Origin of the sequence: Microbacterium sp. S1037 (assembly GCF_048381605.1) — a bacterium.
GTDB classification, from domain to species: Bacteria; Actinomycetota; Actinomycetes; order Actinomycetales; family Microbacteriaceae; genus Microbacterium; species Microbacterium testaceum_B.
In genome coordinates, this window is record NZ_JBLWIG010000002.1 from 57,672 (window position 1) to 115,342 (window position 57,671).

Sequence of the window (57,671 nt, forward strand, 5' to 3'; positions counted from 1 at the left end):
GCGACCTGATCGCCGACGGGCAGGGCTCGCTCGGCTACCTGCTCAAGGACCGGGTCGCCGACGTCCGCGACTTCCTCGACGCGGTCGCCCGCATCAGCGGGGGAGCGACCGTGCTCGACCCCGAGGTCGTCGGCCAGCTCCTCGCCCGTCGCCGTCGCGACGAGCGTCTGCAGAGCCTGACGGAGCGGGAGCGCAGCGTGCTCGCCCTCATCGCGGAAGGCCGGTCGAATCAGGCCATCGCGCAGGCGCTGTTCGTCTCGGAGGCCAGCGTCGAGAAGTACATCACCGCCATCTTCACCAAGCTCGGCCTCGAGCAGGACGAGACCGGCAACCGCCGCGTCATCGCCGCCCTCGTGCACCTGGGCCACGACCACACCGGAGCAACGTCATGACCACGCAGACCCCCCTCGAGCCGACCCCCGTCGAGCCGACTCCTCCGCCGGCGCAGACCTCGCGCCGGGGAACCGTGCTCGCGGTGTCGATCGTCACGATCGTCGTCGGAGCGATCGCCCTCGTCGGCACGGTGGGCGGCACCGCGATCACCGCGGCGGCCGCGCTCGCCGACACGCGATCCGGTGTGAACGCGGGCTCCGTCTCGGCGCGCGGCCTCACCGATCTCTCGGTCGACGTCGCCGGAGGCTCGCTCACGATCGAGTACGGCGATGGGACCGACGCGACGCTCGAGGCCGGGGGCAATCGACGCGGCGGCTGGACGTTCGAGCGCACGGGCGACACCCTGCGCGTGTCGTCGCCGCGGGGCACCTTCGTCGACTGGGACCGGAGCCCGGGCGCGACGCTGACTCTCCCGCGCAGCCTGAAGGGCTCGCCGCTCGACGGTCGCATCGACGTCACGGGTGGGACGCTCGACCTCGACGCCGAGATGCGCGCGCTGACGGTGAACCTGGCCGGCGGTGCGGTCGACCTGTCCGGCAGCGCCGAGACCCTCGAGGTCACGGTCGCCGGCGGCGCCGCCACGGCCGAGGTCGAGGATGTCGACACGGCGACCTTCGAGGTCGCCGGCGGGGAGCTGACGGCCGGGTTGAGCGGTGCGACCCCCAGCCGCACGACGGTCACGGTCACGGCGGGATCCGCCGACATCACACTGCCCGACGACGAGTACCGGGTCGTGAACCAGGACGGTATCGGTTCGGTCGACAACAGCCTGCGCACCTCCTCGTCGGCGAAGGCCGTCGTCGACGTCGAGGCGGCGCTGGGGCAGGTGTCTCTGTCGTCCTGAGCGTCGCGACGGCGCCCGCCTCGTGGACCCCGATACGTCGGACCGCGAGGCGGGCTCGTGTGCATCACGGGGGCGTGGCCCGTGCGGTCATCCCCGCAGGTAGACGGTCGCCGTTTCCGTGAAGAACTCGCGTGCCGCCTGCCCCTGCTCCTTGGGGCCGAGGGCACTGCCGCGGTTCCCTCCGAACGGAACGTGGAGGTCGGCGCCGGCCGAGGCCGAGTTCACGTGGACCACGCCGACGCGGACCTCCTCGATCGCGGCGAGGGCGCGACCGAGGTCGGTGGTGAAGATCGCCGCCGACAGGCCGTAGTCGCTGTCGTCGACGAGGCGGAATCCCTCGGCGGCGGAGGCGACGCGGCGGACGGCGACGACCGGTCCGAACAGCTCTTCGCGCCACAGCTCGCCCGGGTTGGATTCGGGGACCTCGAACACCGACGGCGGCACGAAGAACCCCTCCGAGAGCGGTCCTTCGCGGTAGGGGCCCGGCGCGACGACCGGACGCGCGTATCCGCTCGCGCGCTCCAGGGCGGCGTTCACCCTGTCGCGGGCTGCGGCGTCGACGAGCGGGCCGACCTCGATGCCGTCCGCGACCGCGTCACCGACGCGGGCGGCCGCGGTGCGCTCGGCGAGAGCGGCGAGGAACCGATCGGCGACCGCCTCGTGCACGATCACGCGCGAGGTCGCGGTGCATTTCTGTCCCGCGGCCCGGAAGGCTCCGACGGCGACCTGCTCGACGGCGAGCTCGAGGTCGGCGTCGTCGAGGACGAGGGCGGCGTTCTTGCCGCCGAGCTCGCCCTGGAACGGCACGCCACGCGCCGCGAGCTGCGCCGCGATCGCCCGTCCGACGCGCGTGGATCCGGTGAAGGTCACGGCGTCGATGTCGGGGTGCGCGACGATCGCCTCGCCGACCGCAGCGGTGCCGTTGACGAGGTTGAGCACCCCGTCGGGGAGACCCGCCTGCTGCAGCGCCTGCGCGAATCGCATCGCCAGGACCGGGACGAAGGTCGCGGGCTTCCACACGATCGTGTTGCCCCACGCGAGGGCCGGGGCGAGCTTCCACGCGGGGATCGAGAAGGGGAAGTTGAACGGGGTGATCGCCCCGATGACCCCGACGGGGCGACGAACGACGAGGATGCGTTCGCCCCGCGTCGGCGACTCGTAGACCTCGCCGGAGGGGCGCTCGACGTCGTGAGCGTGATAGCGGAGGATATTCGCCCCGTGTGCCACCTCGGCGACCGCCTCGGCGAGGGTCTTGCCCTCCTCGCGGGCGAGTTCGGCTCCCCATTCCTCGGCGTGCGCGGCGGCGATGTCGGCGGCGCCGCGGAGCACGGCCGCACGAGCGCGGGCCGGGGTGCGGCTCCAGCTCGCGAACGCGGCGCGCGCGGCCGCGACGGCGCGGTCGACGTCCGCGTGGTCGGCACCGGGACCGGTGGCCACGATGTCGGACGGACGGCTCGGATTGACGTCGACCAGCTCTTCTCCGCCGCCGGTGACCCAGCGGCCGTCGATGAGGTGCTGCAACAGGGTCGTGTCGGTCATCGCTTCTCTCCCTCGGTGACGGAACGGAAGGCCGGAATGCCGGTGAGGTGGGCGCCGAGCACGAGCGTGTGGATCTCGTCGGTGCCCTCGTAGGTGCGCACCGACTCCAGGTTCGCGGCGTGCCGCATGGGCGAGTACTCGGCGCTCACACCGTTGCCGCCGAGGATCGTCCGCGCCTCCCGTGCCACGGCGATCGCCGCGCGGGTGTTGCTGAGCTTGGCGACCGAGATCTGATGGGGCGCGAGGCGACCGGCATCCTTCAATCGCCCCAGACGGAGGGCGACCAGCTGGGCCTTCTCGATCTCGAGGGCCATGTCGACGAGCTTGCTCTGCGTGAGCTGGAACGACGCGATCGGCTGGTTGAACTGCATGCGTTGCCCGGCGTAGGCGAGCGCGGTCTCGTAGCTGTCGCGCGCGGCCCCGATCACGCCCCACCCGATGCCGTATCGAGCCTCGTTGAGGCACGAGAAGGGGGCCCGCAGTCCGCGCGCCTCGGGGAGCTGCGCGTCCGCCGGGATACGCACGTCCGAGAGAGCGATGTCGCACTGGATCGACGCGCGCATCGACATCTTGGGGGCGATCGGGGTCGCGGTGAACCCGGGGGTGTCGGTGGGGACCAGGAAGCCGCGGACGCCCTCGTCGGTCTGCGCCCAGATCACCGCGACGTCGGCGATCGAGGCGAGGCCGATCCACCTCTTCGCACCGTTGAGCACCCAGTCATCGCCGTCACGGCGGGCGAAAGTGGTCATGCTCGCGGGGTCGGAACCCGAGTTCGGCTCGGTGAGCCCGAAGCACCCGATCGCCTCGCCGCGTGCCATGGACGGAAGCCAGCGCTGCTTCTGCTCCTCGCTGCCGTGCTTGTGGATCGCGCTCATCGCCAGGGAGCCCTGCACCGAGACGAACGTGCGGAGTCCGGAGTCGCCGGCCTCGAGCTCCATGGCCGCGAGGCCGTACTCGACGGCGCTGCGACCGGGGCACCCGTACCCCGAGAGATGCATGCCGAGCAGCCCGAGGGCGGCGAGTTCCGGCACGAGCTCGACGGGGAAATGCGCCCGGTCGTACCAATCGGCGATCGAGGGCTTCACGCGCTCGTCGACGAACGCCCGCACGCGGGTGCGGACCTTGCGTTCGGCGTCATCGAGCAGGCCGTCGAAGTCGAGCAGGTCGGGAACGGTGCTCATGCGGCATCCTCCGTCTGGGTCAGGGTGGCGGTCACGGTGCGGATGGCGTCGACGAGGAGACGCAGCCCCGTGTCGAGGATGGCCTCGTCGATCACCAACGGGGGAAGCAGCCGGATGACGTTGCCGTACGTGCCGCACGTGAGCGTCAGCACGCCGGCCGCGTGGCAGGCGGCGGAGACGCGCTGGGCGAGGTCGGCGCGCGGTGCGAGGGTGCCGGGGTCGGCGAACTCGATCGCCATCATCGCTCCGCGTCCGCGCACCTCGGCCACGGACGGGATCTCGTCGACGAGGGGTTCGAGATGGCCGCGGACGGCGCGTTCGATCCGGCCGACGCGGGGGAGCAGCTCGGGGTCGTCGAGCACCTCGAAGACCGCCAGCGCGGCTTCGCACGCGACGGGATTTCCGGCGTAGGTGCCGCCCAGACCGCCCGGGTGCACGGCATCCATGATCTCCGTCCGGCCGGTGACGGCGCTCAGGGGGAGGCCGCCGCCCAGGGCTTTCGCGGTGAGCAGCAGATCGGCGACGACGCCCTCGTGCTCGCTCGCGAACAGGCGTCCCGTTCGCCCGAGTCCGCTCTGGATCTCGTCGATCACGAGCAGGATGCCGTGCCGCTCGGTGATCTCGCGCAGCCCGGGCAGGAACCCGGGGGAGGGGACGACGAAGCCGCCCTCGCCCTGGATCGGCTCCACCACGAGAGCGGCGAAGCTCTCGGCGCCGTGCTCTCCGACGATGCGCTCGATCTCGGCGAGCACCTCGTCCACCGGGCGTCCGCGCAGGGGGTTGGCATTGGGGAGGCGCACGATGTCGCCCGGGAACGGTCCGAACGAGGTCTTGTACGGATGTTCTTTCGCGGTCATGCCGAGGGTCAGCAGCGACCGGCCGTGGTACGCCTCGTCGACGACCAGGACCCCGGCGCGTCCGGTGTGGGCGCGGGCGATCTTGACGGCGTTCTCGACCGCCTCCGCTCCCGTGGTGAAAAGGCCGGTGCGCTTGTCGTGCGTCCCCGGCGTGTTCGCGTTCAGCCACTGAGCGACACGGACGTACCCCTCGTACTCGGTGACCATGAAGCAGGTGTGCGTCACGCGGCTCATCTGGGCGGACACGCGCTCCGCCACGCGGGGATTCGCGGCGCCGACGCTGGTGACGGCGATACCCGAGGCGAGATCGATCAGCTCGTTGCCGTCGACGTCCTCGAGGGTGGAGGCCGTGGCTCGGGCGACGAAGACGGGCAGGGTGACGCCGAAACCGCCGGGCACGGCGCTCGTGCGTTCGTCGTGCAGACGGCGCGAGCGGGGGCCGGGGATCTCGGTGACGAGGCGGGGAACGGTCATGGGGCGACTGTACGGCTCGGCGCGCGAGCATGATCGGGCGGTGTGCACGTCCTCGTGACGAGTGCTGTGCATCCTGCACAATAGGGGCATGCCGACCCTTTCCGCGCTCGCCGAGGCCGCGGGTGATGCCCTCGTGCCCGTGACGCCGTTCCCCCCGTCGAGGCTCGTCACCGGCGTGCACGTGTCGGAGCTGGCGGCACCGGGCCGCTACCTCGCCGGCGGGGAACTGCTGCTGACCACCGGCATCCCCCTCACCGGGCGCGACAGCGACGACGACTACGTGGCCTCGCTCGCTGCACATGACGTCGGTGCCCTCGGCCTCGGCCTGGGTGAGGGGTGGGACGCTCCGCCTCCGGGGTTCGCGGATCGGTGCGCCCGGGCGGGAGTGCCGTTGTTCGTCGTGCCCGACGGCATCCCCTTCCTCGACGTGTCACGGGCACTCGTGGGCTTGGAACGCCGGCTCGAGCGCGATGCGGGGCTCCGGGCCGCCTCCGCGCACACCCGACTGGCCGAGGCCGCCGCGGGAGAGGACGGAAGAGCTGGTGTGGTGAGGGCGATCGCCGAGGCCGTCGGCGGGTGGGCCGCGTGGGTGCCCGCGCCCCGGGCCGGGGGGACGGCGCTCCTGCACCCGCCCGCGCTGGAGGGCCTGCTGCCCTCGGTCGTCGCCGACATCGAGGCGTCGCTCGGGCGATCGGGTGCGGGCGCGGCCTCGTTCTCGGCGCACGGGTCGGTCGTGCTGGCGCTGCCCGTGACGACGGGATCGGGCCGGGTCGGCGCTCTCGCGATCGGCGCCGGGCGTCCCCTCGCCCCCGCCGATCGTCAGCTCGCGCGCACCGCCATCGCGCTCCTACGCGCGCTCGCCGCGCCCAGCGCGTCGACCGATGCGTCGACCGCCGGCGCGTGGATCGTGCGTCTGGCCCTCGACGGGCGCGCCTCGGCGGCCCGCGACCTGGCTCGCTCCAGCGGCGTCGATCTGCCTCCCGTCGTCCGGGCGCACGTCGGGCCCCCCGACGCCGGGGCGGCGCCGCTTTCGATCGTGGACGGCCCGCTCCGCGTCTCGCTGCGCGGGGCCGACGACGTCCCGCCGATCGGGGCGACGAGCGTGCCGGTCGTGTGGGAAGACGTCCCCGCCGCCGCCGATCGCGTACGGGCGTCGTGGTTCGCGGCGATCCGCGACGACCCCGACGCCATGCCCGCCGTCGTCGAGCCCGCGGACCGCGCGACTCGATGGCTCGACGCGCTCCGTACGCCCGAGCTGCGCGACACGGTCCGCGCGCACCTCGCCGGAGGACAGCGCGTCGAGCACACCGCGCGTGCTCTCGGCGTGCACCGCAACACGGCCCGACAGCGGATCGCGGCGGCGGAACGCGCGATGGGCGTCGCTCTCACCGACCCCGACGCCGCCGCCGAGCTCTGGATCGCTCTCCGTCGCGTCAGCCGTTGACCTCGTCGAGCCACGCGAGCACCTGCTCGGTGTGCTCTCCGAGTCGCGGCGGCGCGGACGAGGCGCTCGGCACGGCGGGTGACCAGGCGACGGGCGATCGCACCTGACGCGAGGCACGCCCGTCCGCTCCCCGGGTCTCGTACACGGGATCGAGGCCGAGGCGGTCGGCGAGCGCGAGCCCCTCGCCGATGGTGTTCACGACGCCCGCAGCGACGCCCACCGCGTTGAGGCGTTCGGCCCACGCGGCGGCCGTGTCGCCGGCCAGGGCCTCCTCGAGGGCCACGGCGAGGTCATCACGATTGCCGACCCGGAGCGCGTTGGTCGCGAAGCGCTCGTGCTCGGCGAGGTGGCCGACGCCGAGCACCTCGGTCATGCGCCGGAACTGCGCGTCGTTGCCGCACGCCACCGCGAGGGGACCGTCGCCGCATCGCAACACCTCGTAGGGGGCGATCGAGGGATGCCGGTTCCCCAGGCGCGCGGGCTCGGTCCCGGCACCGAGGTGAGCCGAGACCTGGTTGACGAGCGCTGCCTGGAGGCTCGACAGGAGGTTGACGTCGATGCGGGAACCTCGCCCGGTCAGCTCTCGACGTCGGAGGGCGGCGAGGATGCCGATGACGGCGTCCTTGCCGGTGAGAACGTCGACGAGCGCGACCCCCGCCTTCATGGCCTCGCCCTCCCTCTCGCCGGTGATGTGCATGAGCCCGCCGACGGCCTGGGCGACGAAGTCGTAGCCGGGGAGGCGCGCGCCCCCGTCGAGGCCGAAGCCGCTCACGGAGGCGTAGACGAGTCGCGGATGCCGCGCGGACAACGTCTCCCAGTCGAAGCCGAGCCGCGCGAACTGGCCGGGGCGGAAGTTCTCGATGACGACGTCGCTGCGGGCGATGATCTGCTCGGCCCGTGCTCGATCGCCGGGGAGGGTGAGGTCGAGCGCGATGGACGACTTCCCGCGATTGGCCGCCTCGAAGTACGTGGTCATGCCCGAGGAGGCGTAGGGCGGGCCCCACGCGCGGGTGTCGTCGCCGCCCCCGGGGCGTTCGATCTTCACGACGCGGGCGCCGAGGTCGGCCAGCATCATCGTGGCCAGAGGGCCCGCGAGCACCCGTGAGAAGTCGGCGACGACCACGCCCTCGAGGGGGGCGTTCACGTGTGCACCCCCGCCAGCGCGTGCGCCGTGGACGCGCGCGCCACGACCTCGATCGGGAACTCGACGTCGGTGCCGCGCGGGCTCCGCCCCTCCAGCACATCGAGGAGGAGCGCGGCGCACGCCACCCCCGAGGCTCGCGGACGCAGGTCGATCGAGGTGATCGACGGGCGCAGGAACGGCAGCGAGGGATGATCGACGCACGAGACGACCGTGATGTCGTCGCCGACTGTCCGGCCGAGTCGTTCGAGGGTGGCGACCACCTCGATCGCGCTGGAGTCGGGCCCGCAGACGATGACGTCGGTGTCGGGCCTTTCCGCCAGCAGCTGCTCGGTGCGGCTGCGGATCTCGACCCAGGGCGCTTCGAACGACACCGCTGCCAGAACGGGGTCGAGTCCGCGCTCCCCGCACGCGCGGCGGTAGCCGGCGACGAGCTGGCGACCCCAGTCCGAGGAGTCCGGCGCGACCAGGAGAGCGGGGTGACGGGCGCCCGTGCGGTCGATCTCGTCGAACAGTCGCCGCATCGCCGACTCGTGAGAGGACCACACGACGCCGACGGGCTCGCCCTCGACGTCGGCGGGGAGATGCTCCTGGGTGACGATGGGGATGCCGGAGGCGAAGAGCGCCGGCAACGCCGGGTCTCCCGCGAGCGGGTCTCCGATGACGAGGCCGTCGGCGCGGATCGGGCGGGATCGTCCAGACGAGACCGAGGGGCTCACGATCGTGACGTCGACGTCGTGCGCGGCGGCGTGGGTGACGATGCCGAACGTGAAGGCCATGTAGTACGAAGAGCGCGAGACGACCTCGGGCAGGACGATGCCGATCGTCCCCACCGAACCGCTGCGCAGCTGTCGAGCGGCGGTATTGGCGGTGTAGCCGAGGGCCGCGGCCGCCGCGAGCACCGCCTCGCGGGTCGCGGGGGAGACTCGTCCGGTTCCGCTCAGGGCGTCCGACGCCGTGGTCTTGCCGACCCCGGCGCGACGGGCGACATCGATCAGGCGCGCTCGGCCGGTCTCGTGCATGCCGAGGAGTCTAACCACACCGCCGCGAGCGTCATCTCCCCGAAACATTTCGGGTCTTGCGCCGAAACGGGACTCTCGCATACTTTTGCCGGAACGTTCCGGCATCAGTCTTGCCGCCCGACTGGAGATGCGATGACCTGCACCTGCACCCCCGCCCCGCACCCCTCGCGCTCGCGCCGACTCGGCGACGAGTCCGGGGCCCCGTACGCGACCCTCTCCGAGGGCGAGCTGCGACGTGCCGCCGAGATCCTGCGTGCCAACGGGGCCCTCGGCACCGATCACCGCATCGCGTACCTCGGCCTCGACGAGCCGGACCGGCGCGATGTGCGGGCGGGGCGCACGGTGGCCCGGCGGGCTCGCGCGCAAGTGCTCGACGTGGCGACCGGCCACGCCCGCGACATCGCGGTCGACCTCGAGACGGGCACGCTCGTCCTCGACGCGCCCATCGACCACGACGACAGCGGACAGGTGCCGCTGCTGCAGGAGGAGCACGCGCTCATCCGCGACCTGTTGGCGGTCGACGAGGACTGGCTGGCGGCGCTGCGTCTGCGCGGGATCACCGACCCCTCCACCGTCGCCCTGGCGGGGCTCTCCGCGGGGCGCTACCCGATCGAGGGAGAGGAGGGGCGTCGGCTCGCACGCGTGCTCGCCCATCACCAGCCCACCCCGCAGACCATGCCGTGGGCGCACCCCATCGACGGTCTCGTGGCCTACGTCGACCTCGGCGCCCGTCGCGTGGCACGAGTGGTCGACGTCGAGGTCATGCCCATCCCGCAGGAGACGGCCGACTATCACGTGCCGGGGACGTTCGGCCCCGAGCGGACGACCCAGAGACCGATCGTGATCCAGCAGCCGGAGGGGCCGAGCTTCTCGTTCGACGGTGACGTGCTCACCTGGGAGAAGTGGTCGCTGCGCATCGGCTACGACATGCGCGAGGGGCTCGTCCTCCACGGGATCGGCTTCGAGGATGCCGGCCGGACGCGCCCCGTCGTTCACCGCGCCTCGATCGCGGAGATGCTCGTCCCCTACGGCGACCCGGGTCCGGTGCGCTTCTGGCAGAACTACTTCGACACCGGCGAGTACCTGCTGGGTCGTCTCGTGAACAGCCTCGAGCTGGGGTGCGACTGCGTCGGTGACATCACCTACCTCGACGTCCCCATCGCCGATGCCCGCGGCGAGGTCAAGGTGCTCCCGAACGCGATCTGCATCCACGAGGAGGACGCCGGGGTGCTGTGGAAGCACACCGAGCAGTTCACCGGCACGAGCGACGTCCGTCGCCAGCGCCGGCTGGTCGTGTCGTTCTTCGTCACGGTCGGCAACTACGACTACGGCTTCTACTGGTACCTGTACCTCGACGGCAAGATCGAGTTCGAGGCGAAGGCCACCGGACTCGTCTTCACCGCGGCCTATGACGAGCGCACCGCTCGCTTCGCGAGCGAGCTCGCGCCGGGCCTGGCCGCTCCGTACCACCAGCACCTGTTCTGCGCCCGCCTGGACATGGCCGTCGACGAGGGCCCCGCGGTCATCGACGAGATCGATGTCGCGACCGTCCCCATCGACGACGGCAACCCGCACGGCACCGCGATCGGTTTCCGCTCGACACGACTCACCCGCGAGAGCGAGGCCGTGCGCCGCGCCGATGCCTCCGTCGACCGCACCTGGCGCGTGAGCAGCGCGGAAGCGACGAATCGCTTCGGCCGCCCGGTGTCGTACGTGCTCAAGCCCGAGGGCAAGCCCGTGCTCCAAGCCCACCCCGAGTCCGTGATCGCCTCCCGCGCACGGTTCGCCACGTCCGACCTGTGGGTGACCGCTTACGACCCCGACGAGCGGTACCCCGCCGGTGCGGTGGTCAATCAGAGCGTGGGGGAGCAGGGACTCCCGGCCTTCATCGCCGACGATGCGTCGCTGGAACCCGCTGACCTGGTGTTGTGGCACACCTTCGGCCTCACGCACTTCCCCCGTCTGGAGGACTGGCCGATCATGCCCGTCGACTCCTGCGGCTTCGCGCTCACCCCGCACGACTTCTTCGACCGGAACCCGACCCTGGACGTCCCGGCGTCCGCATCGTCCTGTGCATGCGCCCACGAGGCGCCCACCCACTCGACGACCTCGCTTGACCCGCACCACTGGCACCACCCGTCCCACTCGCACCACCCGTCCCACTCGCACCACCTCCCTGTTTCGCCGTCGAGCCCCGCACCCTGATCCGCGGGCCGGCCCCTCGAGAGGAACCGCCATGAGAACACGCACAACCGCGGGAGCCGCGATCACCGCGATCGCCCTCCTCGCCCTGACCGGGTGCACCGGCGCATCCGGTCCCGCCCCCGCTGCCACGTCGGAAGAGGTCGCGCCCGGCTTCCTCGCTCTGGCCGACGAGTCCGCCCCCGCCGGGGGAGAGCTCGTCGTGCAGGTCGACTACGACACCGCCGAAGCCGCCGGCCTGGATCCGCAGGCCGCGGCGACCGCTCGGTCGTGGATGCTCGAGGGCCTCGTCTACGAGACCTTGACCACGATCGACGAGAACCTCGACGTGGCTCCCGGCCTCGCCACGTCGTGGGAGACGCCGTCCGACACGCAGTACGTCTTCACCCTCGCCGACGACGCGGTCTTCTCCAACGGTCGGCCGATGACCGCTGCCGATGTCGTCGGCAGTCTCCAGCGCCTGCGCGACACCCCGGTGACCTGGACCGGCCAGCTCGGCCCGATCGCATCCATCGAGGCGACGGGGGACCGCGAGGTCACCGTCACCCTGTCGGAGCCGTACACCCCGTTCTTGGCCGCCCTGGCCAACACGCCCGCTGCGATCCTGCCGATGGCCGAGATCGAGGCGGGGACCGTCGACATCACGACCGAGATGCTCGGCACCGGGCCGTTGGTCGCCTCGGCCCACCGTCAGGACGAGCAGTGGACCTTCGTCCCCAACGAGCACCACCCGGATGCCGCGTCCCTCGGCTTCTCGATCCTCACCGTCGACATCGTCGGCGATGAAGCGACGCGTGCCGCCGCGCTGCGGGACGGGTCGGCCGACCTCGCGATCCTCAACTCCACCGACTCGGCCTCGTTGCTGTCGGGGGCCGCCGATGTGCGGGTCGCGACACAGCGCAACACCGACTTCCACTACCTGATGATCAACTCGATCGGAGGGGACCCCGCACTCGCGGACGAGAAGGTGCGGTTCGCCCTGAACTCGGCGATCGACCGCGAGGCGATCAACACGCTGGTGTTCGGCGGCTCGACCGCCGTCACCGGCGTCACGCCCGCCGGACTCCCCGATTCCTGCGACCCCTCGATGCTGCCCTCCACAGCCCGCGATCTCGCCGCAGCCAAGAGCGCGATCGACGCCGTCGGCGGTCTCGACCTGAACCTGCTCGTCTACACCGACGAGCCCGTCCTGGCACAGATCGCGCAGATCATCCAGCAGAACCTCGCCGAGATCGACGTGAAGGTCTCGATCGAGCAGGTCGACTACGCGACGTATTCCGGGAAGGTGTACGCCGACCCTTCCGACTTCGACCTCGCTCTGAGCTGGTTCGCGGGCTACGCCGACCCGTCGATGGTCACCACCTGGTGGAACCCCTCTCTCGCGGGATTCTCGGCGGTGTACATGACCGGATCGAACGACCTGAACGCCGCGATCGCCGCGGGTGCGTCGACCCCTGCCGGTGCGGAGCGCGCGACGGCCCTCGCGGACGTGTGCGACCTCGCCGACCGGCAGAGCGAGATGGTGCCGCTGGTCCTTCGGCCCTCCACGATCGGCTGGAACACCGCCGAGCTCAGCCCCACCCTCACCGCCGACGAGGGATACGGCAACGTCCTTCGGCACATCGCCGAGTTCCGCGTCGGCTGACATGACCGTCGTCCTCTGGTCGATCCGACGGGTGCTCGCGGCTCTCGCCACGCTCGTCGGGGTCTCCGTGCTCATCTTCGCCTCCGTGCGACTGATGCCCGGTGACTACACCGACCTCGTCCTGGGTCCGCTCGCCACCGAGGCGCAGCGGGCCCAGGCCGTGGCCGCATCGGGTCTGGATCTGCCCCTTCCCGAGCAGTACCTCCGCTGGATCGGCGGGGTGCTCACCGGTGACCTCGGTTACTCCTTCGTCTCCAACGTGTCGGTGACCGACGAATTCGCCGCGCGCCTGCCGGTCACCGCGACCATCGCGGCGATCACCGTCGTGGTCACGCTGCTCATCGGCATCCCCCTCGGCTTCGTCTCGGCCCTGCGGGCCGAGGGATCGGCGGGAGCGGCCGGCCGCCTCGTGAGCGCCCTGGGCATCAGCGTGCCGGAGTTCCTTCTCGCGGGGCTCCTCGTCTTCGCGGTGTCCACCCTGGGGCTGGGGATCTCGGTCGGGCAGTACTCGTCGTTCGCCGACGACCCGGCGCGCTTCTTCGGCTCTCTCGTGCTGCCGATCGTCGTGCTGTCCGTCGGGTGCGTCGCCGTCGTGGCCCGCAACACCCGCGACGCCGTGCTGAATGTGCTGGTGGAACCCCACGTGCAGGCGAGCGTCGCGCGAGGCGAGACGCCGATGTTCATCATCCGGCACCACGTGCTGCGCAACGCGGCTGTCCCGATCCTGACGATCGTCGGCGCCCTGGTCGCGGTGCTCCTCGGCGGCACCGTCATCGTCGAGTCCGTCTTCAACGTCCCCGGAATGGGGTCCTACCTGCAGACCGCGCTCGGGCGCCGGGACTACGGGATCATCCAGAACGCCGTCCTCCTGGCGGCGACCGTCTTCATCGTGACCGCCCTCGTCGTCGACCTGGTCTCGAACGCCATCGACCCGCGCCTGCGCCTGACCGGAGGGGGTCGACGATGACCATCACCCCCACCTCGACGCAGCGTCTGGTGCGCGCGCGCGACCGCACGTTCGGCGCGTGGCGCGGTCTCGACGGCCTCGCCCGGACCGCGATGATCGTCCTGGCCGCGCTCGTGCTGCTCACGCTGGTCGCCGTGCTCACCGGCGTCTTCGGGTCGACGAGTGCGACCATCGGCGGCCGCTTCGCGCCTCCCAGCCCGACAGCTCCTCTGGGCACCGACAACCTCGGTCGGTCCTTCCTGCCGCGCCTGTTCGAGGGCATCGCGACCACGCTGGTGGTCTCGATCGTCGCGGTGCTGTGCTCCGCGGCCATCAGCACCGTCATCGGCATGGTCGCCGGCTACTACGGCGGCGCGGTGAGCGAGCTCGTGATGCGCATCGTGGATGTCCTCTACGCCTTCCCCGCCCTCGTGCTCGCCATCCTCGTCTCGGCGCTGCTCGGCCCGGGCCGGCCGGCGGCGATCATCAGCATCGTCGCCATCACCATCCCGTTGATGACGAGGGTCGTGCGGGTGGCGACCCGCACGATCGCCGAACGAGACTTCGTCGTCTCCGCGCGGATCAGCGGGGTGCGCACTCCCGTCATCTTCGTGCGACGGGTGCTGCCCAACATCGCCGGCACGGTCGTGGTGCAGGCCAGCTACGCGCTCTCGGTCGCCATCCTGGTCGAGGGCGGGCTCAGCTTCCTCGGCTTCGGAGTGCAGGTGCCCGAGGCCTCCCTCGGTCTGCTCATCCAGCAGGGGATGCTCGCGATGACCTTCGCCCCGCACCTGCTCATCGTGCCCGGCGCTGTGCTGGTCGTCGCGATCCTGTGCATCAACCTCATCGGCGACAGCTTGCGCGATCGCCTCGAACCCCGCGAAACGAGGTCCCTCACATGAGCGCCGTCACCATCCGCGATCTCGCCCTCGAATTCGATGGTTCGCCGCCGGTCCGTGCCCTCGACGGTGTCGACCTCGAGATCGCAGAGGGTTCCTCGCTCGCCCTCGTCGGCGAATCGGGGTCGGGCAAGTCGACTCTCGCGTCCGTTCTCGGGCGGTTGCAGCCCCGTTCGGCACGGATCGTGCGCGGCATCGTGCACGTCGCGGGTACCGATGTGCTCTCCCTGGATACTCCCGCCCTGCGCCGCTTCCGTCGCGACGAACTGGCCTTCGTCGCGCAGGACCCCATCGGCTCGCTCGACCCCACGATGCGCATCGGCCGCCAGTTGCAGCTCGTCCTGCAGAGCACCGGACGGGATGCGTCGCTCCGACGCCGGGTCGAGATGCTCGAGGCGATGAGGATCGCCGACCCCGAGCGCGTGATCCCGCTCTTTCCGCACCAGGTGTCGGGCGGGATGGCGCAGCGCATCGCGATCGCGCTGGCTCTGTGCCGTGGGCCCCGTCTGCTGATCGCGGACGAGCCGACCGCGGCGCTGGACTCGCAGGTGCGCGAGGAGGTCGTGCGGCTGATGTTCGATCAGGCGCGAGCTCTCGGCACGACGATCCTGTGGCTCAGTCACGATCTCCCCGCTGTCGCGCGATGGTGCGACGACGTCGCGGTGATGTACGCCGGACGCGTCGTGGAGCGCGGGCGTGCCGCCGATGTCCTGGGCGCACCCTTGCACCCGTACTCCCGTGCCCTCGCCGCGACCGACCCCTCACGTGTCAGCCAGGGGGAGCGACTCATCAGCATCCCCGGCGCGCCTCCGGTCCTCCACGGCGAGGCGGTGGGGTGTGCGTTCGAGTCGCGCTGTCCGTCGCGGATCGACGCGTGCGCACGCACCCGGCCGCAACCGCTGGGCCCCCGTGCGACCCTCTGCATCCGGACCGACGAACTCCGCCCCCGCGTCCGCGAAAGCGAGGTGTCCGCGTGAGCGCCCCCGTGATCTCGCTCGACGACGTGTCGGTCCGTTTCTCGTCGGGCTTCGGTCCGACGCGACGCGCGATCTCCGCGATGGACCACGTCTCGTTCGACATCGCGGCCGGCGAGACGCTCGGCCTCGTCGGCGAGTCGGGCTCGGGAAAATCCACGACCGGCGCCGTCGTCCTGGGACTCCAGCGCCCCGACGAGGGACACGTCCGCTTCGAAGGGATGCCGCTGGCGCGCAATCTGCGCGCGCGAGCCGGTCGCATCCAGGCGGTTCTGCAGCACCCGCGCTGGGCTGTCGACCCGCGATCGAGCGTCATCGACGCCGTCCTGGAGCCGCTGCTCGTGCGCGGTCGCCGCTCGCCCGCGACGGTGACGCAGGCGCGACGGATGCTGGACGCCGTGGGCCTGCCCGCCTCCTTCGACCAGCGCCGCCCGCACCAGCTCTCGGGCGGTCAGCTGCAGCGCGTCAGCGTCGCACGCGCGCTCGTGACGCGCCCCGCGTTCGTCGTCTTCGATGAGGCGGTCAGCGCTCTCGACGTCTCGGTCCAGGCGCAGATCCTGAACCTGTTGCAGGACCTCCAGCGCGAGTACGCCTTCGCCGCGCTGTTCATCTCGCACGATCTCGCCGCCGTCCGCTACATCTCGCATCGTGTCGCGGTCATGCAGCGCGGCCGCATCGTGGAGCTCGCCCCGACGAGCGTCTTCTACGACTCACCCGCTCACCCCTACTCGCGTCAACTGTTCCAGGAGCTCACCTCATGACCCCGTCTCCCCGCCTCGCCCCCGTGCGGACGCACGGCGCCCGCCTGTCGAACGCCGACTTCGCCCTGCAGCCGGTGTACGGCACCGACCGCGGTCGGGTCGCCTACGACTTCCCGGGTGTGCTCGTGGGCACCGCCGAATACGCGGAGGGTCCGACCGGGGCGACGGTGCTGTCCGTCCCGGGCGGGGCCCGCACCTACGCCGACCGCCGCGGCGGAGCGGTCGGCGCGAGCGGACTGTACGGCTTCAACCACGCGATCTGTCTCGCCGGTGGCTCGGTCTACGGGCTGTCCGCCGTCGCCGGGGTCTCCGAGGCCCTGTTCGACGTGGTGGACCACCGCGCCGGCTTCGACGAGCTGCAGCTGGTCTCGGGAGCCATCATCTACGACTACTCGGTGCGCGAGAACGGCGTCTTCCCCGATGCCGCCCTCGGGAGGGCCGCGTACGGCGCCGCTCGTGACGGCGTCGTCGAGGTCGGACGCGTCGGTGGTGGAGCCGCGGCCTCCGCCGGGAAGGTCGACCCGTCCCGCGTGGAATTCACCGGCCAGGGAGCGGCTTTCCGGCAGGTCGGCGACGTCAAGGTGCTCGTCGTCACCGTCCTGAACCCGTATGGCGTGATCGTGGACCGCGAGGGGCGGATCGTCCGGGGCAACTACGACGAGCGCACGGGGGAGCGTCGGCATCCCGCCGCGGACTACGAGGAGGCGATCGCCGAGACGCGCCTGGTCGCGCCGGTGTCGGGGAACACGACCATCACCGCGGTGGTCACCAACGTGCGCCTGAGCGACACCGACCTGCAGCAGTTCGCGCTTCAGGTCCACAGTTCGATGCACCGTGGCATCCAGCCCTTCCACACCTCGATGGACGGCGACACGCTGTTCGCGCTGACCACCGACGAGGTGGACCTGCCGGTCGATCCGGCGACCTCGCGCGGGCGGCTGTCGCTGAACCCCACCGCCGTCGCGACCCTCGCGGGCGAGACGGCCTGGGACGCGATCCTCTGCGCGGCGGGCTGAGTCGTGCACGAGTTCCCCGCGTATCTCGCTCCGTCGCAGGTCGAGGTCACCGACCTCGTGCGTCGGCATCCGTTCGCCCTGGTCGTCTCCGGCGGAGGTTCCGACGCTGCTCCGATCGCGACGCACACCCCGGTGATCATCGAGGACATGCCCGATGACAGCACGCTCGTGGGGGCCGAGCTCCTCGGCCACATCGCGCGGAAGAACCCGCAATGGAAGACGCTCCGCGACGGGCAGCCGGTGCTGCTGGTGTTCTCCGGCCCGCATGGATACGTCTCACCCACGGCGTACGCGGACGATCCGAACGTGCCCACGTGGGACTATGCCGCGGTCCACCTCACCGCGCGCGTGACGGTGCTCGACGAGCGCGACGCCAGCATGCACGTGGTGACTCGGACGGTGCAGGAGCTCGAGGCCCTCGAACCGACCGCGTGGGACGCGTCGTCGTCGCTCGCGACCTTCGAGCGCATCGTCGGCGGCGTCGTGTCGTTCCGCTTCGACGTCATCGAGCAACGCGCCGTGTTCAAGCTCAGCCAGGACAAGCCCGCCGACGTGCGGGCACGGGTCGTGGCGGCCGCGCGCTCGCGGGGCGACCGTTACGGCGACGTCGCGAGTCTCATCGAGAGCGTGGGGAGAGGCGCATGATCGTGCACGAGTGGTCGGCGGACGGGACGGATGCCGAGGCCGAGGGCCGCCGTCTGGGAGCCGCGTGGGCTCCCCAGCTGCATGCCGCCGTCGCCTCTTACCGCACCCTGTTCGAGCAGTCCGGGGTGGATGCGGGGACGGTCGGCGAGATCGCCCGGGAATGCGGCGAGGCGACCGAGCAGTTCGCGCCGGAGGTCGCCGCCGAGTTCCGCGGGGTCGCGGACGGCAGCGGACTCGACCCGGAGGCTGTGCTGCTGCTGACCTCTCGGACCGAGGTGCTCGCCCGCATGACGCCGTCGATGGAGTGCTCGACGATCGTGCACGTACCGGCCGCGGATGCCGCTCCCCGCACGCTGCAGACCTGGGACTGGCACGAGACGCTCTCGAACGAGACCCTCGTGCGGCGTTGGCGCACGAGCACGGGCACCCGGGTCGCGGCCTTCTGCGAGTTCGGGCAGCCGGCGAAGATCGGTGTGAACGACCGTGGTCTGGGCGTGCACTTCAACATCCTCCACCACCGTTCGGACGGGTCGCGGGTCGGTGTGCCGGTGCACGTGCTCTCTCGCATGATCCTCGATCGGGCGAGCACCCTCGACGAGGCCGCCGCCCTCGCGCGTGCCGTGCCGCTCGCCGCGTCGAGCGTGCTCACCGTCGTCGTGCAGGGGGCCGCTGCCGCCATCGAGGTGACGCCCGACGGTGTCGCGGTGCTCCCGGTGGGCGCGGGCGACACTCTCGCGCACACGAACCACTTCCTCGACGCGCACCTCGCGGCGGGAGAGTACTCGCCGTATGAGACGACCAGCGTGCCGCGGTACGAGTGCCTCGTCGACAACGCCGCACTCGCTCGGACCGTCGCACCGCGTGAGCGGGCGCGCGCGTTCGGCGCGGTGTCCGGGCCGGGGATCTCGGTGCGAGCTCGCGCCGAGCAGCCGGAGCATCTGCGGTGGGAGACGAAGCTCACGGTGGCGATCGACGTGGACGCCGCGGCGCTGGAGTTCGCCGCCGGGGCCCCGGCTGACGTCGACTCGCTGCCCTGGCGGCGCTTCGCCGCGCGCTGAGCCGTTGCTGTCCGAGGCACTTCACGGTGGGGCGGCTCTCGCGACGGCCGCGGCGACGGCGACGCTCCTCGTGCCTCCGCGTCGGGAGCACGGGGCCGCCGTGGGCGCTGCCGTCCTCATGACGGCGGCCATGGTCGACACGATCCTCGGACGCCGGATCGACGCGGTCTGGTGGGTCTCGGCGCAGATCATCGTCGCGGTGGCGCTCGCGGTGGCGGCCAGGGTCGCCGCGGGCTCGCGTCGCGCGCCGGTCTCGACGACGACCCTGCACGAGTCGATCGCGCTGCTGTTCATGGCGGCGACGATGGCCCGCATGGTCGCGGGGCAACCCGGAGCGGCGCATCATCACGTGGCATCCGACGGGCTGGGCGCGACGGTCGCGGTACTCTTCCTGCTCTATGCCGGCGTCACGGTGCATCACGTTCGCGAGCGGCGAGGGATCTCTCATCGCCTGCACGCTCTGCTGATGGCTGGGGCGGCGACGATGATGCTCGCCGCGAGCTGGTCGGCGTGACCCGGGAGCGCGCGACGACCAGCGACACGAGGACGAGCGCGATGCCGAGGGCTTGGAGCGGCGCGAGGGACTCGCCGCCGACCAGCACTCCGAGCACGACCCCGGTGACGGGATTCAGCAGCCCGATGATCCCGACGGTGCCCGCCGGCAGGTGGCGAAGCCCGGTGAACCAGCACACGAACGCCAGCGCGGTGGCGACGACGGCGATCCCCGCGTAGGCCGCGACGCCGATCGCATCCACGCGCGGGGGCGGCCCCTCGACGATCGCCGCGGCGACCACGAGCGCGATCCCTCCGGCAATGAGCTGCCATGACGTCGTCGCGAGCAGCGGGGTGTCGTCGCGCCACCGGGTGGTGAGGATCGCCCCGAGCGACGACGCGAGCAGAGCGATGACGGATGCCACGACCCCGGCGGGCGACACGGCGCCGGCTCCGAGCCCGACGACCAGCAGCACCCCCGCGATGCCGAGCACGGCCCCGGCCGCCCACCGCGCGGTCGGGCGCTGGGACAGGAGAGGCCAGGCGATGCCGGCCAGGGCGAGCGGGGCCAGCGCCATGATCGACGCCGCGATGGACGACGGGAGCAGTTGCGCCGCGAGGTAGACGAGCACGAAGAAGGCGCCGAAGTTCAGCAGTCCCAGGACGGGGGCCCGCCACCACCATGAGCCGCGCGGCCGGCGTCGGGCGATCGCCCACAGCAGGAGTCCGGCGGGCAGGGCGCGCAGCGCCGCGCCCCAGAGCGGTGCGTCGGGTGGGAGCAGGTGCCGCGTGACCACGTACGTGGCACCCCACGCGATCGGGGCAACCGCGGTGATCGCGACGAGCCGCCATTTATCTTCCATGGAAGACAGTATAGTTTCCGCGGAAGGTATCATGGATGCCATGACCGACCACGTCGATGAACTCGTCGCGCAGTGGGCTGCCGAGCGTCCCGACGTCGATGCCTCGCCGATGCAGATCATCGGGCGGATGAGCCGCATCGTCGACCGCCTCGAGGCCGAGTTGCTCGTCGTGTTCCGGCGCTACGGCCTGGGCGAGGGGGAATTCGACATCCTCGCGGCGCTCCGTCGGAGCGGCGAGCCCTTCGCGTGCGCACCCGGCGAGCTCGCGCGGCACACGATGGTGACCACCGGCGCGGTGACCAAGCGCGTCGACCGGCTCGTGGCATCCGGGTTCGTGTCGAGAAGCGCGAGCGACGACGACGGCCGCGGTCGAGTGGTGTCGCTCACGCCGGCGGGCCGGCGGATCATCGACGAGGCGCTGGTCGCCCACGTCGAGAACGAGGAGCGCCTGCTGTCGGCGCTCCGTCCGGCCGACCGTCGTGCGCTGGAGGCGCTGCTGCGCAACTGGGGGTCTGCCCTCGGCGTGTAGGCGCTGAGGCTGTGCTGACGCTTCCGGTGCCGCCGCCGTGCCCGCGCTTGTTTGCCCCTATTTGTCGTGCGGCGCATGCTCCGGCGACCACGTGCGGCAAGTCACGCCCCGACGCCGTCGCGCCCGTCCCTGGTTTGCCTCAATTTGACGTTCGGCGCACGCTCGTTTGACCACGTGCGGCAATTGACGCCCCGACGCCGTCGCGCCCGCGCCTGGTTTGCCTCAATCTGACGTTCGGCGCATGCCAGGGCGACGAAGTGCGGCAAATGAGGATTGCCGACGCCGGCGCGCCCGCGCCTCAGTTGCCCATGTTTGTCGCGTGGCGCGTGCTCAGGCGACGAATTGCGGCAACTCACGCACGTGTCTTCCGCTACGACAAGCCGCCCGCACGGGCGATCGCCTCGCACGGCGCATCCCGCGCGCGACTCACGCGCCCTTCAGCGCCTTCGCGATGCGCTGGATCGACACGGGTTCCGCCGTGCCGAGGCGCTGGGCGAACAGGCTCACGCGCAGCTCCTCCAGCAGCCACCGCGTCTGCACGAGGTTCGCGGGTGCGTCGGCGGGAAGCGGCATCGTGCCCCCGGTCTCGACGAAACCGGCGGCGGCGCGCTCGTACTCGGTCATGCGCTGGCGGTCGCGGCCCGGGTTGTCCGAGAGCGTCTTCACCCGCTCGAGCGCACCGGCGAGATACCGGGGGTAGTGCTGCAGGCGTGGGATGCCGGTGCGCGAGAGGAAGCCGGGGAACAGCAGCCCCTTCACCTGGCCCCGCACGTCGTTGAGCGCTCCGAGGAGCGTCATCGATGCGGCATCCTTCATCGCCCTCTCGACCTCGCGCTGCGCGAGCAGGATCTTCGCCGCGAGCGACACCGTCTGGAACGTGCGCTCCACCGAAACGGAAGAGAACGCGTCGCGCACCCGATCGAAGTCCCCTCGGGTGCGCACGGCGCCGTCGCGCCCGAGGATGTCGTCGGCCAGGGCCACGCGCGCATCCTCGATCAGGGCCTTCGCGTTCTGGTACGGGGATGCCGCGAGCGCGAGCTTCTCGTTCGCGGTGAGGTGGTCGAGAACGTAGGTGGCGGGGGAGGGGACGGCCAGCAGCATCAGGCGACGGATGCCGGCCCGCGTGAGCCGCGCGGCGTCTTCAGGCGTCGCCTCGACGCGAAGATCGACGCTGTCGCCCTCGTCGACGAGCGCCGGATAGCCGCGTACGACGCCGCCGGCGACGGGGGTGTCGACGACCTCGGTGAGCTCGTCGAGGTCCCAGGTGGTGAGCTTCGTGCGCGAAGCGAAAGCGGGGGAGGCCTGGGCGACCTTCGCGGCCCTCTGCGGGGGCCGAGAGATCGTCGACTCGACGCTGGAGCGGGCCCGGTCGGCCAGTCGTCGCTGCAGCGCGCCGAGGTCGCGGTCGCTGCCGACCGCCCGGCCCCGGGCATCGACCGCCCGGAACGAGGGGAGGAGGTGCGCGGGAACGCGCTCGAGCTCGAAGTCGGCCGCGCTCACCCGCTGGTTCGCGACGCGCTGCACCAGGGCGGCGAGGGCGTCGACGAGCGTCGTTTTCGGGAGGCCGTTCGCGTGCTCGGGGCCCTTCTCGGCGAGTTCGGCCGAGAACTTCTCCGCCCAGTCGGCGGCCGGCACCACGTTGCGGCGGATGGTCTTCGGCAGGGCGCGAAGCAACGCGGTGACGAGCTCGTCGCGCATGCCGGGCACCTGCCAGTCGAAGCCGTCGGGGCGCAGCTGCGCGAGCAGGGGCAGCGGCACGACGACCGTCACGCCGTCGTCGGGGGCGCCCGGCTCGAAGCGATACGCGAGGTTCAGGGTCTGATCGCCCTGCCGCCAGCGCGCGGGGAAGGCCCGGTCGTCGCCCTGCGCTCGGTCTCCGGTGAGGTCGGACTCGCGCAGGTCGAGCAGGTGCGGTGTGCGGTTCGAGGCATCCTTCCACCAGGTCTCGAACGAGCGGACGTCGGTGACGTCGGCGGGAATTCGGGCGTTGTAGAACGCGAACACCGCTTCATCGCCGATGAGGATGTCGCGGCGGCGCTCGCGCTCCTCGATCTTCTCGAGCAGGCGGCGCTGCTCGACGTTGCGGCGGAGGAACGCCGTGAGGCGCTTGTCGAGGACCGAGGGGTCCCACTCGCCCTCGACGAGGGCGTGCCGCACGAACATCTCCCGGGCGAGAGGGCGGTCGAAGCGCGCGAGCTGGACGCGACGCCGGCCGACGAGCTCGACACCGAACAGCGTGACCTTCTCGTACGCGGCGGCGGAGCCGGCATCCTTCGACCAGTGCGGCTCGCTCAGCGAGCGCTTCACCAGGTCGGGGGCGAGTTCCTCCGCCCACGCGGGGTCGACGGCGGCGACCGTCCGCGCGAACAGGCGCGAGGTCTCGACGAGCTCGGCGGCCATCACAGCCGAAGGACGCTTCTTCTTCAGCCCCGAGCCGGGGAAGATCGCGAACCGCGCGCCGCGGGCGCCGATGTACTCGCCCTTGACGGGGCGTGCGTCGCCCGGGGTCTTGCGGTCCTTGGCCTGCGCCATCGTGCGCGGATCCAGGATGCCGATGTGCGACAGCAGTCCGGACAGGATCGCGCGGTGGATGGCGTCGCCGGCGGCGTGGCCCTCCGGCGCGTCCCCCGAGGACCCTCGTCCCACTTCTGACGGTGCGTGTCCCGAATTGTGCTGCTTCGAGCGCTCCGCACCGGCCATAAGTGGGACATGGTTCTTCGCGCCGCGCCCGCCGGAGCCGCCGCGCCCACCCCCACCGGAGCCGCCGCGCTCGACCGAGGCGCCCAACGAGCGCAGCTGCCGGTGCACGTCGACCCACTCGCGCACGCGCACGTAATTCAGATGCTCGCTCCGGCACAGGCGCCGGAACGCGCTCGAGCCGAGCTCGGCCTGCTTCTCCTGCAGGTACTCCCACAGGTTCAGCAGCGAGAGGAAATCGCTGGTCGGATCGGTGAACCGGGCGTGGAACCGGTCGGCCTCCTCGCGGCGGTCCTCGGGGCGCTCGCGCACGTCCTGGATCGACATGCCGGAGACGATCGCGAGGACCTCGGCCGAGACGTCGTTTCGGCGCGCCTCGATGAGCATTCGCGCGAAGCGCGGGTCGATCGGCAGCCGCGCGATCTCGCGGCCGATCTCGGTGAGGCGGGGGCCGTCTTCGCGCCCGCCACCGCGCGAGGGGTCGCGATCGGGCCGGTCGTCGCGGGAGCGTGCCCCCGGCGCCGGCAGCTTCACCGCACCGAGCTCGACGAGCAGGTCGAACGCCGCCTTCACACCGCGCGAATCGGGCGGGGTCAGGAACGGGAAAGCCTGGATGTCGCCGAACCCGAGCGAGAGCATCTGCAGGATCACGGATGCCAGCGACGTGCGCAGGATCTCGGGTTCGGTGTACTCCGGCCGACGCAAGAAATCGTCCTCGGAGTAGAGGCGGATCGCGACACCGGGCGACGTCCGCCCCGCGCGACCGGATCGCTGCTGCGCCGAGGCCTGGGACACGGCCTCGATCGGCAGCCGCTGGATCTTCGACCTGTTGCTGTACCGCGAGATGCGGGCTGTGCCGGTGTCGACGACATACCGGATGCCGGGGACGGTGAGACTCGTCTCGGCGACGTTGGTGGCCAGGATGACGCGGCGGCGCACGCCCGCGACGGTCGAGCGCTCGAAGACGCGGTGCTGCTCGGCGGCGGACAGGCGCCCGTACAGGGGGAGGACCTCTGTCGGCGCGGCGTCCTTCTGATACGCCCCGCGGATGGCATCCGCCGCATCCCGGATCTCCGCCTCACCGGGGAAGAACACGAGCACGTCGCCCGCGGGCTCCCGGTCGAGTTCCCTCAGGGCCGCGACGACGGCCCCGACCTCGTCGGCGTCGTCGCCGTCGCGCGTCGCGCGGGCCGAACTCCTGACTTTCTGCGGCGCTGCGACCCCGCGGCCACGGGATGTCGCGGCGTCGGAGCCGTCGGCATCCGGATCCTCAGGAGTTTCGCCCGCACCGTCGGCGCCATCCAGCGGCCGGTACCGGATCTCGACCGGATAGGTCCGCCCCGACACCTCGATCACGGGCGCCGGCACCGGCTCGCCGCCCGGCTCGGCGGGCGGCGCGGCGAAGTGGCGCGCGAAGCTCTCGGGGTCGATCGTCGCCGAGGTGACGATGACCTTGAGGTCGGGGCGCTTCGGCAGGATGCGGCGGAGGTATCCGAGCAGGAAGTCGATGTTGAGCGAACGCTCGTGCGCCTCGTCGACGATGATCGTGTCGTAGCGGCGCAAGAGCCGGTCGCGGTGGATCTCGTTGAGCAGGATGCCGTCGGTCACGAGCGCTACGCGGGTGTCGGCCGACACCTTGTCGGTGAAGCGCACCTTGTACCCGACGGTGGAGCCGAGGGGGACCTGCATCTCTTCGGCGATGCGCTCGGCGATCGTGCGCGCGGCGATGCGGCGCGGCTGCGTGTGCGCGATCGAGGTGCGGCCGAGCTCGAGGCAGATCTTCGGCAGCTGCGTGGTCTTGCCCGATCCGGTCGCGCCCGCGACGATCACGACCTGGTTGTCACGGATGGCGCGCGCGATCTCGTCCCGCGCGGCGCTGACGGGCAGCTCGGGCGGGTAGACGATCACAGGTTCGACGGACACAGCCTTCCAGCCTATCGCGGGGTGGCGCCTCCGCGTCCGGCCCCGACCGTTCGTGTCAGCGCGTGAGTTGTCGCGATTGGTCGCGTCGGGCGGGGTGTGGCGCACATATGCGGCAAGTCAGTATGACGTTCGAGTGCCCGCGGGGCGTTCGTTTGCCGCGAGTGGCCGCGTCGCGTGGGGGGTGGCGCACATATGCGACAACTCAATGTCGGGTCGTGTGAGTTTCGCGAGCGGAGAGGGCGGCTTCGACCCGCGTGGATTGCCGCAGTGTGTCGCTTCGGAGGGTGGAGAAGCGACGTTTTCCGGCAGATGACGCGGAGGGGCGTCAGGGCATCGCGGCCTTCGCTGCCAGGATCCGGGTCACCGCCGCATCCACCTTCGCGGCGAACGCGCTGTCGTTCTGCGCCTTCGACAGCACGGCCTGGCGCATCTCGGGGTAGACCGACGAATCGGCCGAGACCAGCAGCAGGTCGATCCCCGCCTCGACGGCGAGTGTTGCGCGGTCGGCGGGCGACCACGCCTGCACCTGTTGCGCGGCGGAGAGGTCGTCCGTGGTCACGACTCCGTCGAAGCCGACCGTGTTGCGGAGCACGCCGACCACCGTGGGCGAGAACGCTGCGGGCGCCGAGGAGTCGATCTTCTCGTAGATCGCGGTCGACAGCATGACCACGGCGGGTCCCTCCGGCAGCACCGTCGAGTACACGCCGACGTCGGCGCCGTCGGCCGTGACGAAGTCGTCCGTCACCCCGGCGGTCGTGTCGGTGTTGTCGCCCACGTGCCCGAGCCCGGGGAAGTGCTTGAAGGTCGGAAGCACGCCGCCGTCGCGCATCCCGGCGGCGAACGCCCCGGCCTTGGCCGCCACCGTCGCCCCGTCGTAGCCGTACTCGCGCTCGAGTTCGCCGATCGGCGGGTTGCTCTGCGCCGTCTCGGGGCTCGTGACGATGTCGGCGACGGGAGCGAGGTTCATGTTCACGCCGGCTTGCGCGAGCTGCCCGCCCCAGGTCGCGGCGTTGCTGCGCAGGGTCGCGTCGTCCTGCTGCCCCTGGTCGACCGCGGAGGGGATCTCATCGAACCCGGGGCCGCTCAGCACCTGGACCTCGCCGCCCTCCTGATCAGTGGACACCCACAGCAACGGTTGACCCGCGGCCTGCGCCGAGGTGAATGTCGACACGAGCTGGGCGGTCGCCTGCGCGCCGGCATCCGATCTCCCGTGCAGGAAGATCCCGCCGATGTGATCGTCCGCGACCGCCGAGAGGGTGGTCTGGTCGGCTCCCTCGACGGACGTGCCCACCATGAACATCTGCCCGACTCTGTCGTCGAGGCTCATCCCCGCCAGCGGGTCGGCCGTGGGCGTCGGCGTGGGTGTCGGTGAGGGAGAGGGGGATGCCGTCGGACTCGGCGTCGGAGCGGGCTCGGGGACGCACCCGGTGAGCGCGAGCGCGGTGAGCACGAGAAGGGCGGAGGTCCGTGTGGCGGTCTTCACCCTCCGATGTTCTCGCACGAACGACCCGGACCGCCGCCCCTTGCGCGCGGGTCTTGCCGCTCCCGCTCGCCGGGCCGCGGCTGCATCCGGCGCATGAGCTCGCCTGCGCCGACCCCAGCCCTCGCTGTCCGCGCGCGCGTCTCAGCCGCGCCCCACCGAACACGTCGCCTGGTCGGCCTTGCTCCCGCTGACGTTCCCCGGCAGTTCGACGACCTCGGGACCGGGGGTGGCATCCGTCGCGCCCGGGGTGGGGGTCTCGGGCGCCGTGGGCTCGGCCGTGGGTGCCGAGGGGTCCAGCGTCACGCCCTCGTTCGCGCCGAGCTCACCGGTGAGGGCGATCGGCGCGTTGCGGGCGAGGGCGTCCCACAACACGGCGGCACCGTCGAGGTCGGGAACGACCTTGTCGCTGTCGTCGGGGTCGGTCAGCACGGGGTACTGCACGAACGTGGTGTCGCTGAGCGGAACGTCCTTGAGGGTGTACGCCAACTGTGCGATGCGAACGGGATCGGCCAGACTCTCGCTCGGGGTGACGTTGTTGACCGCGGTGTTCGCGAGCGCCAGCAGGGTTCCGGGGTTGGAGAGCACCTCTTCGCTGCGCACCTTGTTGAGCAGCCGCGAGAGGTACTGCTGCTGGTTGCCGATGCGGGCGAGGTCGCTGCCGTCGCCGATGCCCTTGCGGGTGCGCAGGAACGCCAGGGCGTCGTATCCCTGGACGACGCGCGGGCCGGGCTCCCAGTTGATCCCGGCGTCGTAGTCGTTGATGCCGTCGCCGCCGATGCACACCTCGACGCCACCGACGGCGTCGGTGATGTTCACGACGTTGCCGAAGCTCACCTTCGCGGCGAAGGGGATCTGCTGACCCGTGAGGTTCGACACCGTGCTGGCCACGCACGCGAGGCCGCCGGCCTCGTACGCCGTGTTGATCGACGCCTTCCACGCCCCGGACGACACCGAGCCGTCCTCGTTGGTGCACTCCGGGATCTCGAGCCGCAGGTCGCGTGGGAACGAGACCACCGTCGCGCGGCGTGGAGCCTCCGACACGTGCACGAGGAGGTTGACGTCGTTCCGGATGCCCTCGGCCTCTGGATCGCTGCAGCGTTCGCCGAAATCGTCCTTGACCTGGTCGTCGCACTCGTCGGTTCCGACGATGAGCACGTCGAACGCGCCCGCGTACTCGCTCAGCGACGGGGCTTGCGAGGGGGCGTCGGGGAGCGGCACCGCGGCCTCCTGCAGGCGCTGCGACAGCATCCAGGCGTAGACGCCGCCGACGGCGACCGCGGCGACGACGGCCACGGTGAGGCCGATGGCGAGCAGTTTCAGTCCTCGGCGCCAGCCCGAGTCGGGGCGGCGGCGGGCGTGAGCGGCGGAGGGTTCGGGGGGCACGGCGTCAGTAAACCACGCCGCTCGCAAAGAACCCCGGACGTGCGCGACGGGGCGGCCGATGGCATCCGGCCGCCCCGCGCGTGCGTGTGGTGTTACTGACCGCCCTCGGTGAGGGTCACGTCGATCGGCGTGTATTCACCGTCGACGGTGACGCCCTCGTCCTTCAGCTCGGACAGCGCCTTGTCGATGTACTCGTTCGAGTACGCGGAGTCGGCCGGCTCGGTCGTGATGAGGTTGAGGCCGTCCTGGTTGACCGCCTTCAGCGCGCCGTGGACCGTCTTGTCCCACGCGGCGGAGTCGATCGTGCCGAAGTCGCCGCCGGTCCAGATGAGCTTGTTGACCTCGTTCATCTGCCACAGCTGGTGCACGGGTCCCACGGGGAACGCGTTCACACCGGGAGCCGTCGCGGCCTTGTAGGTGATGTCCGCCGCCTCGGTGGGGTTGTCGCGGGCGAAGACCCAGCCCTTCGTCACGGCCTTGAGGAAGCGCGTGGCGGCGTCGGCGTACGCCGGGTCGTCGGAGAGACGCTTCGTGTCGGCCCAGATCGCGTCCTGCAGCATGGCGCCGGCGGTGTCCTGGTACGAGATGACGTTGATGTCGTCCATCGTGTAGAGCTTGCCGGTGGCGGGGTTCACCGTCTCGAGCAGCTGCGCGAGCTCGTTGTACGTCATCGCCTGGGCGGCATCCACGTCCTTGTCGAGGAGTGCGTTCATCGAGAAGTCCTGCGTGGTGATCTTCACCGTCGAGGCGTCGAGACCCTTGTCGGCCATGGCGGCGAAGATCTCCCACTCGTTGCCGAAGCCCCACGAGCCGATGCGCTTGCCCTCGAAGTCGTCGACCGAGGTGATGCCGGAGTCCTTCCACGACACCTGGGTCGTGCCGGACTTCTGGAACACCTGCGCGATGTCGGTGAGCTCGACGCCCTGGTTCTCCATCGTGCCGAGGACCTTCGGGACCCAGGCGACGGCGAAGTCCACGTCTCCGGCGACCAGCGCGTCCTGCGGAACGATGTCACCGCCCGAGGGGACGACGTCGACCTTGTCGAAGCCCTCCTCCTGGAAGTAGCCCTTGTCGAGGGCGACGTAGTACCCCGCGAACTGCGCCTGCGGCAGCCACTGCAGCTGGAGCTTCACCGAGGTGAGAGGCGTGAAGTCGGCGTCGGATGCCGCGGGTGCGGAGCTGCCGCCGGAGCAGGCGGAGAGCGCGAGGGCGGCGACGCTGACGCCGGCGATCGCGCCGAGCGTGCGTCGGATGCTGTGTCTCATGGAAGGTCCTTCCGGTTCGGGTGGAGCGTGTGTCGGGTGGTGCAGGCTCTTTCGTCGTGGGGTGGATGCAGATCAGCTGCGCGCGCGTCCCGCACCGAGACGGCGCGCGACGAGGCGTTCGAGCAGTGAGGTGACGAGGAAGAAGACGAGGCCGATCACGATGCCTCCGCCCACGAACGCCCAGGCGAGCGAGGCACGTCCGGACTTGGCGTAGGTGGCGATCGCGGTACCGATGCCGTCGGCGGGTCCGCCGAAGTACTCGGCGACGAGGGCTGAGATGACGGCGAGGGATGCCGCGACCCGCACGCCCGTCACGAGGTACGGCAGGGCCGTCGGCAGCGTGAGACGGAGGAACGTCTGCCCTCCGCTTGCGGCGGTGGCGCGGAAGAAGTCGCGCTGGACGGGGCGGGTCTGACGGAGACCGCGGAGCGTGTTGACGAACACGGGCACGAACGCGGCGATCGCGGCGACGGCCTGCCGGCCGAACTGGCTCGACGCGCCGAACATCGTGTTGAAGATCGGCGTGAGGGCGACGATCGGCACCACGGCGAGGGCCGCGACCAGCGGTGCCGTCATGCCGTCGACGGGGCGCCAGGTCGCGGCGAGGGCGGCGAGCAGGATCGCGAGCAGGCTGCCGGCGAGGAGGCCGACGAGCGCGTTGGTGCCCGTGATGCCGGCCGCCTCGGCGATGAGGCCGAAGCGCTCGACGAACTCGGTGACGACCGCGAACGGATCGGGCAGCATCCGCGGGGCGCTGCCCGAGGCGACGAAGGCGTACCAGGCGGCGAGTCCCGCGATGCCGACGACGATCGGGGCGAGCAGGCGTGCCCAGCCGGGGAGGCGGACGGCGTTCATCGCTCGTTCGCCCGCTGCACGGGCGAGCCGTGGAGTGCTTCGCGCACGGCGGTCACGCGGGCGAAGTACTCGGGGGACTCGCGGAGGAGGTCGTCGCGGGCGCGACCCGGGCGCGTGTCGACGACGTCGGTGATGCGTCCGGGGCGCGGGCTCATCACGACCACCCGGTCGGAGAGGAACACGGCCTCGGGGATCGAGTGGGTGACGAACACCACCGTCGCCCCCGTCTCGGCGGCGATGCGGGCGAGCTCACTCTGCAGACGCTCGCGGGTCATCTCGTCGAGAGCGCCGAACGGCTCGTCCATCAGCAGCAGCTTCGGGGAGGCCGCGAGGGCACGGGCGATCGCGACGCGCTGTTGCATGCCGCCGGACAGCTGGTCGGGGTATCGCCCGACGAAGTCGGTGAGACCGACGAGTTCGGCGAGCTCGGCGACGCGGGCCTCCCGGCGGGCGCGGGTCCACCGGTGCAGTTCGAGAGGCAGCGCGATGTTCGCCGCGACGGTACGCCAGGGGAGGAGACCCGCCTGCTGGAACGCGATGCCGTAGTCCTGGTCGAGTCGCGCTTGCCGTGCCGTCTTGCCCGCGAGGGTCAGCTCGCCGCTCGTCGCGGTGTCGAGGTCGGCGATGAGGCGCAGCAGCGTCGACTTGCCGCAGCCGGAGGGGCCGATGAGCGAGACGAACTCGCCGGCCGCGATGTCGAGGTCGACGTCGGTCAGGGCGATCACCTCGCCCCCTGCGCTCGGGAAGACCTTTCCGAGCCCGCGGGCTCGAACAGCGGTGTCGGTGGTCATGCGGTGTCCTCCCCGCGACGGAAACGATGAAGGGCCACGCCGACCAGGGCGACGCCGCCGGCGGCGACGAGTCCCATCACGACGGTGCCGAAGGTGGGTGCCCAGGGCGCGGCGGGGTCGGAGGAGGCCTGCCCCGCGAGCTGGATGAGCATGCGGCCGATCCCGCCGCGCAGACCGATCGACACCTCCGCGACGACGGCACCGACGACGGCGGATGCCGCGGCCAGACGCAGAGCGGGCAGCAGGTGCGGCACGGCGGCGGGGAGCCGCAGGTGCACGAGGGTCTGCCACCACCCGGCGGAGCTCGCGCGCATGAGGTCGAGGTGCAGGGCATCGGGGGCCTCGAGCCCGCGGAGCATGCCGACCGCGACGGGGAAGAACGCGAGGTACGACGCGATCAGCGCCACCGAGAACCATTGCGGCCACGGGAAGCCGGAGCGGTCGATCTGCGTGCCGAGCGCATTCACCACCGGTGCGAACGCGATGAGCGGCACGATCTGGCTCACGACGATCCACGGCAGGAGTCCCGCCTCGACCAGACGCCAGCGCTGCATCGCGATTCCCAGCAGCGACCCGACGACCACCCCGATCAGCCACCCGAGGGCCGCGAGACCGAGAGTCGTACCGGCAGCTTGCACCACGGACAGCAGCAGCGGCGGCGTCTCTCCTCCGCTGGTCGGCGCGAACATCCGCGCGATCATGTCCCACACGTGCGGCATGGCGCGGTCGTGCGTCCGGGGGAGCAGGATGACGCCCGACCCGGCGGATCCGTCCCCGCCCACGGTCACGCCGTCAGCGGGACCGAGGAACTTGTACAGCTCCCAGAGGGCGATGACTGCCGCCACCCCGGCCGCGCCCCAGCCGATCCGGGCCGCCGCGGTGCGTCCGCGCGTGGACGCGACCCTTCCGACGACCGCTGTCTCGCCCGGCGTGACGACCTGATCGGTCACGGGGCGCTCACCGCTTCGCCGTGACGTGCTCGGACAGGGCGGGGATCACCGTCTCGCCGTACACCCGCATCGTCTCCTCCTTGTTGTCGTGCTGGAGGTAGCCGGCGAACTGCGTGACGCCCAGCGCCCGCAGCTTCTCGAGCTTGGCGATGTGCTCCTCGGCGGTGCCGAGCACGCAGAACCGCTCGACGATCTCGTCGGGCACGAAGTCGACGTGGTCGTTGTCGCTCTTGCCGTGCGAGTTGTAGTCGTAGCCCGTCCGGCCCGCGATGTAGTCAGTCAGCGCGGCCGGCACGTCGGAGCCCTCGCCGTACTTCGCGACGATGTCGGCGACGTGGTTGCCCACCATCCCGCCGAACCACCGGCACTGCTCGATCATGTGCGCGCGCGATTCGGGGGTGTCCTCACCGATGTACATGGGCGCGGCCACGCAGAAGGCGATCTCGTCGGGATCGCGGCCGACGTTCTCGGCGGCCTGGCGGACCGTTTTGATCATCCACTCGGCGATGTCGAGGTCAGCGAGCTGCAGGATGAAGCCGTCGCCCACCTCGCCGGTGAGCTTGAGCGCGAGGGGGCCGTAAGCGGCGACCCACACGTCGAGCTTCGACCCGCGGCTCCACGGGAACTGCAGGGTCGCGCCGTTGTACTCGACGGCGCGGGAGTTGCCGAGTTCGCGGATGACGTGGATCGACTCGCGCAGCGCCTTCAGCGTCGTCGGACGCCCGTTCGTCACTCGCACTGCGGAGTCGCCGCGGCCGATGCCGCAGATCGTGCGGTTGCCGTACATCTCGTTCAGGGTCGCGAACGTGGATGCCGTGACGGTCCAGTCGCGGGTCGCGGGGTTCGTCACGAACGGTCCGACGGTGACTCGTCGCGTCGCGGCGAGGATCGCGGAGTGCACGACGTACGGTTCCTCCCACAGCAGGTGCGAGTCGAAGGTCCAGACGTGGCTGAAACCGTGCGCTTCGGCCAGCTGCGAGAGCTGGATCGTGCGGGCCGCGGGCGGGTTGGTCTGCAGGACGACGCCGAAATCCATGGGGTCCCCTCTCAGACCAGGTACTGGCTCAGGCCGCGCTTGACGAAGCGCCCGTCGCCCTTGGCGCCGATGTAGGCGCCGTCGTCGACGACGACCTTGCCGCGCGAGATGACGGTGTCGACGTGCCCGTCGATCTCGTAGCCCTCCCACGCGGAGTGGTCCATGTTCATGTGGTGCGTCTTGCCCACCCCGATGGACGTGTGCCCGGCCGGGTCGTAGACGACGATGTCGGCATCCGCTCCCGGGGCGATGACGCCCTTCTTGCCGTACATGCCGAACATGCGCGCCGGCGTCGTGCTGGTCAGCTCCACCCAGCGCTCGAGCGTGATCTGACCGGTCACGACACCCTGGTACATGAGGTCCATGCGGTGCTCGACCGAGCCGATGCCGTTGGGGATCGCACGGAAGTCGCCCTGGCCGAGCGTCTTCTGGTCCTTCATGCAGAAGGGGCAGTGGTCTGTGGACACCATCTGGATGTCGTTCGTGCGCAGCGCCTGCCACATGTGGTGCTGGTGGCCCTCGTGCTTCGAACGCAGCGGCGTGGAGCACACCCACTTCGCGCCCTCGAAGTCGCCCCACTCCTCGCTCGACGCCCCGAGCTGGTCTTCGAGCGACAGGTAGAGGTACTGCGGGCACGTCTCCCCGAACACGTTCTGTCCGTTGTCGCGCGCCCACGCGAGCTGCTCGACGGCCTGCTTCGCGCTCACGTGCACGACATAGAGAGGTGCGCCGGTGAGGTTCGACAGCATGATCGCGCGGTGCGTGGCCTCCTCTTCCATCTGCCACGCGCGCGCGACGCCGTGGAAGTACGGCGAGGTCTTGCCCTTCTCGATCAGCTGCTCGGCGAGCACGTCGATGACGGGCCCGTTCTCGGCGTGCATCATCGTCAGGAGCCCGGTGTCGGCGGCGACCTGCATCGCGCGCAGGATCTGCGCGTCGTCGGCGTAGAAGACGCCCGGGTACGCCATGAACATCTTGAAGCTCGAGATGCCCTCGTCGATCAAGCCGGGCAGGGCGGCGAGGGAGTCGGCATCCACCCCTCCGACGATCTGGTGGAAGCCGTAGTCGATCGCGCAGTTGCCGGCCGCGAGCTCGTGCCAGTGCGCGAGTCCGTCCTGGACGCGCTCGCCGGCGCGCTGCACCGCGAAGTCCACGATCGTCGTCGTCCCGCCCCAGGCCGCGGCGCGGGTGCCTGTCTCGAAGGTGTCCGACGCGCTCGTGCCGCCGAAGGGCAGCTGCATGTGGGTGTGCGCGTCGATGCCGCCGGGGATCACGTACTTGCCGGTCGCGTCGATGACGGTGTCGACGGATGCCGCGAGGTCATGGCCGAGGAGCGTCGAGCCCGGCGCGAGCACGGCGGCGATCGTCTCGCCGTCCAGCAGCACGTCGGCGGCGCTGCGCCCCGTCGCCGAGACGACGGTGCCGCCCGTGATGAGGGTGGTCGCCATCTCAGGCCTCCACGATCTCGCCGTAGGTGTCGGGCCGGCGGTCGCGGTAGAACTGCCAGTCGTCGCGCATCTGCTGCACGAGGTCCATGTCGAGGTCGCGGATGAGCACCTCCTCGTGCTCCGATGAACCGACCGCTCCGACGTGGTTGCCCCGCGGGTCGATCACCTGGCTCGTGCCGTAGAAGGTGACGGCATCCTCGCCGTACTCGTTGTCCTCGCGGCCGACACGGTTCGGCTGCAGCACGAAGTAGCCGTTGGCGACCGCGGCGCACGGACCCTCGACCTCCCACAGGCGGTTCGACAGTCCGGGCTTGGTCGCGTTGGGGTTGAACACCATGTGCGCGCCGTTCAGGCCCAGCTCGCGCCATCCCTCGGGGAAGTGGCGGTCGTAGCAGATGTACATGCCGACCTTGCCGACCGCGGTCTCGAAGACGGGGTAGCCGAGGTTGCCCGGGCGGAAATAGAACTTCTCCCAGAACTTGTCGAGGTGCGGGATGTGGTTCTTGCGGTAGCTGCCGAGCACGGTGCCGTCGGCGTCGACGAGCACGGAGGTGTTGTAGTAGACGCCGGTCTGCGCCTCCTCGTAGATGGGCAGCACCGACACCACGCCGAGCTCCTTCGCCAGGGCGGCGAAGCGCTGCACGATCGGTCCGTCGACCGGCTCCGCATAGCGGTAGTACTTCTGGTCCTGGGTGATGCCGAAGTAGGGGCCGTAGAACAGCTCCTGGAAGCACACGACCTCGGCGCCCTGCGCCGCGGCATCCCGCGCGAACTGCTCGTGCTTGTCCAGCATCGATGCCTTGTCGCCGGTCCAGGTGGTCTGCGTGATCGCGGCGCGTACCGTCGTCATGGTGCCCTCGTTCCTCCCGGGCCGTCGTGGCTCGATTCCGTCGCTGCCGACGGGCGAGGACCCGGTTCTGTTACTGTCGCGCCTGAACATTTCTCCACGATTTCCACGAGTGACACCGCCGTAAATTGGGGGCCCATGATCCCGCCCGACTCCTTCGTCGAGCGCACGTCGGCCGGCCTGGCCGCCGAGATCGCGCGGCTCGTCAGCGACGGGACGCTCGCGCCGGGGGAACGACTGCCCACGGTCCGCGACGTCGCCGCCGCTCTCGGGGTGTCGACGGGAACCGTCGCGTCGGCATGGCGTGCGCTCGCCGACGCGGGAGTCGTGTTCTCGCGCGGCCGTGCCGGGACGTTCGTCCGCGCCGAGCGGCGGGAGTGGCTAAGCCCCCGGGTGCAGGGGATGTCGGCCGCCCGCGTCCCCGGCGCCCCGCGGGGCCTCGGGGCCGGGCGCGACGTCGCGGCGCTGCGCCTCGACCTCTCGCTCGGTACTCCGGACCCCTCGATGCTCCCCTCCATTGAGCGCGCACTCGCCCTCGCCCGCCCGCGCGCCGACACCGGGCGGTACCACGACCTCCCGGTGCTCCCCGACCTTTACGACGTTCTCCGCGAGCAGTGGCCCGTGCGCGGTGTCGAGGAGCTCACCGTCGTCGACGGCGCCCTCGACGGCATTTCGCGAACGCTCGACCAGGTGGTGCGCTTCGGCGACCGCGTCGCGGTGGAGTCGCCCGGTTTCCCCTACTTCTTCGACCTCATCGAGGCCGCCGGCGCGGTGCCGGTGACGCTCGAGTCCGACACCGACGGTGTGATTCCGGCATCCCTCGCCCGTGCTCTCGCGCTCGGACCCTCGGCCGTCCTGCTCCAGCCGCGCGCGCAGAATCCGACCGGAGTGTCGATGTCATCCGAGCGCGCACGTCGACTCGCGAACGTGCTCCTGAGCGTGCCCGGCGGCACCCGCGTCACGGTGATCGAAGACGACCACTCCGCCCTCATCGCGAGCGCGCCGCCGGTGACCCTGGCGCTCTGGCTCCCGGCTCAGGTCGTCCACGTGCGCGGGTTCTCGAAATCGCACGGCCCCGATCTGCGCATCGCGGCCCTCGGCGGACCGTCGGCGATCGTCGATCGGATCGTCCGCCGGCGCATGCTCGGCCCCGGCTGGACGTCGCGGCTCCTGCAGTCGGTGTTGTTCGAGCTGCTCACCGACCCGCGCTCCACCGCGCCGGTGCGCACGGCGCGCCTGATCTATCGCGACCGTCTCGACCGTCTGGCCGCAGCCCTCCGCCGTCTCGGCATCGACGTCGGCGACCCCGACGGCATCAATCTCTGGATGCCGGTCCGCGACGAACGTGCCGCACTCGTGCACGCGGCTGCCGAGGGGATCGGCATCGCCGCCGGGTCTCCATTCGTCGTCGACCCGGAGACCTCGCCGTCGGGTGGGGACCGCGTACGGGTGACGGCCGGATCGGTCGTCGAGAACGTCCGGCTCGTCGCCGAGGCGCTCGCCCGCGCGGCCTCGGCCGCACCGCTGGCGTAGACGCGTCAACCCCGGAGCCGAGGTCGGTGAGGGCTTCTAGGGTTGAACGCATGACCGTTCCTTTTGTGCAACTCAACGACGGAAACTCCATCCCCCAGCTCGGCTACGGCGTGTTCCTCGTGCCCGCCGACGACGCCGAGCGCGCCGTGTCCGAGGCTCTCGAGGTCGGCTACCGCCACATCGACACCGCCGCGATCTACAAGAACGAAGAGGGCGTCGGCCGTGCGATCGCCGCGAGCGGCATCCCGCGCGACGAGCTCTTCGTCACGACCAAGCTCTGGAACGACCGGCACGACGGCGACGAGCCGCTCGCCGCGATCGACGAGAGCCTGCAGAAGCTCCAGCTCGACGCCGTCGACCTGTACCTGATCCACTGGCCGACGCCGAAGAACGACAACTACGTCCACGCGTGGCAGAAGATGATCGAGATCCGCGACGCCGGCAAGGCCCGCTCGATCGGCGTCTCGAACTTCCTCGTGCCCCACCTCGAGCGCATCGTCGCCGAGACGGGCGTGACCCCCGTGGTCGACCAGATCGAGCTGCACCCCGCCCTCAGCCAGCGCGAGATCGCGGCGTGGGGTCAGGAGCACGACATGCACATCGAGTCGTGGGGTCCCCTCGGCCAGGGTAAGTACGACCTGTTCGAGATCCCCGCGGTGAAGGATGCCGCCGAGGCCCACGGCAAGAGCCCCGCTCAGGCCGTGCTGCGCTGGCACATCCAGCACGGCTTCATCGTGTTCCCCAAGTCGGTGCGCCGCGAGCGCCTCGAGGAGAACTTCGACCTGTTCGACTTCGAGCTCACCGCCGACGAGATGGCCGCGATCGACGCCATCGACCCGGGCGACGACTCGGGCCGCGTGGGCACGCACCCCGACGACCTGAACTGACGTCGGGCGCCCCGCGCGTATGAACCGCCTCGCGAACGCCTCGAGCCCCTACCTGCGCCTCCACGCCGACAATCCCGTCGAGTGGTTCCCGTGGGGGCCCGAGGCGTTCGCGCTCGCGGCCGCGAGAGACGTCCCCGTGATGATCTCGATCGGCTACAGCACCTGCCACTGGTGCCACGTCATGGCGCGCGAGTCCTTCCAGGACGCCGAGACCGCCGGCGTCCTGAACGACGGCTTCGTCTCGATCAAGGTCGACCGCGAAGAGCACCCCGACGTGGATGCCGCCTACCTCGACGCCGCCTCCGCCTTCACCCCGCACCTCGGCTGGCCGCTGACGGTGTTCGCGAGCCCAGAGGGTCGCGTCTTCTACGCGGGCACGTACTTCCCGCCCGTGCCCCGGCCCCCGCAGCCGTCGTTCCGCCAGGTCCTCGCCGCGGTCCGCGAGGCGTGGACCGAACGGCGGAGCGAAGTGGATGCCACCGGCTCCTCGCTCCGCGACGCTCTGGCCGCTGCGGCCACCGCCCCCGCCGACGCACCGCCCACCCTCGAGAAGCTCGCCGCTGCCGCTCGCACCGTGGTCGCCCGTGAGGACCGCGAGTACGCCGGCTTCGCGGCCGGTCCCGCGTTCGAGACCCCGAAGTTTCCCACCACCCCCGTGCTGAGGTTCCTGCAGCACCCCGCGCTCGCGTCCGACGTGCCGGATGCCGCGGCCGTGGCGTCCCGTGCCCTCGCCGCCATGGCGGCATCCGATCTGCACGACACCGTCGAGGGCGGCTTCTTCCGCTACGCCACCCGCCGCGACTGGAGCGTGCCGCACTACGAGCGCATGCTCACCGACAACGCCGGTCTCGTCGAGGTCGCCCTCGCCGCCGGCGACGAGGCCACCGCGACCGACGCGGCCCGCTTCCTGGTCGACGTCCTGCAACTGCCGTCGGGCGGCATCGCCGCGGCGCAGGACTCCGAGTCGGTCATCGACGGCGTCCGCAACGAGGGCGGGTACTACCGCGTCGCCGACCGTTCGGCGCTGCAGCCCCCGGCTCTGGATGCCAAGGTCGTCACCGGCTGGAACGGCCACGCGATCGCCGCCCTCGCGGCCGTGGGTTCGCGCACCGACCCACGCTTCCTCGAGGCCGCCCGCTGGGCGGCCGACGCCGTGCTCGAGAGCAACGTCGCCGACGACGGGACGCTCCGCCGCGCCTCGCTCGACGAGATCCGTTCCGCCGCCCCGGCGACGCTCGAGGACTACGGCGGGCTCGCCCGCGGTCTGCTCGCCCTCGCGCGGGCGACGGGCGAAGTGGCCTACGCCTCGCGGGCGCGCGCGCTGGTCGACGTGTGCCTCGGCGACGACGGCATCCATCCTCCCGGTGGGGGAGACCCGGTGCTCCTCGCTCAGGGGATGCAGCCGCACGGCGTCCCGAGCGACGGCGCCTCGCCCTCGGGGCCCTCGGTCTTCGCCGCAGCCGCCCTCGACCTCTGGCGGCTCGGCGCGGGGGAGCAATACCGAGCCGCCGCCGAGACGCTCGTCCGCGCGGCGGCGGACGGCGCTCTGGCGACGCCGCTCGCGCACGGTGCGATCCTCGAGGTGGCGGTGGGACTGGCATCCGCTCCCCGTCAGGTGGTCGTCGTCGGCGAGACGGATGCCGAGATCGCCGACGCCGCCCGACGCGTCGCCGCCGACGTGGTCGCGGTGGTCACACCGGAACAGGCGGTGGCGTTCACGGCGAGCGGATTCGAGCTGTTCGAGGGCAAGAGCGCCCTCGGCGGCGAGGCGACGGCCTACGATTGCCGCGCGTTCACGTGCGCGCTGCCGACGACGGATCCGGCGCGGCTGGTCTGACGCGCGGGGCCGGTGGCTGAGTCCCGAGGGCGAACACCGGATGCCGCCCGCCCGGCGCGCGGGTGAAAACGCCCGCCGCGCGCCGCGGAACGACGGGGAGCACCGCCGAACCTGGGAAAACGTGATGCCTAACCTCGGCGCAGCCTGAGTCGGCAGGCGACGTTCTCCGCCACGTCGGGCGGTTTCCGCGGGGTGGGCATGCGCTTCTCTTCTCGTTTCTGGTTGACCTCCGTGGTGGCCACGGTCTCCCTCGTCATCGGCGTGGCCGTTCCTCTCGATGCCGCGACGGCGCTCGCTCCGGCGACGCTTCGCCCCGCGGAAGTGCCGCACGAGGACACGGCCGCTCTCCCGTCGACCGATGAGGCCGCTCCTGTCCCTCAGCTGCCGGAGGGGTCTTTCGCCATCCCGTCCGACAAGACCCTGCCCCGCGACCGCGCCGAGGTCATCCCGGATCCGACGCCGCCGCCCGTCTCAGACGCCGTGGCCGAGTGGGAGAAGCGCTCCGTCGACACGTCCGGGCTTCGTCGTGTCGACGAGTCCGAGGATTCCACGCGGTACACGAATGCCTCCGGAGCCACGGTCACGCGCGTGTCGTCCGAGCCCGAGCGTGCGCGGGACGACAACGGCGAGTGGGCCGACGTCAACACTTCCGTCTCGCGCGATGGTGACGACTGGACCGTGCAGAACCACCCCCTCGATCCGGTCTTCCGTGGCGGGCGCGGACACGCCCCGTCCGTGGAGGTCTCACGCGACGGCCACGACGTTTCGTTCGCGCTCCTCGGCGCGGAACCGGGCGAGCTCGCCGCTCCGTACTGGTGGTGGGACGACTGGGAGGAGCTCACCTATCAGGACGTCTTCGGAAGTGCCGACCTGGAGTATCGCGTGGAGCCCGGTGCGGTCAAGGAGTCGCTCGTCCTGGATGCCGTGCCGACGAAGCGCTCGTCCTGGACCTGGCGGATCGACGCGGGCTCATTGACTCCGGCCCTCGGCGAGGCGGATTCCGTGATGTTCACCGATGCGGAGGGCACCGAGGTTCTGATGATCCCGACCCCCATCGCCACCGACTCGAGCGGGGTCGAGGGTGAGCGCGAGTGCGCCAGCACAGCGCTGAAGGTCTCGCTCTGGCAGGCGAGCGACCGGTCGTGGCGGTACACCGTCCGTGCGGACCGGACGTGGTTGAGCGATCCGGCGCGCGTGTACCCCGTACGGATCGACCCGACGATGAAGACCCCGAACGGCACCACCGCCTACAAGTCCGATGGAACGACGTGGTACGGCGCGCAGATGGTCGGCAACACCCGCGAGGGAAACCGTGACAAGTACTGGCGATCGGTGGTCTCGTACGACTACGGGAACCTGCCGGGGCAGTTCATCGCCGCCGCGACCATGGGGATCGATTACGACGACCACGGCACGACCTCGACGCAGACGGGGTGGGTGCAGCACGCGAGCGCCTTCTCGTACAACGGCATGGGCTCGCACCTCGGCTCCTACACCCTCGGGACCGACTGGACCGCTGTCGAGGGCGACGGGGTCGCGGCGCGACTCGCGAGCAATCTGCGCATCGGAGATCGTCCCGCGTTCATGATCGGCGGCTGGGAGGGCTCGTCCTACTCGTTCAAACACATCCAGTCTGCGCTGTGGGTGGAGTCGTGGGATTACCCGTCCGTCGGCGGATGGGGACCAGCCGACGGCGGGACGGGGATCTCGCTCACGCCGACTCTGGGGTTGAGGGCATCCAACCCGGGTAATCGCCCCCAGCAGTATCTCTTCGAGCTCGCTACCGATCCGGGCCTCACCGACAGGATCGCCATTCAGGGATGGGGAAGCGGAACGCAGTTCCCGATCCCCGCGGGACTGCTGCGAACCGGGACGTCCTACTACTGGCGCGTTTCGATGGTCGATGACCTCGACGGCCTCTGGGGTCAGTCGACCCTCTTCCGGTCACCGGTCTACAACTTCTCCACGAACGCCGTCCCGCTTCCGGATGCCACGACGGCGACGCCCGGCAGCCCCGTGACCGAGACCCCGGCCACGGTCACCACGTTGACGCCGACCCTTCGGGTGGGCGCTGTCGCTGACACCGACGGCACGGGCGGTTCGATGACGTACCAGTTCAAGATCGCGACGGGCCAGGATGCCAGGTCCGGGGCCGTCGTGACCTCGGGCTGGGTGACCGCCGTCGACGGCGTCGCTTCCTGGACGGTGCCGCCGGGCACGTTGCAGGACGGCGGCGTCTACTCGTGGACGGTCACGACGAATGATGGGCGAGACACCAACACCGAGAACGGCTGGGTACGCCGCCTCAGGACTGATCTCAGACTCGGGGCGTCCGGCCCGTCTCCCTACGACACCGCCGGCCCGGTGACGACGAACCTCGCCAACGGCAATGTCAATCTCTCATTCGCGTCGCCGACGGTGCAGGCGTTGGGCGGCGCGATGGGAATGTCGTTCACCTACAACTCGCAAGAGGTTCCCGGTGCGAACCGGGGTTTGACGGGGGAGTACTTCGACGCGCGCTCGGGCGGTGTCGCCCCGACGTCAGCAGCCGGCTACACCTTCACAGACAAGACCCCCGCGATGGTGCGGACCGACCCCGCCGTGTCGTTCCAATGGGGGAGCGGGGCACCGGCCGAGGCACTCCCGGCGGACCACTTCCTGGCGCGATGGACGGGGTTCCTCACGGTGCCCACGGATCTGATCGGTAAGTCGCTGCGTTTCGGCGCGACCCACGATGACGGTATCCGCCTCACATACGACGGGCAGAAACTCATCGACCGGTGGCAGGGCGGGGGATGGACCACTTCCGCGGACACCACGATCACGGGGGCGGGCGGGGCGAAGCCGATCCGGGTCGAGTACTACGAGGAGGTCGGCCTGTCGTACGTCGATCTCTGGGTGGAGTACACGCCCGACGGTGCGTCCTCTCCCGTCCGCATGAGCGTTGCACCCGACTGGTTCACGAAGCGCGTCACGACCCTGCCGCAGGGCTGGGGCGCCTCGGTTCCTCTCGCCGGGGCGTCGTCGAGCTGGGTTTCGGCGCAGCTCACGGATGCGTCGGTGGTGCTCACCGACACCACGGGTAAGGCGCACACGTACACGAAGGCCTCGTCCGGCGGCTACACCGCCCCGAGCGGGGAGTACGGCGTCCTGTCGCTCGACGGCAACGGCTGGGTCGTCTTCACCGATGAGGACGGCACGGTCTACCACTTCACGAAAGAAGGGCGCGTGGCCTCCGCCACCCCTCCCGAAGATGTTCGGAAGGCCGCGGCCCCGCAGAGCATCTTGAACGCCAACGGTGTCGCCACCGAGGTGGTCGACCCGGTGTCGAAGAGCGGAGATCAGTACACGCGCAAGGTCTCGTTCACCTATCAGAACGGCGACCGCTCCTCGTGCCCCGAACGCTCGGGAGCCGGCTACGGGAAGGCGCCGGTCGACTTGCTGTGCCGCATCTCGTACCCCGACGGTACGGAGTCGCGACTGTTCTACAACGGCAACGGTCAACTCGCGGCGATCCTCGATCCGGGCGACGAGCTGACGCTCTTCGGTTACGACGGTTCCGGCGGATTGCTGAGCCAGATCCGGGATGCCACCGCCAACGACAGCGTTCCTGTCCCGGTCGCGGCGGGTGCCGCCGACCCGGCTACGACCTCGATCACGTACGACGGCGCGCGTGCCACGGGGGTGACGCTGCCCGCGCCCGACGGCGTCAGCGCGAGCGCACGCCCGTCGCGCACGTATTCCTACGGTGATGGCCGCACCACGGTCTTGATCGCGGGCCTCCCCGGTGTCTCCCAGACCGTGACCTTCGACGCGGCGTGGCGCCAGACGGCATCCACGAGCGCGATGGGCGTCACCACGAGCCAGGAGTGGGACCCGGCGAAAGACCTCGTGCGTCGGACGACGGATGCCACCGGGCTCGTGTCTACGCGCGTGTACGACCGCACCGACCGCCCGGTGGCGGCGTATGGCGCAGCACCGGCGGCCTGTTTCGCATCCGACGGTCGACCGGTCGGGCAGCCTCTCGACGTAGGCGGCTGCGGCATCGTCCCGGCATCGAGCAGCTCCGTTTACGACGGCGGCCTGAAGGGTCTGCAGGCGGCGTACTACTCGAACACCGAGAAGCTCTCGGGTAAACCGGAGGCCTACGGTCTGGGGCTCGGGGGCGACTCTGGAGGGACCGTCGACCGCGACTGGGGAACCAACGCACCGATCGCGGGAGTGTCGAGCGATCACTGGTCGCTGCGGCTGACCGGCCTCGTCACCTTCCCCGAGGCGGGCACCTACCGACTCCGCACGACGAGCGACGACGGCGCACGGCTGTGGCTCGACGATGTGCTCATCATCGACCGCTGGGGCGCGCCGGCCGGCACCGATGGCACGAGTGCCGCCTTCACGGTCGCCGCGGGAGAAGTACGCCGTATCCGGATCGAGTACTTCGACATCACCTCTTCGGCCTTCCTGAGGCTGAAGTGGGCGACGCCGTCGAGCGGAGAGTTTGCGATCGTGCCCGGCGCGCAGCTCCGCCCCGACTACGGACTCGTGACGTCGAGAACGGTCGACGACGCGACGACCATCGCGGGCGCAGCGGCGCCGTCGATGACGACCGCGAACACGTACGCCGACCCCGTGGTCGGGCAAGTGACCGAGAGCACCGTCGACCCGGGTGGTCTGGCGTTGAAGAGCACCGCGTCGTTCGACCAGCTCAACGGCGCCGGCTGGTTGCGGCAGAAGTCGAAGGCTCTGCCCGCCGCGGCGGCATCCGGTTCGATCACGGATGCCAAGAGCACAACGCGCGCCTACTACGGCGACGCGGAGTCGTTGACGGAGGACACCTGTGGGGTGCCCGCCGGGACGAAGCAGTTTGGGATGTTGAAGTCCTCGACAGGGCCGACTCCGACGAGCGGCCCGGCGATCGTGACCTCGTACGTGTACGACGTCATGGGCCGCACGGCCGGCACGCGTGTCACGGGTGATGAGGCGTGGTCGTGCACGACGGTCGATGCGCGTGGGCGCACGGTGAAAGAGGTCTCGGTGGGTGGCGCGGGGGTTGCGACCGACACGGTCACGACCACGTACACGCCGACCTCTTCTGGTCTGACGGTGACGGTGGCCGGGTCGCCCGTGCCCGGGTCGAGCACCTCGGCGACGACGACCAAGACGGATCTTCTGGGTCGCGTGGTGTCGTACACCGATGTATGGGGTGTGGTCACGACGCCTGAGTATGAGCCGCTGACGGGTCGAGTGTTGCGTGTGACGACGGCGGGTCCGGGTGTGCCGTCGTCCACCACGGCGTTTGCCTATGATCGCGACGGCAAGACGACGACGGTGACCTTCAACGGTCAGGTGTACGCGGCGTCGTCGTTCGATGCGAAGCAGCGGCTTGCTCAGGTCGCGTACCTGGGCGGCTCGGCGCTGGGGGTGTCGTGGGATGACAAGCGCGGCACGGTGGGGTCGCAGACGTGGTCGTTCCCGTCGTCGGGGTCGATCACCGATGAGGTGACGCGGTCGGTGGCGGGTCGGATCGTGCGCGAGAGCGTGTCGCAGGGTGGTCGGGTCTTCGAGTCGACGTACGGCTATGACGCGGCGGGTCGGCTGGTGTCGGCGAGGATTCCGGGTCACGAGTTGTCGTATGAGTTCGCGTCGTCGGGTGGGTGCGGTCCGAACACCGCGGCTGGTGCCTCGGGTAATCGGACGCGGTTTGTCGATCGGTATACCGCGCCCGGGTCGTCTGCGGCTCTGGTATCGACGACGGAGTACTGCTACGACTGGGCGGATCGTCTGCTTTCGACCGGGGTGTCCGGCGCGGTGCCGGGGGTGTCTTCGGTCTCGGATGGACTCAGCTCTGGTGAGCTCGCGTATGACGTGCGGGGGAACACGACGCGGCTGGCGGATCTGTCGATCTCGTATGACGCCGACAATCGGCATGTCGCAACGAGCACGGCAGCGGGGTCGAGAGTTTCGCTGGTGCGGGATGGGTCGGGTCGTGTGGTGTCGCGGACGGTTGCTCTGGCGGGTGATGCTCCGGCGGTGACGTCGCGGTTTGTGTATGCCGGGGCGGGTGATTCTCCGTGGGCGGTTGTGTCGGGGGATGCCGGTGTGACGGTGTTCTTGTCTCTGCCTGGTGGGGTGACGGTCGATGTTCCCGTCTCGGGTGTGGCGTCGTGGTCGTATCCGTCGTTGCAGGGTCACACGCTGACGACGGGGGATGGTGCGTCGGCGTCGGGTGTGCAGGTGTATGACCCGTTCGGGCAGCCCCTCGATCCGGTGACTCTGGCGGTCGGGACGGCCGCGGCGAACGATGCGGGTTCGGTGAACGGCACGACGGGGTGGCATCAGGGCGCGCAGAAGCTGACCGAGTCGGTCGACTCGGCGCTGCTGATCGAGATGGGTGCGCGGTTGTATGTGCCGGCGCTGGGTCGGTTCTTGCAGGTCGACCCGGTCGAGGGCGGCGTCGACAACGACTACGTCTGGCCGACCGACCCGATCGGCAAGAACGACCTCAGTGGGCAGTTCGCAATAGCGGCGGCGGTCCCCCTGCTTGCCTTCGGGCCGTGGGGGTGGACCGCGCTGGCCGCCGTCGTGGTCGTCGTGGCCCTCGTAGCAATCGCATCTTCGCCGGGTTTCCAACGGGGGATAGCGTCGATGCGAAGCGGCATTATGGAGATGGCGCATCGCAAGAAGTCTGGGGCCCGCAACGCAGATCGACTTGGCCACGGAGCCGATAAGCAGGGGAAGGCCCCCGACAAACACACGAACGCTCAGAGTCACGGCGGCCGTCAGAAACCAAATTTCAAGTCAAACCAAAATAAGCGCAACGGCGGATTCTCCTCGAGGCGAGCGCCATACCAGAGGTTTGCGTGGTGACCAATTTCTTTTCGTGAGGGCGTATGAGTGAGCAAATTTCGACGGGCAAAGATTACGAGGCGTTCTTGCGCCGAATCCGCGCAAAGGAGGGTGATAGCGAAGGAACCTACGTCACGCTCTCTGCTGTTGTCCTGCCGCGAGTCCTGACCGCTCAACTCTGTAGCGCCAAGGACATGGCGACCGCAATGTATATTCTCGGCGCGTACGTGTGGTCGGAGCCTACCGGCGAGCTGGAGGGTCTGCACATTCTCAGGGCAAGTGCTGACCTTGGTTCGGTTGACGCCGTGCGAGCGCTCGGAGACGCGCTTAATTGGATGGGCTTGTACGAAGAGTCGATGCCGGTCCTCAAGACTGCATTGCAAAACGAGCCCCACGATGCTCGTCTTCACGGGCTTCTTGGGCTGTCGATGTATGAGTTGCACTTGGATGAAGACGCACAGTTTCATTTAAGAACTGGTTTGCAGGCGGATCCGTCACTTGCGGTCCCCTTGGCCCAGATCCGACGTCGGGCCGGAGACGAGTCAGAGTACCGAGATCTCATCACGGAAGCGGCGCGCCTTAACGTCTACGGCGCGCACGTTCTTGCGGGCAACTTGTTGGCCGAGCAAGGAGACAACGATCAAGCTATGGAGCTGTATCGACAGGGAATCCTTTCGGGGGACGCCCATTCTGCTTTCAATCTTGCATGCTTGCTGTACGAAGTCGGTCGAATGGAAGATGCGCGACAGGAATTTGCCCTAGCGCGTGAAATGGGAGATCTTCGCATGTCCCCCTTCGATCAGATGGATGGCTAACCGCCGCGGAATAGGGCCATGGGTGCGAAGAGTTCAGGGTCTATGTTCGCTACCGAAAAAATAGTTGTGGCAGGTATTAGCGCAATGAGAATGCTGTGAACAGGCGCGGCAGGATCCGCCGTCGGTCGACATGAGGCAACATGTCGCAACGTCCACGACAGCGGGGTCGAGAGTTTCGCTGGTGCGGGATGGGTCGGGTCGTGTGGTGTCGCGGACGGTGGATCCGGCGGGTGATGCTCCGGCGGTGACGTCGCGGTATGTGTATGCCGGAGCGGGGGATAGCCCGTGGGCGGTCGTGTCGGGGGATGCCGGTGCGACGGTGTTCTTGTCCCTGCCCGGTGGGGTGACGGTCGATGTTCCCGCGTCGGGTGTGGCGTCGTGGTCGTATCCGTCGTTGCAGGGTCACACGCTCACGACCGGGGATGGGTCGTCGGCGTCGGGTGTGCAGGTGTACGACCCGTTCGGGCAGCCCCTCGATCCTGTGACGTTGGCGGTCGGTACGGCCGCGGCGAACGATGCGGGTTCGGTGAATGGCACGACGGGCTGGCATCAGGGTGCGCAGAAGCTGACCGAGTCGGTCGACTCCGCGTTGCTGGTCGAGATGGGTGCGCGGTTGTATGTGCCGGCGTTGGGTCGGTTCTTACAGGTCGACCCGGTCGAGGGCGGCGTCGACAACGACTACGTCTGGCCCACAGACCCCATCGGCAAGAACGACCTGACGGGCAAGTTCGAGGTCGACTGGGGGTTGGTCGGGTCGCTCGCAATCGGTGTTGCCGCAGCCGTCGGGACTTCTGTCGCGGTCGCCGCGTGCGCCGCATCTGTTGTGTGTGGAATCGTCGCTGTTGGCGTAATCGGTGCCGTCGCGGGGGCTGCGCAGTATGCCGTGCAGACACCCGCCGCATCACAGAGCTTGAGTGGGTATGGGCAGGCGATGCTATTCGGCGCAGCCAGCGCGTATATCGGGGGCGGAATCTTGCGGGGTGCCGGTTTGGCTGCGCGCTCAAGTGGGAGCGTCGGGGTGAACAGCGCTAAGTTCGGGAATTACACCTTGGGCGCCAGAGGCGTCCCGAAGGGTGGGGGTGTATGGAATCGCGGTGGCGCGAATACAAAATGGGGATGGGGTAAGGGGCGAGGGTACGAACAGTTTCGGGTTTCCTCCAGATGGATACCATTCAACCGATCCCGGGCGGGGTACGGTCACATCCCGCTCCTATTAGGACGGAGTTTGCGTGGACCGCGATGAAGTATTACGAGCCGTGCTCTGCGCCGTGAATCGAAAGGTGGCTCTCCGCGCGGATGCATCTTTTGTGGCGCCGCCGCCGGCTGCGGGGATCGCGCAAGTATTCATTCGCCCGCATAATTCCGATGCACCCGAAGTATGCGTGACCGATACGGCTGTTTCGTTGTACCTTGAGTTCTTGGGTGCGCATTGGGAGGCGGACTCCTCGGAAGACGTATCGTTCGCCGAACGTTTCGACTGGGCTGTGGAGATGATCGCAAACGCTGCTGAATTCGGATTGATTCGGGTTCGGCGCAGGGGGTCATTGTGGGGGCGTCAGACTCATTTACTTATGTCCGCGGGCGATGAAGACGCCTGGCGACGTGATTCTCGGTTCAGGATCGTTCGATCGTGGCCATCTTGGAGTTAGGGTCCCACCTGCGTGTCCGAATGGAAGGTCGGCCGTGCGACGTTGGTCGATGAGTAAACGGTGCCGTGGCAGTCGTAGGGCGCGGGTAATGACGACGATGTTCTCGCGGAAGAGAAATAGTTCAACGCCCAAGGAGCCTACATAGGGTGCGGGGCGGTCGACTCTGAACAAGCACCAGAAGGGTCAGACGCGTAAAGATCGAGGTTCACCGACAAGAAGAGGCGCCATCCAGGGCAGAATCAACGATGAATAGACAGATGTACGAAGTTGCGACGCGGAGGTTCGCTCGTGTTACAGCCGAGTGACCGCAGAATCGAAGACCTGAGCTTCGCTGACCTCGAGCGGTTAGCGGAACTCATGTATGAGGAGGGGAACTTTCAAGCGGCCGCAACATATATGCAGCATGCGGTGAAACTCCCTCAAGCCGACTCCTCTACTCACTTCAATCTCGGGCAGGCCCTCTTTGGTGTTGAGCAATACGAGGCGGCCGCTTATGCGTTCTCAGGTGCAATTCCGAAGATTGCCGATGCCTACGTTAATCGAGGGCTCTCGTGGGAGATGATCGGTGATACAGGCGCGGCGAGACGAGATTACAGATCTGCTCTGAGCATCAACATCAGAGATGTCGACGCGTTGGTGAACATCGCCACGCTCGACTTGATGGAAGAGCGCGTCTGCTCAGCAGAGATATTTTTGCGATGGGCAGCATTGATAGACCCTCGATGCAACTGGCAACTAAGCGACGTGTTCATTCACTATGGTGACCTAGACCAAGCGGCGAAGCTTCTTGAGATAGCCGTCGCGGCCGGTGAGGAACGCGCTGCCACGTCTTTGACAGAACTGCGGGCGTAGCTCCCGGGTGACGGTCGAACGACTTGGAGCTCTATCTTCGGAGCCGTTGAGTGTTGGACGCGCAAATCGGTTGCTGTCGAATTCGGTGTGGGGTGCGGTGCCGGGGGCGGCGCAAATTGCTGATGGGTTCAACGCGGACGAGCTCGCGTACGACGCGCGGGGGAACACGACGCGGCTGGCGGATCTGTCGATCTCGTATGACGCCGACAACCGGCACGTCGCAACGACGACGGCAGCGGGGTCGAAGGTGTCGCTGGTGTGGGATGGGTCGGGTCGTGTGGTGTCGCGGACGGTGGATCCGGCGGGTGATGCTCCGGCGGTGACGTCGCGGTTTGTGTATGCCGGGGCGGGTGATTCTCCATGGGCGGTGCTGTGGGGGGATCCCGGTGTGACGGTGTTCCTGTCTCTGCCTGGTGGGGTGACGGTCGATGTTTCCGCCTCGGGTGGGCGTCGTGGTCGTATCCGTCGTTGCAGGGTCACACGCTCGCGACCGGGGATGGTGGGTCGGCGTCGGGTGTGCAGGTGTACGACCCGTTCGGGCAGCCTCTCGATCCGGTGACGTTGGCGGTCGGTACGGCCGTGGCGAACGATGCGGGTTCGGTGAACGGCACGACGGGGTGGCACCAGGGTGGGCAGAAGCTCACCGAGTCGGTCGACTCCGCGTTGCTGATCGAGATGGGCGCCGATCCGGGCGTGCCGTCGTCCACCAAGACGTTCGCATATGCCCGCGGCGGGGCTGACCCGCGCCTGCTCCGCGCGTCGCAGATTCGGAGAAGCGCACCAGATCCGGATGAAAGCGCTGAACCGATCCGATTCTCCTGACCATTTCCGAATCCATGGACCCCGGCGCCGCCCTCACTCCAGCAGATGCCGCAAGTACCTCCCCGGCGCCTCCAAAAACCCGCGATGCAACCGCACCAGGTCCAGGTCTTCCCACGCGCTCTCACGGATGCCCCACTCGCCCAGCTCGAGGATCGTCGCTCCCGGCAGCGCAGCGAGGACGGGGGAGTGCGTCGCGCAGATCACCTGCGTGCCGCGGGAACGCATGCGGTCGAGGGATGCCAGCCAGCGCAGCGTCGACGAGAACGACAGCGCCGCCTCGGGCTCGTCGAGGCACGCGAGGCCCGCGACGTAGCGCTCGTGGTCGAGCACCTCGTCGAGGAGGCTGTTGAACGACTCGCCGTGGCTCATCTCGTGGAGGCGCAGGGCGTCGCCCCCGTCGAGGTCCTCTCGCCACGAGTAATAGCTGTGCATCGTCTCGGCGCGCAGGAAGAACCCCCACCGCGGAGCGCGCGGACTCCGCTCGACGCGCAACCACTCGCCGAGCGGGCTCTCGGTGCGCCGCGTCTCGCTTCCGCCGTTCGTCGACCCGCCCTCGGCGGGGAGCCCCGCAGCCTCGGCGATGCCCTCGATGAGCGTGGACTTGCCCGAGCCGTTCTCGCCCACGAGGAACGTCACACCCGGACCGAACTCCCAGCCGTCACCCGCGGCGACCTCGAGGAACTGCGCGACGGCGGGGACCGTCGCGGGCCACGCCGAGCGATCGACGGGAGCGTCACGGAAGAGCTTCACCCGCTGCACCGGCCGCGGGTCGTGCAGCCACTCGTCGCCGCGGGTCACGTCGTCAGATCCAGGTCGGCAGCCAGTTGTGCAGGCGCCAGAACTCGTACGGCACCGGCAGCCCCGCCCACACGGGGTACCAGAACGCCGAAAGGGCGGCGCACAGCACCAGAAACCCGACGACGAACACCTGCCCCCCGGCCCTCGACCCGCCGCGCACTCCGCGGGAGATGTCGCGCAGCGCGAACGCAAGCGCGAGCACGAGGAACGGCAGCATCGCCACCGTGTAGAACTGGAAGATCGTGCGCTCGGGGTACAGCAGCCAGGGCACGTAGGTCGCGGCGAGACCCGTCAGCACCAGCGCGTAGCGCCAGTCCCGGACGAGCACGAAGCGCACGAGCAGATACACGGATGCCGCGACCCCGGCCCACCAGATGAGCGGGTTCGCGAGGCTCGAGATCGCTTCCGTGCACCCGCTCGGCAGACCGCACCCGTTGACGCCGTAATCGTCCTGGTGCCAGTACATCGACGTCGGGCGGATGAGGAACGGCCACTGCCACGCGGGGCTCGCGTAGGCGTGGGGGGTCACGAGGCCCACGTGGAATTTGTACATGGCCTCGTGGTAGGCCCACAGGCTCTGCAGCGGCGCGGGCACCCACGACCAGAACCCGGGCGATGCCACCGGCGTCGAGCGCATGTAGCCGCCGTCCGTGAACAGCCATCCCGACCAGCTCGACAGGTAGACGACGGCGGCGACGGGCACGAGTAGCACGAACGAGGCGAGGCCCTGGCGCACGGCATCCATCGGCCATTGACCGATTCCGGCGCGTCGGCGGGCGAGGGCGTCGGTCACCACGGCGTAGACACCGACGGCGGCCAGCACGTAGAGACCCGACCACTTCACGGCCGTGGCGGCTCCCGCGGCCGCGCCGGCGGCGATCAGCCACGTACGGTTCCACAGGATCGGCCCCCACATGGGGGCCTCGCCCTCTCGGGCGGCCCACAATGCCGCCCATCGCTCGGCCGTGCGCCGATGATCCAGGGCGACGAACCAGAACGTCAGCACGACGAAGAACGTCAAAAAGATGTCGAGAAGCGCGATCCGGCTGAGCACGATCCCGAGTCCGTCGATCGCGAAGAGACCGGATGCCACGGTCGCCAGCGGGATGGACCGGGTGAGCGTGCGCGCGACGAGGTAGATCAACAGCACCGTCGCGGTGCCGAAGACGGCCGCAGCGATGCGCCAGCCCGTCGCGGAATCCGCTCCGAAGAGCGCCATGCCGGCGCCGATGAGGATGCGTCCGAGCGGGGGGTGCACGACGTAGCTGCCGATGCCCGTGAAGATGTCGGTGTCGCCGGCGGCGAAGCGTTCGTCGGCGTTGTCGGGCCAGGTCGAGGGGTAGCCGAGCACCCACTGGCTCCACGCATCTTTGACGTAGTAGGTCTCGTCGAACACGAGCTGGTGAGGGGTGCCGATGTCGATGAGACGCAGCACCGCCGCGACGAGCGTGACCAGCGCGGGGGCGAGCCAGCGCCAGAGGCGCAGACCGCGCGGGTCGGCGAGCAGCGCGTCACGCCGCCGGTCGAGGCGTGTGCGCTCGACCGGCGGCAGCAGAGGAGGGAGGTCGGTGCTCACGCGCCCCAGCCTAAGGTGGAACGGTGATCATCCTTGCGGCCACCCCGATCGGCAACCTGGGTGACGCCTCGCGCCGCCTGATCGAGGCGCTCGAGAACGCCACGGTCGTCGCGGCCGAAGACACCCGCACGACGCAGCGTCTGCTCTCGGGCCTGGGGGTCGAGAACCGCCCGCGCCTGATCGCCCTGCACGACCACAACGAGAAGGAGCGCGCGGCCGAGCTCGTCGAGCTCGCGCGCGAAGAGGATCTGCTCGTGCTCAGCGACGCCGGCATGCCGACCGTGAGCGATCCGGGCTTCGGTCTGGTCGCCGCGGCCGCCGCCGCGGGCGTGACGGTCACCGCCCTGCCGGGGCCGAGCGCCGTGGTCACCGCGCTCGCGGTCGCGGGGCTGCCCACCGACCGTTTCGCCTTCGAGGGGTTCCCTCGCCGCAAGCCCGGCGAGCGTCGCCGCGCGTTCGCGCAGTTGGCGTCGGAGGAGCGGACCCTCGTCTTCTTCGAGTCGCCGTCGCGACTGGCATCCACTCTCGACGACCTCGCCGCGACCTTCGGCGCCGATCGTCCCGCGGCGGTCTGCCGCGAGCTGACCAAGCTCTACGAAGAGGTCAAGCGCGGCACCCTCGCCGAGCTGGCGGCCTGGGCGGCGGAGGGCGTGCGGGGCGAGATCGCGATCGTTGTCGGCGGTGCCACGGCGCGTGAGGTGGCGTTCCCGGATGCTGTGACCCAGGTGCTCGAACTCGTGCGCGGCGGCACGCGGCTCAAAGAAGCGGCGGCCGAGGTCGCCTCGCTGACGGGCCACTCGTCGCGCGAGCTCTACCAGGCGGGGCTCGCGGTCAAGCGCTGACCGCGGGACGGACCGGACGGCCCGCCCCGCGGGATACCTCACCGACGTCGGCGATGCAGGGCGAGGCCGGCGCCGGCGGCGAGGGCCAGGAGACCCGCCGCGGCCAGTCCGAACGGCATGCTCGTGCCCGTCGCGGCCAGGCCGTCGGGCGTGGTGTGCGACGGCAGCGGTGTGGCTGACGGGGTCGGAGCCCTCGGGGCGAGAACTCCGGGGGCGGGCTCGGTCGGTGCGGGCTCGGTCGGTGCGGGCTCGCTCGGCGTCGGTGCCGGTGTCGGCTCACCGGGGGTTGGTTCCTCAGGAACAGAGGCGCCGTCGCCGACCCGCTCCAGCGCGAGATCGTCGATCGTGCCCCACGCGTCCGCCGGGAGATCGGCGGTCACCCGCACGGTGAGACTCTCACCCCCCGCGATCACGATCTCGTCGGTGCGCGGTTCGGACCACACCCGCCATCCGCCCGCGGTGAACGGCGCGACCGCGGAGTCGGCATCCGAGATCAGCTCGATGCGTGCCGTTCCGTCGCCGAACGCGCCGCCCTGCAGCGCTCCGGCGGCGACGTAACGACCGGCCGGAAGGCCGTCGACACGCTGCTCGAGAGCGAACGAGATCGGCGAGGCGGCGAAGAAGTGGGCCGAGCGCTCGCCCGAGCGCGGATCGTCGGTCGCGCGCAGGGAGAGAGGTCCCTCGACGGTCCACATCGAGACGTCTGAGTCTTCGAAGCCGGGGTTCCGCAGCAGGTTCTCGGCGGACACCGTGATCACCGCGAGGGCGGCGTGACCGTCGTCGGTCTCGCCGACGATCTCGTAGACACCCGGGTGGGCCAGGTCGGGCGTCGGATCCCACGTCACGGGGCTCTCCTCGCTCGCGCCGTCGCTGTAGCGCACGGTCACCCGCTCCGGGAGGCGGACGTTCTCGCCCGCGGACACCGCGATGCGGACGGCGTCGACGCCCGTCACCTCGCGGGGCGCCACCGCGCCGGTGCGGATGTACGAGAACGTGCGCAGCGACTCCAGCGGGGTCCCGTCGACGTCGAAGAGCGACTGGTTGTCCCACGCCGACCCGCCGAAGTACTCGCCGGCGTCCTCGGGGTCGTATTCGCCCGCGAAGCTCGTCGCCCAGCCCGAGCCGTCGCGCTCCCAGAGTGCGCGGTTCTGCGTGAGCCGCTCCGGCGGACCCACCGGAAGCCACGCGGGCTCCCAGTAGTACGCTCCGATCCCGGCATCGCCCACGTCGGCGACGGCCTGGATGACGTCGTGCAGCGCCGTGGCCTGACCCTGCACGCTCACCGGGTACGCCTCGGCCTCGGATGCCGTGTCGATCACGTCGGGGTGCCCGTCGGCGTCGTCGAGCGTGCGCACCCACGACGTCTCGGCGACCATGACCCTCTTGTCGTAGGTGTCGGCGACTTGGCGCAGGACCGCCGTGAGGTTCGCGGTCGTGCCGTGCCAGAACGGGTAGTACGACGAGGCGAACACGTCGTAGTCGACGTCGTTCGCCGCGAGCTGAGCGGCGTAGGCGGCGTAGTGCCCCGGGCGTTCGGGGTTGGTCACGTGCACCGCCACGAGGGCGTCGGGGGTGACCGCGCGCACGGCGGCCGAACCTGCCGAGAACACCCGCGCCATGTCGGGCCAGCCGGTCATCCCGGCGACGCCGCCGTTAGTCTCGTTGCCCACCTGCACGAGCTGCACGTCGACGCCGGCGGCGACGAACGCCGTCAGCGCGTCGCGCGTGAAGTCCCCGACCGCGGCGGCGGTCTCGGTGGCATCCATCCCCGCCCACGCCTTCGGTGCCTTCTGCTTGGCGGGGTCGGCCCAGAAGTCGGAGTAGTGGAAATCGACGGCGACGCCGAGGCCCGCTGCTGTCGCGCGCTCGCCGATCTCCACGGCCCGGTCCACCCCGACGGTACCGCCGCCGTACCCGCGGCCGGCGGCGTCGAACGGGTCGTTCCACACCCGCACGCGCACGTCGGTCACGCCGTGGTCGGCGAGCACCGCGAACAGGTCGGCCGGGGCGCCGTCGTCGTCGCGGAAGACCACGCCCGACTCCTCGAGCGATAGCACCGACGACACGTCGACCCCCAGGGCGAAGTCGGATGCCAGGCCGTCGACGCGCGGAACCGTGATCCCGGCCTCGACCGGCTCGTCGATCGGCGCGGCCTGGACCGCCGTGAGGGGCGCCACCGCGAGGGCGGCGCCGAGCGTCAGGGCCGCGAGGGCCGCGGGGCGGGTGTGTTTCGGCATCCGGATCTCCATCGATCGAGCACGGGGCGGTCGGGGTTCAGCCCTTGACCGACCCCTGGGTGAGGCCGCCGACGATGTAGCGCTGCAGCGACAGGAAGAGGGCGAGGACGGGGATCGAGGCGAGCACCGAGCCCGCCGCGAACAGGCCCCACCGGGAGGTGAGCTGGTTCGAGACCCACTGGTACATGCCGACGGCGAGGGTCCAGTTGTCCTCGGACACGAGGATGATGCGCGCGAGGATGTAGTCGCCGAAGGCGGCGATGAAGGCGAGCAGCGCGACGACTGCGAGGATCGGCGTGACCAGCGGCATGATCAAGCGCCAGAAGATCTGCGCGTGGGTGGCGCCGTCGATCTTGGCCGATTCGTCGATCTCGATCGGGATCGTGTTGAAGAAGCCGTACATGAGGAAGGTGTTCGCCCCCAGGGCCCCGCCGAGGTAGACGCAGATGAGCGCGAGCTTCGAGTTGATGCCGAGCGCGGGAACGACCTCGCCGATGGTCAGCAGCATGAGGAAGATCGCCACGAACGCCAACGCCTGGGGGAACATCTGCACGATGAGCAGGCCCGTGAGACTCGCGCGACGCCCCGAGAAGCGGAAGCGCGAGAACGCGTAGGCGCCGGCCGCTCCCATGATCACCGCGCCGACCGAGGCGACGCCCCCGACGAAGAGGGTGTTGCCCACCCACGTCCAGTAGCTCGTGCCCGACAGCGCGGCGAAGTTCGAGAAGTCGATCGCTGAGAACAGCGCGTTCGACGAGGCGAGGCTGCCACGCGGGTTGAGCGAGGCCGAGAGCACATAGACGAGCGGGAACAGCGCGTAGAAGGCGACGAGCGCGGCGACGGGGTACTTCCACCCGACCTCGGCGAGCCAGCGGCGCTTCTTCGCGGGGGTGGTGCGGGCGGCGTCGCGCCTGGGGCCGCGTGCGGTGACGGTCATGCGAACTCCTCCAGCTTGCGGGTCTGACGGAAGGCCAGCGCCGAGATGGCGCCGACGACGACGAACACGACGATCGACAGGGCGCTCGCTAGGCCGTAGTCGGCGGCTCCCCCCGAGACGCCGGAGATGTCGTAGATGGCCGAGATGAGGATGTCGGTCGAGCCCAACGCGTACGGCGCGCCGGGTATCGCGGGCCCGCCGTTGTTGAACATGTAGATGACCGTGAAGTTGTTGAAGCTGAACGCGAATGACGAGATCGCCAGCGGCGCGGTCGACACGAGCAGCAGCGGCAGCACGATCGAGCGGAAGGATCGCCAGCGGCCGGCGCCGTCGAGCTGGGCGGCCTCGAGCGTGTCGGACGGAAGCGCCTGCAGCGCGCCCGTGCACACCAGGAACCAATACGGGTAGCTGAGCCAGACGTTCACCCACAGCACGGC

General features: G+C 70.1%; 43 protein-coding genes (2 of these 43 cut by a window edge). 22 read left to right on the top strand and 21 right to left on the bottom strand.

All coding sequences use genetic code 11. The annotated features are described in order from the left end of the window. A protein-coding gene (locus ACMW4R_RS11025; protein ID WP_058629132.1) for a response regulator transcription factor crosses the window boundary here: on the top strand, positions 1-392 show its 3' portion. The gene continues 274 nt to the left of window position 1, outside the view; the window shows 392 of its 666 coding nt (coding positions 275-666); its start codon lies beyond the left edge, outside the window; its stop codon occupies positions 390-392. After that, complete coding sequence (locus ACMW4R_RS11030) at positions 389-1,237, top strand: hypothetical protein (RefSeq protein WP_058629131.1); 849 nt, start codon at positions 389-391, stop codon at positions 1,235-1,237. Before ACMW4R_RS11025 ends, ACMW4R_RS11030 begins: the two co-directional genes overlap by 4 nt. 87 nt (positions 1,238-1,324) lie before the next feature. Here the strand turns inward: ACMW4R_RS11030 and ACMW4R_RS11035 are convergent, their stop codons facing one another. Genes ACMW4R_RS11035 through gabT form a run of 3 tightly spaced genes read right to left on the bottom strand, consistent with a single transcriptional unit; the run spans position 1,325 to position 5,288 of the window. Further along, on the bottom strand, positions 1,325-2,776 hold the full coding sequence (locus ACMW4R_RS11035; RefSeq protein ID WP_418299938.1) for an aldehyde dehydrogenase family protein: 1,452 nt from the start codon (positions 2,774-2,776) through the stop codon (positions 1,325-1,327). Next, positions 2,773-3,957, bottom strand: coding sequence for an acyl-CoA dehydrogenase family protein (locus ACMW4R_RS11040; protein WP_058626410.1), 1,185 nt, complete (start codon positions 3,955-3,957; stop codon positions 2,773-2,775). Before ACMW4R_RS11040 ends, ACMW4R_RS11035 begins: the two co-directional genes overlap by 4 nt. After that, complete coding sequence (gene gabT / locus ACMW4R_RS11045; protein WP_418299939.1) at positions 3,954-5,288, bottom strand: 4-aminobutyrate--2-oxoglutarate transaminase; 1,335 nt, start codon at positions 5,286-5,288, stop codon at positions 3,954-3,956. Before gabT ends, ACMW4R_RS11040 begins: the two co-directional genes overlap by 4 nt. A gap of 88 nt (positions 5,289-5,376) precedes the next feature. On the opposite strand from gabT, the gene ACMW4R_RS11050 reads away from it, so the two are divergent. Further along, entirely contained in the window at positions 5,377-6,732 is a 1,356-nt protein-coding gene (locus ACMW4R_RS11050; RefSeq protein WP_418299940.1) for a PucR family transcriptional regulator ligand-binding domain-containing protein, read from the top strand. Here the strand turns inward: ACMW4R_RS11050 and ACMW4R_RS11055 are convergent. Further along, positions 6,722-7,876: a CaiB/BaiF CoA transferase family protein gene (locus tag ACMW4R_RS11055; RefSeq protein WP_418299941.1), complete on the bottom strand. Its 1,155-nt coding sequence runs from the start codon at positions 7,874-7,876 to the stop codon at positions 6,722-6,724. The genes ACMW4R_RS11050 and ACMW4R_RS11055 overlap by 11 nt on opposite strands. Beyond that, on the bottom strand, positions 7,873-8,895 hold the full coding sequence (locus ACMW4R_RS11060) for a LacI family DNA-binding transcriptional regulator (RefSeq protein WP_058596921.1): 1,023 nt from the start codon (positions 8,893-8,895) through the stop codon (positions 7,873-7,875). The genes ACMW4R_RS11055 and ACMW4R_RS11060 overlap by 4 nt, the downstream gene beginning before the upstream one ends. 132 nt (positions 8,896-9,027) lie before the next feature. On the opposite strand from ACMW4R_RS11060, the gene ACMW4R_RS11065 reads away from it, so the two are divergent. The 10 genes from ACMW4R_RS11065 to ACMW4R_RS11110 all read left to right on the top strand — a co-directional run bounded on the left by ACMW4R_RS11065 (position 9,028) and on the right by ACMW4R_RS11110 (position 19,555). Further along, positions 9,028-11,100, top strand: coding sequence for a primary-amine oxidase (locus ACMW4R_RS11065; protein ID WP_418299942.1), 2,073 nt, complete (start codon positions 9,028-9,030; stop codon positions 11,098-11,100). A gap of 31 nt (positions 11,101-11,131) precedes the next feature. After that, positions 11,132-12,742 (top strand): ABC transporter substrate-binding protein, encoded by a 1,611-nt coding sequence (locus tag ACMW4R_RS11070; RefSeq protein WP_418299943.1) that lies wholly within the window; start codon positions 11,132-11,134, stop codon positions 12,740-12,742. A 1-nt stretch (position 12,743) separates the two neighbouring features. Further along, entirely contained in the window at positions 12,744-13,709 is a 966-nt protein-coding gene (locus ACMW4R_RS11075) for an ABC transporter permease (RefSeq protein ID WP_058629124.1), read from the top strand. Next, positions 13,706-14,590: an ABC transporter permease gene (locus tag ACMW4R_RS11080; protein ID WP_418299944.1), complete on the top strand. Its 885-nt coding sequence runs from the start codon at positions 13,706-13,708 to the stop codon at positions 14,588-14,590. Before ACMW4R_RS11075 ends, ACMW4R_RS11080 begins: the two co-directional genes overlap by 4 nt. Further along, the gene (locus ACMW4R_RS11085; protein ID WP_418299945.1) at positions 14,587-15,564 is read left to right on the top strand and encodes an ABC transporter ATP-binding protein; all 978 of its coding nucleotides are present in this window, start codon (positions 14,587-14,589) and stop codon (positions 15,562-15,564) included. The genes ACMW4R_RS11080 and ACMW4R_RS11085 overlap by 4 nt, the downstream gene beginning before the upstream one ends. Beyond that, positions 15,561-16,322, top strand: a complete 762-nt coding sequence (locus ACMW4R_RS11090; protein WP_058627308.1) for an ATP-binding cassette domain-containing protein — start codon at positions 15,561-15,563, stop codon at positions 16,320-16,322. Before ACMW4R_RS11085 ends, ACMW4R_RS11090 begins: the two co-directional genes overlap by 4 nt. Then, positions 16,319-17,338: a P1 family peptidase gene (locus tag ACMW4R_RS11095; RefSeq protein ID WP_418299946.1), complete on the top strand. Its 1,020-nt coding sequence runs from the start codon at positions 16,319-16,321 to the stop codon at positions 17,336-17,338. Before ACMW4R_RS11090 ends, ACMW4R_RS11095 begins: the two co-directional genes overlap by 4 nt. A 3-nt stretch (positions 17,339-17,341) precedes the next feature. Further along, a complete protein-coding gene (locus ACMW4R_RS11100; RefSeq protein WP_418299947.1) occupies positions 17,342-17,983 on the top strand; it encodes an FMN-binding negative transcriptional regulator in 642 nt (213 codons plus the stop codon). Next, positions 17,980-19,041: a C45 family autoproteolytic acyltransferase/hydolase gene (locus ACMW4R_RS11105; RefSeq protein WP_418299948.1), complete on the top strand. Its 1,062-nt coding sequence runs from the start codon at positions 17,980-17,982 to the stop codon at positions 19,039-19,041. The genes ACMW4R_RS11100 and ACMW4R_RS11105 overlap by 4 nt, the downstream gene beginning before the upstream one ends. A gap of 100 nt (positions 19,042-19,141) precedes the next feature. Beyond that, on the top strand, positions 19,142-19,555 hold the full coding sequence (locus tag ACMW4R_RS11110) for a hypothetical protein (RefSeq protein ID WP_418299949.1): 414 nt from the start codon (positions 19,142-19,144) through the stop codon (positions 19,553-19,555). Here ACMW4R_RS11110 and ACMW4R_RS11115 read toward each other — a convergent pair. Then, a complete protein-coding gene (locus tag ACMW4R_RS11115) occupies positions 19,449-20,396 on the bottom strand; it encodes a DMT family transporter (protein WP_418299950.1) in 948 nt (315 codons plus the stop codon). The genes ACMW4R_RS11110 and ACMW4R_RS11115 overlap by 107 nt on opposite strands. Before the next feature lie 40 nt (positions 20,397-20,436). On the opposite strand from ACMW4R_RS11115, the gene ACMW4R_RS11120 reads away from it, so the two are divergent. Then, positions 20,437-20,925: a MarR family winged helix-turn-helix transcriptional regulator gene (locus ACMW4R_RS11120; RefSeq protein ID WP_418299951.1), complete on the top strand. Its 489-nt coding sequence runs from the start codon at positions 20,437-20,439 to the stop codon at positions 20,923-20,925. 426 nt (positions 20,926-21,351) lie between these two features. Here ACMW4R_RS11120 and hrpA read toward each other — a convergent pair whose 3' ends face one another. The 10 genes from hrpA to ACMW4R_RS11170 form a co-directional block, all read right to left on the bottom strand. Beyond that, the gene (gene hrpA / locus ACMW4R_RS11125) at positions 21,352-25,545 is read right to left on the bottom strand and encodes an ATP-dependent RNA helicase HrpA (RefSeq protein WP_418299952.1); all 4,194 of its coding nucleotides are present in this window, start codon (positions 25,543-25,545) and stop codon (positions 21,352-21,354) included. A gap of 325 nt (positions 25,546-25,870) precedes the next feature. Then, positions 25,871-27,028, bottom strand: coding sequence for a glycoside hydrolase family 3 N-terminal domain-containing protein (locus tag ACMW4R_RS11130; protein WP_418299953.1), 1,158 nt, complete (start codon positions 27,026-27,028; stop codon positions 25,871-25,873). 141 nt (positions 27,029-27,169) lie between these two features. Then, positions 27,170-28,411 (bottom strand): LCP family protein, encoded by a 1,242-nt coding sequence (locus ACMW4R_RS11135; RefSeq protein WP_418299954.1) that lies wholly within the window; start codon positions 28,409-28,411, stop codon positions 27,170-27,172. 92 nt (positions 28,412-28,503) lie between these two features. Then, entirely contained in the window at positions 28,504-29,676 is a 1,173-nt protein-coding gene (locus ACMW4R_RS11140; protein ID WP_418299955.1) for an ABC transporter substrate-binding protein, read from the bottom strand. A gap of 72 nt (positions 29,677-29,748) precedes the next feature. Then, on the bottom strand, positions 29,749-30,531 hold the full coding sequence (locus tag ACMW4R_RS11145; RefSeq protein ID WP_058596935.1) for an ABC transporter permease: 783 nt from the start codon (positions 30,529-30,531) through the stop codon (positions 29,749-29,751). Then, the gene (locus ACMW4R_RS11150; RefSeq protein ID WP_058596936.1) at positions 30,528-31,322 is read right to left on the bottom strand and encodes an ABC transporter ATP-binding protein; all 795 of its coding nucleotides are present in this window, start codon (positions 31,320-31,322) and stop codon (positions 30,528-30,530) included. Before ACMW4R_RS11150 ends, ACMW4R_RS11145 begins: the two co-directional genes overlap by 4 nt. Further along, positions 31,319-32,272: an ABC transporter permease gene (locus tag ACMW4R_RS11155; protein WP_058596937.1), complete on the bottom strand. Its 954-nt coding sequence runs from the start codon at positions 32,270-32,272 to the stop codon at positions 31,319-31,321. Before ACMW4R_RS11155 ends, ACMW4R_RS11150 begins: the two co-directional genes overlap by 4 nt. Before the next feature lie 7 nt (positions 32,273-32,279). Further along, positions 32,280-33,308: a TIGR03842 family LLM class F420-dependent oxidoreductase gene (locus tag ACMW4R_RS11160; RefSeq protein ID WP_058614504.1), complete on the bottom strand. Its 1,029-nt coding sequence runs from the start codon at positions 33,306-33,308 to the stop codon at positions 32,280-32,282. A gap of 11 nt (positions 33,309-33,319) precedes the next feature. Further along, entirely contained in the window at positions 33,320-34,756 is a 1,437-nt protein-coding gene (hydA, locus tag ACMW4R_RS11165) for a dihydropyrimidinase (RefSeq protein ID WP_058614503.1), read from the bottom strand. A 1-nt stretch (position 34,757) separates the two neighbouring features. After that, positions 34,758-35,606 (bottom strand): nitrilase-related carbon-nitrogen hydrolase, encoded by an 849-nt coding sequence (locus ACMW4R_RS11170; protein WP_058596940.1) that lies wholly within the window; start codon positions 35,604-35,606, stop codon positions 34,758-34,760. Between the two features lie 135 nt (positions 35,607-35,741). On the opposite strand from ACMW4R_RS11170, the gene ACMW4R_RS11175 reads away from it, so the two are divergent. From ACMW4R_RS11175 to ACMW4R_RS11205, 7 genes are all read left to right on the top strand, one after another. Then, positions 35,742-37,136, top strand: coding sequence for an aminotransferase class I/II-fold pyridoxal phosphate-dependent enzyme (locus tag ACMW4R_RS11175; RefSeq protein ID WP_418299956.1), 1,395 nt, complete (start codon positions 35,742-35,744; stop codon positions 37,134-37,136). A 50-nt stretch (positions 37,137-37,186) separates the two neighbouring features. Continuing rightward, positions 37,187-38,023, top strand: a complete 837-nt coding sequence (locus ACMW4R_RS11180) for an aldo/keto reductase (protein WP_418299957.1) — start codon at positions 37,187-37,189, stop codon at positions 38,021-38,023. A 19-nt stretch (positions 38,024-38,042) separates the two neighbouring features. After that, on the top strand, positions 38,043-39,860 hold the full coding sequence (locus ACMW4R_RS11185) for a thioredoxin domain-containing protein (RefSeq protein ID WP_418299958.1): 1,818 nt from the start codon (positions 38,043-38,045) through the stop codon (positions 39,858-39,860). A gap of 231 nt (positions 39,861-40,091) precedes the next feature. Next, the gene (locus ACMW4R_RS11190) at positions 40,092-46,727 is read left to right on the top strand and encodes a PA14 domain-containing protein (RefSeq protein WP_418300263.1); all 6,636 of its coding nucleotides are present in this window, start codon (positions 40,092-40,094) and stop codon (positions 46,725-46,727) included. Between the two features lie 23 nt (positions 46,728-46,750). Continuing rightward, entirely contained in the window at positions 46,751-47,521 is a 771-nt protein-coding gene (locus ACMW4R_RS11195; protein WP_418299959.1) for a tetratricopeptide repeat protein, read from the top strand. A gap of 1,937 nt (positions 47,522-49,458) precedes the next feature. Beyond that, complete coding sequence (locus ACMW4R_RS11200) at positions 49,459-50,022, top strand: tetratricopeptide repeat protein (protein ID WP_418299960.1); 564 nt, start codon at positions 49,459-49,461, stop codon at positions 50,020-50,022. Positions 50,023-50,544: 522 nt separating this feature from the next. Further along, positions 50,545-50,844 carry a hypothetical protein gene (locus ACMW4R_RS11205; protein WP_418299961.1) on the top strand — a complete coding sequence of 100 codons (300 nt, stop codon included), beginning with the start codon at positions 50,545-50,547 and terminating at the stop codon, positions 50,842-50,844. Between the two features lie 33 nt (positions 50,845-50,877). Here the strand turns inward: ACMW4R_RS11205 and ACMW4R_RS11210 are convergent, their stop codons facing one another. Together ACMW4R_RS11210 and ACMW4R_RS11215 are read right to left on the bottom strand one after the other, a co-directional pair. Then, on the bottom strand, positions 50,878-51,642 hold the full coding sequence (locus tag ACMW4R_RS11210; RefSeq protein WP_418299962.1) for an AAA family ATPase: 765 nt from the start codon (positions 51,640-51,642) through the stop codon (positions 50,878-50,880). Positions 51,643-51,646: 4 nt separating this feature from the next. Further along, entirely contained in the window at positions 51,647-53,218 is a 1,572-nt protein-coding gene (locus tag ACMW4R_RS11215) for a dolichyl-phosphate-mannose--protein mannosyltransferase (protein ID WP_418299963.1), read from the bottom strand. Positions 53,219-53,241: 23 nt separating this feature from the next. On the opposite strand from ACMW4R_RS11215, the gene rsmI reads away from it, so the two are divergent. After that, positions 53,242-54,060 (top strand): 16S rRNA (cytidine(1402)-2'-O)-methyltransferase, encoded by an 819-nt coding sequence (rsmI, locus tag ACMW4R_RS11220; protein WP_418299964.1) that lies wholly within the window; start codon positions 53,242-53,244, stop codon positions 54,058-54,060. Positions 54,061-54,098: 38 nt separating this feature from the next. Here the strand turns inward: rsmI and ACMW4R_RS11225 are convergent, their stop codons facing one another. The 3 genes in view from ACMW4R_RS11225 to ACMW4R_RS11235 are tightly spaced (at most 37 nt apart) and all read right to left on the bottom strand, a layout consistent with a single transcriptional unit that may run on beyond the window. Continuing rightward, positions 54,099-56,297, bottom strand: coding sequence for a glycosyl hydrolase 53 family protein (locus tag ACMW4R_RS11225; protein WP_418299965.1), 2,199 nt, complete (start codon positions 56,295-56,297; stop codon positions 54,099-54,101). Positions 56,298-56,334: 37 nt separating this feature from the next. Further along, positions 56,335-57,234: a sugar ABC transporter permease gene (locus tag ACMW4R_RS11230; protein ID WP_418299966.1), complete on the bottom strand. Its 900-nt coding sequence runs from the start codon at positions 57,232-57,234 to the stop codon at positions 56,335-56,337. Next, a protein-coding gene (locus ACMW4R_RS11235; RefSeq protein ID WP_418299967.1) for an ABC transporter permease subunit crosses the window boundary here: on the bottom strand, positions 57,231-57,671 show its 3' end. Its footprint extends 1,194 nt past the window's final position; 441 of the gene's 1,635 nt are visible here — the last part of the coding sequence; its start codon lies off the right edge, out of view; the stop codon is at positions 57,231-57,233. Before ACMW4R_RS11235 ends, ACMW4R_RS11230 begins: the two co-directional genes overlap by 4 nt.

Excerpts from the sequence above, each read along its gene's own strand:
- ACMW4R_RS11070 (WP_418299943.1), top strand. The coding sequence starts at position 11,132 with ATGAGAACACGCACAACCGCGGGAGCCGCGATCACCGCGATCGCCCTC.
- ACMW4R_RS11150 (WP_058596936.1), bottom strand. The coding sequence starts at position 31,322 with ATGACCACCGACACCGCTGTTCGAGCCCGCGGGCTCGGAAAGGTCTTC.
- ACMW4R_RS11080 (WP_418299944.1), top strand. The coding sequence starts at position 13,706 with ATGACCATCACCCCCACCTCGACGCAGCGTCTGGTGCGCGCGCGCGAC.
- ACMW4R_RS11035 (WP_418299938.1), bottom strand. The coding sequence starts at position 2,776 with ATGACCGACACGACCCTGTTGCAGCACCTCATCGACGGCCGCTGGGTC.
- ACMW4R_RS11030 (WP_058629131.1), top strand. The coding sequence starts at position 389 with ATGACCACGCAGACCCCCCTCGAGCCGACCCCCGTCGAGCCGACTCCT.
- ACMW4R_RS11180 (WP_418299957.1), top strand. The coding sequence starts at position 37,187 with ATGACCGTTCCTTTTGTGCAACTCAACGACGGAAACTCCATCCCCCAG.
- ACMW4R_RS11065 (WP_418299942.1), top strand. The coding sequence starts at position 9,028 with ATGACCTGCACCTGCACCCCCGCCCCGCACCCCTCGCGCTCGCGCCGA.
- ACMW4R_RS11040 (WP_058626410.1), bottom strand. The coding sequence starts at position 3,957 with ATGAGCACCGTTCCCGACCTGCTCGACTTCGACGGCCTGCTCGATGAC.
- ACMW4R_RS11095 (WP_418299946.1), top strand. The coding sequence starts at position 16,319 with ATGACCCCGTCTCCCCGCCTCGCCCCCGTGCGGACGCACGGCGCCCGC.
- ACMW4R_RS11120 (WP_418299951.1), top strand. The coding sequence starts at position 20,437 with ATGACCGACCACGTCGATGAACTCGTCGCGCAGTGGGCTGCCGAGCGT.
- ACMW4R_RS11225 (WP_418299965.1), bottom strand. The coding sequence starts at position 56,297 with ATGCCGAAACACACCCGCCCCGCGGCCCTCGCGGCCCTGACGCTCGGC.
- ACMW4R_RS11175 (WP_418299956.1), top strand. The coding sequence starts at position 35,742 with ATGATCCCGCCCGACTCCTTCGTCGAGCGCACGTCGGCCGGCCTGGCC.
- ACMW4R_RS11060 (WP_058596921.1), bottom strand. The coding sequence starts at position 8,895 with ATGCACGAGACCGGCCGAGCGCGCCTGATCGATGTCGCCCGTCGCGCC.
- ACMW4R_RS11145 (WP_058596935.1), bottom strand. The coding sequence starts at position 30,531 with ATGAACGCCGTCCGCCTCCCCGGCTGGGCACGCCTGCTCGCCCCGATC.
- ACMW4R_RS11105 (WP_418299948.1), top strand. The coding sequence starts at position 17,980 with ATGATCGTGCACGAGTGGTCGGCGGACGGGACGGATGCCGAGGCCGAG.
- ACMW4R_RS11085 (WP_418299945.1), top strand. The coding sequence starts at position 14,587 with ATGAGCGCCGTCACCATCCGCGATCTCGCCCTCGAATTCGATGGTTCG.
- hydA (WP_058614503.1), bottom strand. The coding sequence starts at position 34,756 with ATGGCGACCACCCTCATCACGGGCGGCACCGTCGTCTCGGCGACGGGG.
- ACMW4R_RS11115 (WP_418299950.1), bottom strand. The coding sequence starts at position 20,396 with ATGGAAGATAAATGGCGGCTCGTCGCGATCACCGCGGTTGCCCCGATC.
- ACMW4R_RS11170 (WP_058596940.1), bottom strand. The coding sequence starts at position 35,606 with ATGACGACGGTACGCGCCGCGATCACGCAGACCACCTGGACCGGCGAC.
- ACMW4R_RS11160 (WP_058614504.1), bottom strand. The coding sequence starts at position 33,308 with ATGGATTTCGGCGTCGTCCTGCAGACCAACCCGCCCGCGGCCCGCACG.
- ACMW4R_RS11195 (WP_418299959.1), top strand. The coding sequence starts at position 46,751 with ATGAGTGAGCAAATTTCGACGGGCAAAGATTACGAGGCGTTCTTGCGC.
- ACMW4R_RS11075 (WP_058629124.1), top strand. The coding sequence starts at position 12,744 with ATGACCGTCGTCCTCTGGTCGATCCGACGGGTGCTCGCGGCTCTCGCC.
- ACMW4R_RS11140 (WP_418299955.1), bottom strand. The coding sequence starts at position 29,676 with ATGAGACACAGCATCCGACGCACGCTCGGCGCGATCGCCGGCGTCAGC.
- ACMW4R_RS11230 (WP_418299966.1), bottom strand. The coding sequence starts at position 57,234 with ATGACCGTCACCGCACGCGGCCCCAGGCGCGACGCCGCCCGCACCACC.
- gabT (WP_418299939.1), bottom strand. The coding sequence starts at position 5,288 with ATGACCGTTCCCCGCCTCGTCACCGAGATCCCCGGCCCCCGCTCGCGC.
- ACMW4R_RS11050 (WP_418299940.1), top strand. The coding sequence starts at position 5,377 with ATGCCGACCCTTTCCGCGCTCGCCGAGGCCGCGGGTGATGCCCTCGTG.
- ACMW4R_RS11185 (WP_418299958.1), top strand. The coding sequence starts at position 38,043 with ATGAACCGCCTCGCGAACGCCTCGAGCCCCTACCTGCGCCTCCACGCC.